Here is a 57,509-nt window from a genome sequence, read left to right on the forward strand (position 1 = left end):
CGCGAACTGCAGACACTCCTCGCGATCTGGACCGGCGCCTGCCCCACCTGTCACCGCGACATCCCAGACCTCACACCGACATGACCAAGCACTACTAGGCGTTCCGCCGCCCGTCCCGGTCCCGTGCGGGCCGCTCAGGGCAGGCCGCGGAAGAAGTCGAGGAGCGCCGCCGTCAGCTCGGCCGGCGCGTCCTCCTGGACCAGATGACCCGCGTGGGCGATCGGCTCCCACCGGGCCCCGGGCACGATGCCCGCGAGCTCGCGCCCCTTGGCCGCGGGAATCCAGGCGTCGTCCTCGCCCCAGCAGACCAGCGTCGGCACCTCGATACCGGCGTACCGGCCCTGCATCTCGTCGGTGTACCGCTGGTCCGCCTGGGCGATCTGCCGGTAGAAGGCCGGCTGCCCCGACTCGCCCAGCCACGGATCCACCAGCCGGTCCAGGACCCCCGGGTGCAGGCCCGGGCCACCGGTGGAACCGACGTACTCGCGCACCAGGGCCCGGTGGAGCGGCGGAGGCAACTGCTCGAAGACCTCGGCATGCTCGCGGACCAGCCGGAAGAACGGCGAGCCCCAGGGCGCCAGCGCGACCGGGTCGACCAGGGCGAGCGCCCGGTACCGGACGCCGTGCAGCAGATGTGCCCGCAGCGCGACGGCACCTCCGAAGTCGTGGGCGGCCACGAGCGGGTTCTCGATGCCCCAGTGCTCCAGCAGCCGGGCGAAGAGCCGGCCCTGCGCGGCCAGCGACACGTCCTGCCCCGGGTACTTCTCCGAGCGTCCGTAACCGGGCATGTCCCAGACGAACACCTGGTGGTCGCGGGCCAGCGAACGGGCCACCGCGCGCCAGACGTACGAGGAGAAGGGCGTGCCGTGCAGCAGGACCAGCGGGCGTCCGCCGGGGGCGCCCAGCCGGTTCCAGCGGACGGTGCCGAGCTCACCGGCGAACGACTCGGGCAGCGGCCATTCGGACATGGTGCGGGTTCCTCTCGATCGGGCCGACCGGTTCGGCGGGCGCGACGGGCGGTTCGACCGGCTCGACGGGCCCGGTCGGGTCGGCCTGCGCCGGTCGGGACGTCACGGCTTGCGGGCGAGGCCGCCGTGTTCGCCGATGGGATCCGGAGCGGGAGCACCGGCCTCCGGACGCCACAGCGGCACCGGCACGACTCCGGGCTCCACCAGCTCCAGGCCGTCGAAGAACGACGTGATCCGGTCGACGGTGCGCAGCACGTACGGCGCGGCACCGCTCTCGTTGTAGGCGTCCTGGGCCCGCTCGAACTCCGGGTCGCTGCCCCGCGAACCGTCGTTGACGGAGAGGTAGCCGCCGGACGGCAGGGCGTCCACCAGGCGGGCGACGACGGCACGCGCCCGGTCGTCGTCGGGGATGTGGCCGAGGATGTTGCTGAGGATCAGGGCGACGGGCCGCTCGAAGTCCAGCGTCTCGGCCGCGGCCGCGAGAACGGCGTCGGGGTCGAGCACGTCGCCGTCGACGTAGGCGGTCGCGCCCTCGGGGGTGGAGTAGAGCAGCGCGCGGGCGTGGGTGAGGACCGTCGGATCGTTGTCGACGTAGACGATGCGGGCCTCGGGGGCGATGCGCTGGGCGACCTCGTGGGTGTTCTCGGCGGTGGGCAGACCGGTCCCGACGTCGAGGAACTGCCGCACGCCCGCCTCCGCGACCAGGTGGGTGACGGTACGGCGCTGGAAGGCGCGGCTGCTGCGGGCGATGGTGACGATACCGGGGAAGACGGCCGTGTACGCGTCGCCCGCCTGTTCGTCGACCGGGTAGTTGTCCTTCCCGCCCAGCCAGTAGTTCCAGATCCGGGCCGAGTGCGGCACGGAGGTGTCTGCCCTGTGCTGTGCGGCCCTGTGCTGTGCGGTGGGGCCGGGTGCCGCCGAGGGGTCGCTCATGGGACGGTCCGTCCTTCAGCCGATGCGTGGGTGCCTGCGCCCAACCTACGCGCCAACGGCCCCCGGCCGCGCCCGGGTTACCGCCGGGCGCCCGTCACCGACATCACCAGTGAGTACAGGGACGTGGTGGCCGTGATGAACAGGCGGTTGTTCCTCGGGCCGCCGAAGGCGATGTTGGAGACGGGCTCGGGCACGCGGAGACGGCCGATGAGGGTGCCGTCGGGGTCGTAGCAGTGGACACCGTCGTGCAGCGCGGCGGCCCACAGCCGGCCGGCGTCGTCGAAGCGGATGTTGTCGAAGTGCACGTCCCCCCGGCCCTCGGCGAAGACCTCCCCGTCGGACAGCGTGCCGTCCTCGCGGACGTCGAAGGCGCGGATGCGGGCGGCCCGGGAGTCGGAGACGAACAGCCGCCGCTCGTCGGGCGTGAGGATCACGCCGTTGGGCCCGTCGAAGCCGTCGGCGGCGAGCCGTACCGCTCCCGACACCGGGTCGATCCGGTACACGTGGCAGGCGCCGATCTCCGACTCCGCGCGATGGCCCTCGTAGTCGCTCAGGATCCCGAAGTCCGGGTCGGAGAACCACACGGTGCCGTCGGAGCGTACGGCGGAGTCGTTCGGGCTGTTGAGCCTCCTGCCCTCGAAGTGCTCGGCGAGGACGGTCACGGTCCCGTCGGGCTCGGTGCGGGTGACGCGCCGGTTGCCCTGCTCGCAGGTGACCAGGCGGCCCTGCCGGTCCAGCGTGTTCCCGTTGCTGTGGCCGGCCGGGGCGCGGAAGACGCCGACCGCGCCGGTGGCCTCGTCCCAGCGCAGGATGCGGTCGTTGGGGATGTCGCTCCAGACCAGCTGACGCCAGGCCGGGAGGTACAGCGGGCCCTCGGCCCAGCGGCAGCCGTCGTACAGCAGCTCCAGCCTGCTGTCGCCGTCCGTGCAGTGTCCGGTGCGGAAGCGGTCGTCCAGGATCTCGTACGGACCTTCGGTGGACATGGTGTCCTCTCGGCGCGGTGACGGGCACTCGCGGTCAGCATGTCATCCGGGTGCCGTCCGGGGACGGACGACGAAGCAGGCCGGGACCCCGGGCCGGGCCGGCTACTGCGCACTGGCGGCCGGGCGCACCACGATCTCGTTGACGTCCACCTCGGGCGGCCGGGAGACGGCGAAGGCGATCGCGTCGGCGATCGCGGACGCCGGTACGGCCACCGAGCGGTAGGCCCTCATGTCCTCGCGGGCCCGCGCGTCGGAGATGGAGTCGGCCAGCTCCGACTCGGTGACACCCGGGGAGACCACACTGACCCGGACGTCCCCGGCCGACTCCTGCCGCAGCCCCTCGGAGAGGGCGCGCACGGCGAACTTGGTCGCGGAGTACACGGCCGAGGTCGGCACCACCTCGTGGGCGCCCACCGAGGCGACGTTCACGACATGTCCGCCGCCCTGCCGCCCCATGACGGGAAGGACGGCCGCGATGCCGTACAGCACCCCGCGAACGTTCACGTCGATCATCCGGTCCCACTCGTCGACCTTCAGCGCGGCGAGCGGCGACAGCGGCATCACGCCGGCGTTGTTGACCATCACGTCCACCCGCCCCCACAGCTCGGCGGCGGCCGTCACGAACGCCCGGACGTCGGCGGCGTCGGTGACGTCGAGGCGCCGGAAGTCCGCGGTGCCGCCCTCGGCGGCGATCCGCCCGGCCAGCTTCTCCAGGCGCTCGGTGCGGCGCGCGCCCAGGAAGACCCGGTGGCCGTCGGCGGCCAGGCGCAGGGCCGTGGCCTCGCCGATCCCGCTGCTCGCCCCGGTGATCAGAACGGTCTTGGAGTGGTGCGTCATGGCGATGTCCTTCCGAAGTCCTGCCGCTGTCTGCGCCACCGAGTCTGTGCGGGTCGGCGCGGACGGACCAGGACGGTCCCCGCCCGGGTGCGGCACACCCAGGCAGCGCCGGGAGCGGCCGCCTAGCCTGTACGGCATGGACGACAACCATCTGGGGGAGTTCCTGCGGGCCCGCCGGGCCGGGCTCGCACCGCGGGACGTGGGCATGGTCAGCCACGGCACCCGCAGGGTCGCCGGGCTGCGCCGCGAGGAGGTGGCCGTCCTCGCCGGAGTCAACGCCGACTACTACACCCGCCTGGAACAGGGGCGCGAACGCAACCCCTCGGCACAGGTGCTCGACGCCCTCGCGCGGGCGCTGCACCTGGACACCGACGCCCGGGTCCACCTGTTCCGGCTGGCCGGCAGCGCACCCGCCGGGGAGACGCCCCACACCGCCGAAGGGGTCGGACCGGCGCTGCGCCAGCTGATGGACGGCTACCCGCACACCCCGGCGTTCGTGCTCAACCGGACCCTGGACATCCTCGCCGCCAACGCCCTGGCCGAGGCCCTCTTCACCCCGTTCGACCCCGCGGACAACCTGGCCCGCATGACCTTCCTCGACCCGGCGGGCCGGCACTTCTACCGCGACTGGGAGCGGGCGGCCCAGGCCACCGTCGCCAACCTGCGCCAGGCAGCCGGCTTCGACCCGGACAGTCCGCGGCTGCGCCGGCTGGTCGCCGCCCTCGGTGACGGCAGCGCCGACTTCACCCGCCTGTGGAACACCCACGCGGTGCGCGGCAAGACCCGGGACGCCAAGAGCCTGGACCACCCGGAGGTCGGTGCGCTCGACCTGACCTACCAGTCCTTCGACGTACGCGACGCACCCGGGCAGCAACTCGTCATCTACCACGCCGAACCGGGCGGGCCCAGCGCCCAGGCCCTCGGCCTGCTCGGCTCCCTGCACGCCACCCGGCGCGGCACCGGCGCGGGGCCGCGCGGTTAGGGGGTGCTTACCGCGCCGCGGGCGGATTCGGTGCGGAGCACCTCGAAGCACTCGTCGAGGAGCTGCCGCAGCCGCGGCCGACGGGCCCCGTCGACCCAGCGCCGGAAGGCGACCTTGAGTACCGCGATCGCCGCCTCGGCGGCCAGCCGTGCGGCCAGTTCGTCCACGCCGCGCTCGCGCAGCGCGTCGGCGAGCGACTCGGAGAGGGACGCGAGCTTGATCAGTTCGCGTTCGCGCAGCTCCGCGTTGGCGTCGATGACGCCCTGGCGTTGCAGGACGAGGTCACCGCGCTCCTCGAAGACGCCCGCCGCGGCGTCGAGCGCGGCGGCCGTCGCCTCCAGTGCCGTCGCCGTCGCGGGCGCCGCCGCAACGGCGTTCACGCAGAGCTCCGCCAGCGTTCCGGTGCCGCCGAAGAGGACCTCCCGCTTGTCGGCGAAGTGCCGGAAGAACGTCCGTTCCGTCAGCCCCGCGCGCGCGGTGATCTCGGCGACCGTGGTCTGCTCGTAGCCGCGCTCCACGTACAGCTCCAGTGCCGCCTGCTCCAGGCGTCCGCGTGCGTTCGGCTCCCATCGACCCATGCCGCGGAGTCTACGCGAGGGCAGTCACTGTCATGTCGGGCGCGGCGCCACGGGGCGCAGCCCGTCGAGGAGGAGGTCGAGAAGGCGTTCGGCCTGTTCGCGCTGTTCGGGGCGGGCCGAGGTGAGGGCGATGCCCGCGAGGGCGGCGAACATGTCCGTGGGCCTGATGTCGGACCGGATCTCGCCGGCGGCCGCGCCGGCGTCCATGAGGGCGGTCAGGGCCGCCTGGATCAGTTCCCGGCTGTCGGCGTACGGGTTGCCGCCCGAGGCGACGACGGCCCGCAGGGCGTCCGCCATGCCGAACTTCGCGGTGGCGTAGTCGACGAAGCGGCGGGTCCACGCGCGCAGCGCCTCGGCCGGCGGCAGCTCCGCCAGCAGCCCGGGCGCAGCGTCGCAGAGCCGGGCCACCTCGTTGCGGTACGCCGCCTCGATCAGGGCCTCCCGGGTGGGGAAGTTCCGGTACAGGGTGCCGCTGCCGACGCCCGCCTCCTTGGCGATGCGTTCGAGATGGGCGTCCAGCCCTTCCTCGCTGAACATCCGCACGGCCGCGGCCAGGATCTTGTCCCGGTTGCGCTGCGCGTCGGCCCGCAGCGGACGTTTCGGGGCGTCGGACATGGCGGCTCTCCTTGTCACCGTCACCGGTTGCTAAGTGGAGGCGTCCCCGCTTAGTCTGACGGAAGTGGCGGCGCCTCCACTTCTACTCTAGGGCACGGCGGAGCCCTGCCCTCCAGCACCATCCGGAAGGACTGCCCAACATGTCGGGAATCGAAGGCAAGGTCGTGGCGATCACGGGCGCCGGCGGCGGCATCGGCGAGGCGAGCGCCCTCCTGCTCGCCGAGCGCGGAGCCAAGGTCGTCCTCGGGGCGCGCCGTGCGGACCGTCTCGAAGACGTGGCCCGGCGCATCGGGGAGAACGGCGGGGAGGCGGCCTGGATCCGCACGGACGTGACCCGCCGCGAGGACCTGGCCGGACTCGTCGGTCTGGCCCGTGAGCGGTTCGGCCGGCTCGACGTCCTCGTCAGCAACGCCGGTGTCGGCCCGATCTCGCCGCTGGACGACCTCCGCGTCGACGACTGGGAGCAGATGATCGACGTCAACCTGAAGGGGGTCCTCTACGGCATCGCCGAGGCCCTGCCCGTCTTCCGGGAACAGGGCTCGGGCCAGTTCGTCAACATCGTGTCCACCGCCGGACTGCGCATCACGCCGCTCATGGCGGTCTACGCCGCGACCAAGAACGCGGTGCGCACCGTCTCGGAGGGCCTTCGGCAGGAGGCCGGTGACAGCCTGCGTGTCACCGTGGTCTCGCCCGGGTTCGTCCACACGGACTTCGCCGACGGCATCCCGGGCCCCGAGGCCAGGGCCCAGACGCTCGGCACCAGGGACCGGATCGCGATCCCGCCGCGGGCGGTGGCCCGCGCGGTCGCCTTCGCGGTGGAGCAGCCCGACGCGGTCGACGTCGGCGACATCGTCGTCCGCCCCACCGCGCAGGACTAGAACCTGCTCCCCGGCTGACGGGCACGAGCCGTGTGAACGGCCGGGCCGCGAAGAGCAGGCAGGCGCTCAGCGCGTGCAGCTGGAACAGCAGGGGCGCGACGGCGATCGCATCCGGACGGGGCGACGCCGAGTCGGGGTGTGGCCCCCGTGCCGGTCGAGCGGCACCGGGAGACCCGCCCCGGCGGTCCCGGCCGATTGGTATCGAGCTCCGGTTCGGCGGTCCCGGTCGGTCGGTTTCGAGCTCCGGCTCGGCGCCCCGGACAGTCCGTTTCAAGCCCCGGATCAGCCGACCGGGCGCGGCAGCCGCTCGGCCCCGTCGCCCAGGGACGCCCGCTCCGCCCCGGTCGGCGCGCGGCGGCCCGTGCCGACCAGGAGGGCGTCCTCGTCGGAGAAGGACCGGGGCAATTCCATCCCGGCGACTCGCTCGAACAGCGCGCGTGCCGCCGCCAGTCCCTCGGCGGGGGGCCGCGCCGCGCCCGGGAGGCGGGCGACCAGATCGAGGTGGTGGAGCGTCCACTCCAGGACGTACGCGCCCAGGTAGTCGCCCGCCGTGAGTACCTGGCCCTGCGTCTCGACCCGGCCCACGGGGTCCGCGAGCGCGGCGGCGCGGCCGGCGGCGGAACCGACGTCGTCGAGGTGGAACTTGAGCAGCGACGGCTGCTCGTAGGCGGCGGCCAGACGGACGGTCAGCGCGTCCAGCGGATCGTCCCCCGTCGGGGGTTCGACGACCCGCCAGTAGGTCACCGCGTCCCGGGTCGGCTCCGCGGCGGCCGGGGTGGCCAGGGTGATCAGCACGTCCTGGGCGTCGACGACCAGGTGGCACACCAGGTCCCGCACGAGCCAGCCGGCGCAGCCGGAGGGCGCTGCGAAGTCCTCGTCACCGAGGCCGGCGACCGCGGCGCGCAACGCCGCCCAGGAAGAGGAGAAGAGATCCACGCCCGCCAGCCAACACCACCGGCCGCCCCGCCGCGACCGAATTCGCGCGGGCCGCGCCGGAACGCCCGCATCCACGGCGGGTCGCCGCCCGCCGCCGCTCAACCGCCCGCGGGTGCGGCCTTCTCGGGCGGGTCGGCCAGCTGCTCGCGCACGTAGTTCCAGACCACCGCGATCAGCGCGGCGAGCGGTACGGCGAGCAGGCTGCCCACGATGCCGGACAGGCTGCCGCCCAGCGTCACCGCGAGCAGGATCACCGCGGCGTGCAGGCCCAGGCCGCGGCTCTGGATGATGGGCTGGAAGACGTTGCCCTCCAGCTGCTGCACCACCACGATGATGGCGAGCACGATCAGCGCGTCCGTCAGGCCGTTGGACACCAGGGCGATGAGCACCGCCACGAAGCCCGCGAACAGGGCGCCCACGATGGGCACGAACGCGGACACGAACGTCAGCACCGCCAGCGGCAGTACGAGCGGCACGCCCAGGATCCACAGCCCGAGTCCGATGAACACGGCGTCGATCAGACCCACGAGGGCCTGCGACCGGACGAAGGCGCCCAGGGTCTCCCAGCCGCGCAGGGCGACGACCGGGACGTCGGTGGCCAGCCGGCCGGGCAGCTGCCGGGTGAGCCACGGCAGGAACCGCGGGCCGTCCTTGAGGAAGAAGAACATCAGGAAGACGCCCAGAACGGCGGTGACCAGCCCGTTGACCACCGAGCCCACCCCCGTCGCCACAGCGGTGGTGATGGTGCCGACACTGTCCTGGACGCGTGCCACCGCCGAGTCGACCGCACCGCTGATCTGGTCGTCGCCGATGTTGAGCGGCGGCCCCGCCGCCCACTCGCGCAGCCGTTGGATGCCCTCCACCACCCCGTGCGTCAGCTCGTCGGTCTCGGAGGACATCGGCACCGCGATCAGTGCCACGATGCCCAGGACGACCAGGAGGAACGCCACCGTCACCACCGCGGCGGCCAGTGCCGGAGGCCACCCGTGCCGGCGCAGGAAGCGGGCCGGGGGCCAGGTCAGCGTGGTCAGGAGCAGGCCGACCACGAGCGGCCACACGACCGGCCACATCTGGCCCAGGACCCAGAGGGTCACCGCGAGCATGACGAGTATCAGCAGCAGCTCGCCCGAGACACGTGCGGCGGCGCGCAGCGCGGTCCGGGTCTTCGCGGCACTCAATCCGGCAGACATGGGGATCACCCTACGGGGACGCCCGTGCGGGCGTTCACCGCGGTGAACGCCCGCACGGGCGTGCCGTCCGGCCGGTGGGCCGGCCCCGGATCAGTCCTCGGGGACCTTGACCCAGTCGAGTGTGCGCTCCACCGCCCTCTTCCAGCCGGCGTACCCCTCGGCGCGCCGGTCCTCGGACCACTGCGGCTCCCAGCGCCTGGACTCCTGCCAGTGCGTGCGCAGTTCGTCGGTGTCCCGCCAGAAGCCCGTGGCCAGGCCCGCCGCGTAGGCCGCGCCGAGCGCGGTGGTCTCCGCGACGACGGGGCGGCTGACCGGGACGCCGAGGATGTCGGCCTGGATCTGCATGCACAGGTCGTTGGCGGTGACCCCGCCGTCGACCTTGAGCACGTCCAGGTGGACCGAGGAGTCCTGCTCCATGGCCTCGACGACGTCGCGGCTCTGGTAGCAGATGGACTCCAGAGTCGCCCGCGCCAGATGCGCGTTGTCGTTGTAGCGGGCGAGGCCGACGATCGCTCCCCGGGCGTCGGAGCGCCAATAGGGGGCGAACAGGCCCGAGAAGGCGGGCACGAAGTACATGCCGCCGTTGTCCTGGACGGTGCGGGCGAGTTCCTCGCTCTCCGCCGCGGTCTTGATGATCTTCATCTGGTCGCGCAGCCACTGCACGGCGGACCCGGTCACCGCGATGGAGCCCTCCAGCGCGTAGACCACCGGGCTGTCCCCGAACTGGTAGGCCACCGTGGTGAGCAGGCCGTGCTCCGAACGGACCAGCTCCGTACCGGTGTTGAGGACCAGGAAGTTGCCGGTGCCATAGGTGTTCTTGGCCTCGCCGGGAGCGAAGCAGACCTGCCCGACGGTGGCCGCGTGCTGGTCGCCGAGGACTCCGCAGATGGGCACGGAGGCACGCAGCGGCCGGGAGGTGCGGGCCGTGCCGTAGGCCTCCCGGTGCGAGGAGGGATTGATGGTGGGCAGCATGGAGCGGGGGATGCCGAAGAAGCCGAGCAGTTCCTCGTCCCAGTCGAGCGTCTCCAGGTTCATCAGCATCGTGCGGCTGGCGTTGGTCACGTCGGTGGCGTGGATGCCCCCGTCGGGTCCGCCGGTCAGGTTCCACAGGATCCACGCGTCCGTGTTGCCGAACAGGGCATGTCCCGCCTGCGCCGCCTCGCGGACGCCGTCGACGTTCTCCAGGATCCACTGGATCTTGCCGGCCGAGAAGTACGTCGCCGGGGGCAGCCCGGCCTTCTGCCGGACGACGTCGCCGCGGCCCGAGCGCTCCAGGGCCGCCGCGATGGCGTCGGTGCGGGTGTCCTGCCACACGATGGCGTTGTAGTAGGGACGGCCGTTGCGCGGGTCCCAGACCACCGTGGTCTCCCGCTGGTTGGTGATGCCGATGGCCTCCAGGTCGCCCCCCGACAGGCCGCTGTGGCGCAGGGCGTTCTGCATCACCGAGTTGGTCCGCTCCCAGATCTCCACCGGGTCGTGCTCGACCCAGCCGGACCGGGGGAGGATCTGCTCGTGCTCCAACTGGTGCTTCGCCACCTCGTTGCCGCCGTGGTCGAAGATCATGAACCGGGTGCTGGTGGTCCCCTGGTCCACCGCGCCGATGAAGTCCGCCATGTCGTCGTGCCGCCTCTCCGGCCGGTGCCGGTCTCCTGGTGGTCAGTCCTCCGGTGCGGGGACGCGCCCCGGCTCCGGCTGTGCGGTCGGCAGGAACCTGCTGATGAGCACCTTGTACAGGCCCGCGCCGAGCAGGCCGCCGATCAGTGGTCCGACGATCGGCACCCAGAAGTAGAAGTTGCCGTACTGGTCCCGCCACGCTCCGCCGTATCCGGTCAGGAAGCTCGCCAGCCGGGGTCCGAAGTCACGGGCCGGGTTGATGGCGTAGCCGGCGTTGGTGCCGAAGGCCATGCCGATGGCGACCACGACCAGGCCGATGACGAAGGGGGCCAGGTTGGCCTTCGGGGGGTCGTTGAGCAGGTCGGTCAGGGCCATGATCAGCAGCAGCAGGATGGCGGTGCCGATGACCTGGTCGCGGAACGCGCCCCATTCGTGGACCGGCAGCGCCGTGTTCCCGTTGGCGGGGAGGGTCGAGAAGACGAACTGCGTCTTGAGGGTGTGGCCGGGGTCGGCCTTCGCCAGCGCCTCGGTGTAGTTCCAGCGCACCAGGAGCGCCGCCACGAAGGCGCCCAGCGTCTGGGCCAGCGTGTAGGGGAGCACCTTGCGCCAGGGGAACCCCTTGAACGCGGCGAGGGCCACGGTCACCGCGGGATTGATGTGGGCGCCGCTCAGCCGCGCCGCGACGTAGACGCCCAGGGTGACACCGAGCCCCCAGGCCCAGGCGATGCTGTCGTGGTCGCCGAGCCCGCCCTGCGGGTCCGTCAGGGCGCCGCCCGCGACGACCTGGGCCACGACGCCGCAACCGAAGAGGATGAGGATCATCGTGCCGGCGAACTCCGCCGACAGTTCACCGATCAGACCGGATCTCTTGAACCGCTCAGCCATGGAAGCTCACCTTCCGCCGGCTCGACCGGCTGTCGACTGCTCGAGCGTTTCCTCGCACAGATTAAGTCGACATCCGGCAATGCGCACATAATGGACATCCGGGGTGGTGCCCGGGGTGAGCGTCCATGACGAGCGGTCACCCGCTCACGGGGCGATCGGCAGCCTCCGCTTGTGCTCGGTCTGCCGGTAGCGGGTGACGATCTTCTCGAAGGCGTCCGCCGGGACCGGCCTGCCCTCCAGGAAGTCGTCGATCCGGTCGTAGCTGACCCCGAGGGCGTCCTCGTCGGCCTTGCCGGGGTCGAGGGTCTCCAGGTCGGCCGTCGGTACCTTGCGCACCAGCTCGGCCGGGACGCCCAGCGCGTCGCCCACGGCGCGCACGCGCCGCTTGGTCAGCCCGGTCAGCGGGACCACGTCGGCGGCGCCGTCGCCGAACTTGGTGAAGAAGCCGGAGACCGCCTCGGCCGCGTGGTCGGTGCCCACGACCAGGCCGTTGTGCGCCCCGGCCACCGCGTACTGCGCGATCATGCGCTGGCGGGCCTTGATGTTGCCGTGTACGAAGTCCTGGTGGTGGGCGTCGCGGAAGGCCACGTCCGCGGCGAGCAGCGCCTGGAGCGCGGCGTCGCTCGCGGGCTTGATGTCCACCGTCAGTACCTCGTCGGCCCGGATGAAGGCGAGCGCGCGCTGGGCGTCGTGCTCGTCGGCCTGCACCCCGTGCGGCAGCCGCATCGCGTAGAAGCGCGCCTCGTGCCCGGCGGCCCGGGCCCGCTCCACGGCGAGCTGGCACAGCCGCCCCGCCGTCGTCGAGTCGACACCGCCGCTGATGCCGAGGACGAGCGAGCGCAGCCCGGTGGAGGTCAGCCGCTCGGCGAGGAAGGCCACCCGGCGCTCGATCTCCTGTTCGGCGTCGAAGGTCTGTGCGACCTCCAGTTCCCGGGCGATCTCCAGTTGCAGGGCGATGGATGCCGGCTCGCTCAATTCCGCTCCTTGTTCGATCAGCAGGGCATGCCTCTCCACCCTACCGACCGGTGGCCGGCGGACCGGGGCGGGCCGGGGCCGCGGCAGGAGGCGCGGGGCGGCCGTCGGGAACCGCCCCGCGCGCTCCCGGGTCAGCTCAGCGGTTCCACCGTGATGTTGCGGAACCTGACCTTGTTCCCGTGGTCCTGCAGCCGGATCGCCCCGGCGGCCGGGGTCTCGGCCCGGCCCGACGCGGTGGGACCGTCGAGGGCGACGTCGTCGTGGACCGTCTTGCCGTTCCACACCACCGTCACCCGCGCGTCGGCGGTCTTGGCCCCGTTCTCGTCGTAGCGGGCGGCACGGAAGACGACGTCGTACGTCTGCCAGGTCTCCGGTGCCGTCGCCGCGTTGGTGTCGGGCGCCTTCTTCAGGTAGATCGCTCCCGCCTCGTTCGTGTCCGGTGTGGTGTCACCGTAGGAGTCGAGGATCTGCAGTTCGTAGCGGTCCTGGAGGTAGATGCCGCTGTTGCCGCGGTCCTGTCCGGTGACGTCGGGCGGCAGCAGGGGCACGCGGAACTCCGCGTGCAGTCTGAAGTCCTGGTAGGCGTCCTTGGTGCGGATGTCCCCGCAGCACACCTCCATCGACTCCTCCTCGGCCAGCGGCCACGCCACCCGCCGCCCGTCCGTGTGCTGCCACTGCTCCTGCGAGGCGGCGGTGCCGTCGAACAGGCCGACCCGGGCGCCCTGCGGGTGCACGGTGACCAGGTCGAGGTTGACGTGGCCGGTGTCCCCGGCGTCGTACCGGTAGGAGATCGTGTGGTGGCCCTTGCCCAGCCGCAGGCGCTCCGTCTTCGTGGACCAGGTGTCCCAGTCCCCGGTCGAGGGAAGCTGCGTTTGGCGCACCTTCTCGCCGTCCGCGTACAGGGACAGCGACTTGGTGCCCTCGAAGGGGTCGGGGCCGTTGGAGTAGCGCAGGCCCACGTCGTAGGTGCCGGACTTCGGGACGTTCACGTCGAAGGTCGCGGCGCCCTTGCCCTCGGTGTCCCAGCGGTCGACGAACCCGCTGCCCGAGTAGCCGGTGTGGTCGGTGTCGATGCCCGCCGTGCCGGTCAGGCGCGCCTCCTCCGCCTCGTACAGGGTGGCGGCGGGCGGCTGCTTGCCGGGCATCTCGTTGAGCGTGTACCAGGCTTCGGTGCTCCACAGCTTCTCCCCGGAGGCCGAGGCGAAGGGCTGCGGGGAGCGCACGTGCACCACGCGGTCCGGCTTGAGGCCGTCGAGCCGCAGCCGGACGGTCCGGCCGTCGTCCGAGAGCGTCGCCGAACGCACGGCCAGTTGCTCCTCGGCGATCTTCGGGCCGCCGTAGTCGGCGGTCGGCGTGTAGTGCCACTGCTCCACCGCGTAGCGGTCGGCTAGCTCCGCCGCCGTCTCCTCGGACAGCGGCTGGGTGTACGTCAGGTCGAAGCCGCCCGGCACGGCGCGCATCGACTGGACGTCGAAGGTGTCGCCGCCGTTCGGCGTCAGCTTCTGCAGGCCGAACTTCAGCTTGCCCTCCTGGCCCCAGTTGCCGTCCGCGCCCAGGCCGCCGGTGTAGATCGCCCCGTCGGGACCGAGCGAGACGCGGTTGACGCCCGCCTCCAGGCCCTGCGTGTAACGGAACACGGCACCCTGGTACTGGCCCTTCACCTTCTCCAGGTAGGCACGCTGCAGGCCGCCGTAGGTGACGTCACCGATCAGCATCTGGCCCGCGAACCTGCCCTCCTTCAGGTACACGGGGGTGGAGGGCGAGTTGCCTATCTCGTTCTGCGGCAGCCACAGCACCGGCTGGGTGACGGGGGAGTCCTCGAAGGGGCCCACGGGCTCGGTGTGGTGGTTGAAGAAGCGGTCCTGCTTGATCTGGACGAGCTTCGAGGAGGGCAGCCAGCCGCCCTGGTTGTCGGTGGCGAACAGCTCGCCGCCCGGCCCCCAGCCGATGCCGTTGGGCGTGCGCAGCCCGCCCGCGATCGGGCTGATCTTCCCGGTCTTCTTGCTGATCCTGTACGTGGTCCCGCGGTCCGGCGCGGGCTGCGGGGTGGTGGTCGCGCCGCCGAGGTCGATGGCGACGGAGAGGTTCACGTAGAAGTAGCCGTCGCGGTAGAGCAGACCGAACGCGAACTCGTGGAAGTTGCCGCCGTACGGCCAGGTGGCGACCGTGCGGTACTCGTCGGTCACCTCGTCGCCGTCGCCGTCGACCAGCCGGGTCAGCTCGTGCTTCTGCGAGACGTAGAGCGAGCCGTCGACGTACTTGATGCCCATGGGCTCGCGCAGCCCGCTCGCCACCTTCTTCACCGTGACCTTGTCGCGGCTGGTGGCGCCGGTGATGTTGCCGAGGAGGTACACCTCACCGGCAACGTTGTCGGTGCCGCCCCAGGTGCTGAGGGCGAGGCGGCCGTCGGGCAGCCAGTCCATGCCGGTGACCTGCGGTTCGAATCCCTCGGGGCGCAGGTCGGTGAGGGTGAGGTCGGGGCGCACGGAGGTGAGCGGCAGGCCGTCGCCGGGGGTGTCGGTGCCGGCCTCGCACTCCTTGCGGCCCGGTGCCGTCACCCGTACGACGCCCGCGTCGGTGCTCAGGGCCTCGGACGGCACGACGCTGAACGCGCTCTCGCCCGGCGGCATCCAGGACAGCTGCAGCTGCTGTTCGCCGCCCCGGTCGAAGTGCTCGATGCGCAGCGGGTGCGCACCGGCGGTGAGTTCGACCGTCCCGTCCTTCGGCTCCGCGCCGTGCAGACCGTCGTGGTCGATCACCGTGTCGCCGTCGAGGGTCAGCCGTGAGCCGTCGTCGCTGACGAGTCGGAGCACGTAGGTGCCGTCGCGGGGCGCGACCAGGTAGCCGGACGCCTCGGACACGAAGTTGTCCGCGATGCCGCCGAAGTCGGCGGTGGCCGACCAGTCGACCGTCGGCATCAGCTTGTCGTGGTTCGGGGTCTGGCCCGGCTTGAGGGTGCACAGCTCGTTCAGCGGTGTCTGGACGTCGAAGACGCGCAGGGTGATCCCTGGCTCCTGCGGCGGGATGTCCGCGGGGGCGGCCGAGGACGAGGGGGCGGCCAGGACACCACCGACCGAGACGGCCGAGGCCATCAGCAGGATGAGGTGTCTTCGGGCGCGCGAGAACAGCCGTGGACGCATTGGTCCTCCAGTGGGGGTGGGGACCGGACCGTGCCGGAAATCGCTCCGGTCTTGAGCGGCAGTACGGTAGTTCCGCCGCCAAGGTAGGAGACTTCCGCTTGGCATGTCCATACTTTGTCATCAGTGTGTTGAAAGTTCTCGGCGTCCGAAGTCCCACGAGACGGAGCGCAGTCGGGCTCAGTCCGCAGCGTCGGACTCGTCCCCGCGGGCCGCCTGCACGCGTCGGCGGCTCCACACCAGCAGGGTGAACAGGACGAGGCCGGAGACGATCAGGCTCGCCCCGGTGGCCCATCCGGAGTACGGCAGCCCGGGCACGATGCCCCACACCACCCCGGCGGCGACGAGGAACACCCCGACCAGTACCGAGCCGGCGATCCGCCAACCGGAGGAGACGCTCTCCTCGGCCGCACGCATCGCGCGGGCACGCACGGGGGCGACGAAGCGGTCCAGCGCCGGAACGGCCCGCGCCAGCAGTACCACCCCCGCGAGCACGAGCAGCAGCCCGGGACCCGGCAGCACCAGCAGGGCGACCCCGACCACCAGGACCAGGGCGCCGAGCACACCCAGGGCGGTGCGCCGCACCGATTCGACACCCCGTGCCATGGCGCCCCACTCTCCTCGCGGTCGGGAGGAACTCCGTTTGCGTCGGCGTGCCCACCTTAGGCAGCAGTCCAGGTGACGGCGATCCAGGTGACGGCGGTTCAGGTCGGAGGCCCCATCGACGTCCGAAGAGATCACTGCTAGACCTGCACCACCACCCGTACCACCCGTACCAGCACCCCCGCACCACCGTCCCGCACCGCCCCCTGCACCACCGCACCGTCCCCGCATCACCGTCAGCACACCCGCACCCGCCCCACCAGGAGGAACATGTGAGAGCCCGTCGTGCGGTCGTCCGGACCGCGTCCGCAGTCGTCGCCGCCCTCGCCCTGACCGCCGGCCTCGCGGGCCCCGCCGTCGCGGCCCCCGGGGCGGCGTCCGGGCCGGCCGCCGCCACGAACGACCCCGTCACGCACGAGGAGAACGACCGCGTCCCCGAGGGCTCGGTCTGGACCCAGCACTACTTCCCGTCGTCCGACCGCTCCGGCACCCGGCTCCACGCCGACGTCCTGCTGCCCGAAGGACTGAAGCGCAAGGAGAAGGTCCCGGTCATCCTGTCGATCGGCCCCTACTTCGCCCACGCGGGCCAGACCGGCCCCGAGGGCTGGACGAGCACCGGGCCCTCCGCCCGCTTCCAGGACTTCATCGAAGGCACCGACCTCTTCGACCAGGGCTACGCCTTCGTCATGGTGGACCTGCGCGGCTTCGGCGGCTCCACCGGCTGCCTCGACTGGGCCGGCCCCGGTGAACAGGCCGACGTGAAGGCGGCGATCGACTGGGCCGCGAAGCAGCCGTGGTCCACCGGGGCCGTGGGCATGTACGGCAAGTCCTACGACGCCGCCACCGGCCTCATCGGCAACAACCTGGACCAGCGGGCCCTCAAGGCCGTCGTGGCCCAGGAACCCGTCTGGGACATGTACCAGTACATCTACTCCAACGGAGTGCCGCGCCCGAACGTGACCGGGACCGCGGACGCGTACAACTCCATCGCCACGATGCCCCCGATGGCGGACGACGACCCCCGCTACCAGGAGGCCGCCCGGTACGAGGAGACCCATCCGGAGTGCCTGACCGAGAACTCGGCCGGCTACCGGATATCCGACCAGCGGGACGAGCACTGGACCTCCCGCGACCTGGCGAGGATGGCCAGGGGCAGCGACACCCCGCTCTTCGTCACGCAGGGCTTCATCGAGAACAACACCAAGCCCGAGGAGATGCAGGAGTACCTGGACAACCACAAGGGGCCCGAGCGCGGCTGGGTCGGCCAGTGGGAGCACGTGCGCGGCGGCGACCGCACCGAGGACGGCCGCCTGGCCATGGGGCGTGCGGGCTGGTACGAGGAGACCCTGTCCTTCTACGACCAGTACCTCAAGGGCGTCGGGCCGACGGTCCGCTACCCGGCGTACGCCGTCGAGGACTCCACCGGTGCCTGGCGCGCCCAGGACACCTGGCCCGTCACGGAGCGGCGGGCGACCCTGCCGCTCGGCGACGGCTCCTACGTCGACGACGGCGGAGCCTCTGCCCGGGCGGCGCTGAGCGAGGCGGGCGACCCGGCGGCGAAGGCCGAGCCGCAGCCGGCCGGCCGGTGGGACATGGAGAACGCCCCGGCGATCGAGCGGCCGGCCCCGGACGGCCTGGCCGCCGAGAACGCGCGGCGCGGGCGCGCCGGTGAGACCGGCTCCAGCTACTTCGTGTGGTCGAAGCCGCTCGAGAAGGCCGTGCGGATCACCGGCACCCCGCAGATCTCCCTGACGGCGCGGGGCGAGGGCAACGTCATGCTCAAGCTGTACGACGTGGCCCCGGACGGCAGCGCCGTCATGTTCGACGAGCAGGTCTCCCTGGTGGACTCCGGCCGGCTGACCGTCGATCTGAAGGCGACCGACTGGACCCTGGCGGCAGGGCACGCGCTGGCCGTCGAGATCGGGTCCATCCAGACCGGCTCGTGGCGCGACACGCCCTCCGGCGAGACCATCGCGGTCGAGGACGCCAGGCTGCGGCTCGCCCTGGACGACCCGGCCGACGACGTGGCCACCCCGGGCGACCGGTCGCCGTACCTGGACACCTACCTCGGCCAGTACACGGTGACCCTGCCGGCCGGCCGGGGCACGTTCACCGTGGTCCCGGGCGGTCGCCACTGACGACCCGGCCGGTTCCGGCCGCCGGGCGCCCGGGCTGCGGTCCCGGACGCCGGCCGGGGCCGGCCGCGGCCGCTACCCCGAGCGGGCCCGGCATGGCAAGCTGTGCTCCTGTTGTCCGAGCCCAGGAGTTGTACGGTCCCAGGAGGTCGTCATGACTGCGGAGTCTTCAGCGCGAGCAGGTTCGGAACCGGCGGAGGACGAGAGCCCCGCCCAGGCCCCCGAGGCGGGCGAGAAGGATCTGAAGGACAAGTTCCGCGAGGCACTGGAACGCAAGCGGGGCAAACACGCGGAGGCGGCGGCGCTCGCCGCGCACTCGGACGTCGCGAAGATCCGCGGCGCCCACGGTCCGGCCGCGAGCCAGCGGTCCTTCCGTCGCAAGAGCGGCTGACACCCGGGCGGTGCCGCCGCGTCCGGCCGGGGACCGTCCCGGCCGGACGCGACGGCCGTCAGGGACGGGCGGTGAGATAGCCGCCCATGGAGGTGAAGTACTCGGTGGCGGGCAGCTCCCGCCCGTCCTGGGTGCGGACCCGGGTGATGGCCAGGCCGTGGTTGCGGCCCGTGCGGGCGTCGGCGCCGGCCACGACGACCACACCGTCGCCCTCGCGATAGAAGATGCGCCCGGGTGTGCCGCCGTACCGGCCCTCGGAGACCGCGGCGGCGAGCACCTCCAGGCGCCTGCCCCGGTGGAAGGTGTAGGCGCTCGGGTAGGGCTCGGACTGGGCGCGGACCAGGCGCTCCAGGTCCTCGGCCGGCCAGCCCCAGTCGATGCGGGTGTCCTCGTCGGACCGCTTGTGGAAGAAACTGGCCTGTGACCGGTCCTGCCGGGTGAACTCGGTCTGCCCAGCCGCGATCAGGCCGAGCGCGCCGACGGTGACCGGGGCGATGAGGTCCACGGTCTTGTGGAAGAGGTCGGTGGCGGTGTCCTCCGGCCCCACCGGCACGGCCTCCTGCCGGACGATGTCTCCGGCGTCGAGTTCGTCGTTCATCATGTGCGCGGTGACGCCGACTTCGGACTCGCCGTTGATCAGCGCCCAGATCAGCGGGGAGAACCCGGCGTACTTCGGCAGCAGCGAGTCGTGGACGTTGAGCGTGCCGCGGCGGGGGAGACCGAAGACGCGCGGCGGGATCCAGGTCCGCCAGTTGTTGGCGACGATGATGTCCGGGTCGGCGTCCTTCAGACGCTCGAACAGCTCGTCGTCGTCCGGGCGGTTGCGGATCAGCACCGGGACGCCGTGCTCCTCGGCGAGGTCGGCGACGGAGTCGCTCCAGATCTTCTCGTACGCGTGCTCGCTCTTGGGGTGTGTCACGACCAGCACCACGTCGTGCTCGGAGTCCAGGAGGGCTTGCAGGGTGCGGTGGCCCCAGGTCTGGTAACCGAACATGACGACCCGCATGGGGTTCCTCCTCGCGGCAGGGCTGAACCGGGCAAGTTAAGCAAGGCTTACCTTAGTCGTCAACATCGTCGTGCAACACCCCAGTTGGCGGAAGTGCGCTCCGACCCGCCCTATCGACAGCTTCACAGCATTAGCTTAGGCTCACCTAAGTTTCCGGCGGGCCGCTCCGTCGGCATGTCCCATTTCGGCAACCCCCACGCCTCCGAGGCGACCGTCCCGCACGATGGGAGTGACATGTCACAGGTTCTTCCTGGTGACGCAACGCTGGTCCACGACGTCATCGGTATCGGCTTCGGCCCGTCCAATGTCGCCATGGCGATCGCGATCCGCGAACACAACGCACAGGCCGGCGGCGAGGAGGCGGTCACCGCCCGTTTCTTCGAGCAGCAGACGCGCTTCGGATGGCACCGGGGCATGCTGATCGACGACGCGACGATGCAGGTGTCCTTCCTCAAGGACCTGGTGACACTGCGCAATCCGGCCAGTGAGTACAGCTTCCTCTGCTATCTGCAGAGCAAGGGACGCCTGGTCGACTTCATCAACCACAAGAACCTCTTCCCGCTGCGGGTGGAGTTCCACGACTACTTCGAGTGGGCCGCGGCCAAGGTCGACGACCAGGTCTCCTACGGTCACGAGGTGGTCGGCGTCGCGCCCGTCGAACGGGACGGAACCGTGGACCATCTCGAAGTGACGGTCCGTTCGGGGCAGGGCCTCGAAGTGCACCGGGCGCGCAACCTCGTGATCGGCACCGGTCTGCGTCCCCTGCTGCCCGAGGGCGTCGAGCGGAGCGCGCACGTCTGGCACAACTCCGAACTGCTCGCCAAGGTCGACGCGTTGGAGGGCACCGCACCCTCCCGGTTCGTCGTCGTCGGCGCCGGTCAGAGCGCCGCCGAGAACGTCGCCTACCTGCACCGCCGCTTCCCGGAGGCGGAGGTCTGCGCGGTCTTCGCCCGCTACGGCTACAGCCCCGCCGACGACAGCGGCTTCGCCAACCGCATCTTCGACCCGGAGGCCGTCGACGACTACTTCGCCGCCCCCGGGGACGTCAAACGCCGGCTGATGGACTACCACGGCAACACCAACTACTCCGTGGTGGACATCGACCTCATCGACGACCTGTACCGGCAGTCGTACCGGGAGAAGGTCCTCGGCACCGAGCGGCTGCGCTTCCTCAACGTCTCCCGGCTCACCGGCGTCGAGGAGGCGCCCGGCGGAGCGCGTGCCGCCGTCACCTCCCTGGTCACCGGCGAGGAGACCCTGCTGGAGGCCGATGTCGTGGTCCTCGCGACCGGCTACGGCCCGGCGGACCCGCTCGGCCTCCTCGGCCGGGTGGCGGACCGCTGCCTGCGCGACGACGAGGGCAGGCTGCGCGTCGAACGGGACTACCGGGTCGCGACCGACCCCGGCCTGCGCTGCGGCATCTACCTCCAGGGCGGCACCGAGCACACGCACGGCATCACGTCGTCGCTGCTGTCCAACACGGCCGTCCGGGTCGGCGAGATTCTGGAGTCGCTGCTCGGCCGGAGCCGCAAGTCCGCCTCGGACGAGGCCCGCACGGTCGCCGACGGGGCCGGTACGAGCGCGCGTTAGGGTACGTCGCCATGGCCACGACTGCGATTGAGCGCCGCCCCGCGCCCGGGGGCACGAGCGAGGCCCGTCGGCGACGGGTCGTGGGACTGGGCGTCCTCGCGGCCCTGCTCGTGGTGGCGGCCGCGGCGTCGCTGGCCGTCGGTGCGCGCGCGCTGAGCCCCGCCGAGGTCTGGCACGGGCTGTTCGCCGAACCCGGGTCCGACGGGCGGCTGACCGAGATCCGGCTCATCGTGCAGACCGTACGCGTGCCCCGCACGGTGCTCGCGGTGGTGGCGGGCATCGCCCTCGGGATCGGCGGGGCGCTCATCCAGGGGTACACGCGCAACCCGATCGCCGACACCGGACTGCTGGGGGTGAACGCCGGGGCGTCGTTCGCCGTGGTCTCGGTCATCGCCCTCTTCGGGTTCACCAGCCCCTTCCAGTACGTGTGGTTCGCGTTCCTGGGCGCGGGGCTCGCCGGCGTCGTCGTCTTCGGGCTCTCCAGCATCGGGCGCGGCGCGGGCAACCCGCTGACGCTCGCGCTGGCCGGACAGGGCATCACCGTGTTCCTCACGGCGATGACCACGGCGGTCTCCCTGACGGACAAGGCGTCGCTGAACGCGCTGCGGTTCTGGAACTCGGGGTCGGTGGCCGGCGCCGGGTTCGACGTGATCGGGCCGGTCGCGGTGTTCATCGGCGCGGGACTGCTGCTGGCCCTGACGACGCTGCCCGCCGTCAACCTCCTCAACCTGGGCGACGACGTCGCGCGCGGGCTCGGGGTGAACATCGCCCGGACCCGGACCGTCGGCGTCGTCGCCATCACGCTGCTGGCGGGCGCGGCGACGGCGGCCTGCGGGCCCGTCGCCTTCCTCGGGCTCATGGTCGCCCACGTCGCGCGGTATCTCACCGGCCCGGACTACCGCTGGCTGGTGCCGTACGCCGGGCTGCTCGGCGCCGTCGTGCTGCTGGTCTGTGACGTGGTGGGGCGCCTGGTGGTGCGGCCGGGGGAGCTGGACGCGGGCGTCGTCGTCTCGCTCGTCGGGGCGCCGTTCTTCGCGGTGCTGGTGTGGCGCGGCAAGTTCAAGAGCGCGTGAACGGGGCGGACGTGGAAGCGGGCGGAGCGGTGACGAGGACGGACGGGGCGGACGTGGGGCCGGGCGGGACGGAGGGAACGGACCCGCAGGCGCCGGGCGGCACGGGCGCCGGAGCGGCGGTGGCGCCGGGCGTGCGGCTGGGCGCCGTGTCGTTCGTGTGGCGGCCCTGGCTCGCGGGCGTCACGCTGCTGCTGGCGGCGGCGACCTTCCTGGTGTTCTGCCTGTCGATCGGCGTCGGGGACTTCCCCATCGCCCTGTCCCGGGTCGTCGCCACCCTCCTCGGCCGGGGCGAACAGGTCGACGAGTTCGTGATCATGGACCTGCGGATGCCCCGTGCCCTGGCCGGAGTCGTCGTCGGCGTGGCGCTCGGCGTGTCCGGCGCCCTCACCCAGTCCCTCGCCCGCAACCCGCTGGCCAGCCCCGACGTCCTCGGCATCACCAGCGGCGCGGGCGCGGTCGCCGTCTTCCTGGTGACCGTGTCGGGCGGCGCCGCCGCGGCGGTCGTCAGCTCCGTAGGGCTGTCGGCGGCGGCCCTCGCGGGCGGCCTCGGCACCGGACTGCTGGTCTACTTCCTGGCGTGGCGCCGGGGCATCGACGGCTTCCGGCTGATCCTGATCGGCATCTCGGTGACCGCCGTGATGCAGGCGATCACGACCTGGCTGCTCGTCACCGCCGACATCAGGGACGTGGCCCGCGCCCAGGCCTGGCTGGTCGGCTCGCTCGACAACCGGTCCTGGGACGAGGTGTGGGTGGCCCTGTGGTGCACGCTCGCCCTCCTGGCCGTCGTGTCCGCGGTCGCCTTCCAGTTCAAGCCGATGCACTTCGGCGACGACGTCGCCGCCGGACTCGGCGTCCGGTACTCGGCGGTGCGCGCGGTGCTGCTGCTCTGCGCCGTGCTGCTGGCGGGCGTCGCCGTGAGCGCGGCCGGCCCGGTGCCGTTCGTCGCGCTGGTGGCCCCGCAGGTGGCGATGCGGCTCGCACGCTTCCCGACGCCGCCGCTCACCGCCTCCGGCCTGGTCGGGGCGCTGCTGCTGACCGGCTCGGACCTCGTCGCGCGCACGGCGCTGCCGATCTCGCTGCCGGTCGGCGTGGTCACCGCCGCGATCGGCGGACCCTTCCTCGTGTATCTGCTGGTACGGGCGAACCGCGGTTAGCTGATACAAAGTAAGGTGAGCCTAGCCTAGGGGGCACTGTGGTCGCTCGGTCCAGTTCGGAGGTCGGAACGCCGGCCGGCGGTGTCCCGCGGCTGGCCGCCCGGGGGGTCACGGTCGGGTACGGCGCGCGGCCCGTCATCGACGGCCTCGACGTGTCGGTACCGCCCGGAGTGATCACCACGATCATCGGCCCCAACGGCTGCGGGAAGTCGACCCTGTTGCGGACGCTGTCGCGGCTGCTGAAGCCGACCGGCGGCACGGTCGTCCTGGACGGCGAGGACATCGGCACGCTCCGCACCCGGGACGTGGCGAAGAAGCTGGGCCTGCTGCCCCAGGCGCCCGTCGCGCCCGACGGACTGACCGTGTCCGACCTGGTCGCCAGGGGCCGCCACCCGCACCAGAGCTGGCTGCGCCAGTGGTCCTCGGACGACGCCGACGTGGTCCGGCGCGCGCTGGCCATGACCGGGGTGGCCGACCTCGCGGACCGCCCGGTCGACTCGCTCTCCGGCGGCCAGCGCCAGCGGGTCTGGATCTCGATGACCCTCGCCCAGGGCACCGACCTGCTGCTGCTCGACGAGCCGACCACCTACCTGGACCTGGCGCACGCCGTCGACGTGCTCGACCTGGTCGACGACCTGCACGAGTCCGGCCGCACGGTCGTCATGGTGCTGCACGACCTCAACCTCGCCACCCGCTACAGCGACCACCTCGTCGTGATGCGGGACGGGGCCGTCCTCGCACAGGGCCACCCGCGGGAGGTGGTGACCGCCGATCTGCTGCACGAGGCCTTCGGGCTGCGGGCCAGGGTGATCGACGACCCGGTGGGGGACCGGCCGCTGATCGTGCCGATCGGGCGGACCCACGTCGAACTCGACCGGGTGAGCCCACAGTTGTCAAAGTGAGGGTAGGCTAACCTCACTCGGGCGCGATAAGGTTTGCTGCCCTCAGAGGGGGCGCAGTGGACGGCGCGACAGCAAGGGAACTCCGGATGCTCCTCAGAACGACGCGTACGACGCCCTGGCGACGACTGGCGGCGGCCCTGTCCGCCGCCGCACTCGGCGTCGGCCTCCTCGCGGGGTGCGGTTCCGACTCGGACGACCCGGCGGACCGGGCCGGCGGCGCGGGCTCCACCGGTGGCGGCGCCTTCCCGGTCACGGTGGAGCACGCCTTCGGGACCACGGAGATCAAGGAAACGCCCAAGCGGGTCGTCTCGGTCGGCTACACCGACGACCAGACCGTCCTGGCCTTCGGCATCAAGCCCGTCGGCATGGTCGACCAGTACCCCAACCCCGCGGGCCACAGCCCCGACATCAACACGCAGTGGCCCTGGGTCAAGGACGAGTGGGGCGACAGCAAGCCCGAGGTCGTCATGGAGAACGGCGACTCCGGACCCAACATCGAGAAGATCGCCGCCCTGCGCCCCGACCTGATCGTCGCGGTCTACTCCGAGATCGACCGGGCGGCCTACGACAAGCTCTCCAGGATCGCGCCGACGGTGGCCCGCACCAAGGCCGAGAAGGAGCCGTTCAGCGCCCCCTGGCAGGACAACGCGCTGCACATCGCCAAGGCGCTCGGCAAGGCCGAGGAGGGCGAGAAGGCGGTGGCCGACATCGAGGGCAAGCTCGCCGCGGCCAAGAAGGCGCACCCCGAGTTCGCCGACCAGACGGCCGTCGCGCTCTCCTGGTACAAGGACTCGGTGGCGCCGTTCACCTCCACCGACGTGCGCGGCCGGCTGCTGACGGGCATCGGCTTCACGTACCAGACCGAGATCGACAAGGTCGCCGGCGGCGACTTCTACACCACGCTCTCCCCCGAACGCGTCGACCTGGTCGACGTCGACCGCATCTTCGTCATCAACGACAAGGCGGACCAGGAGGCGCTGAAGAAGTTCGAGCTCTTCACCAACCTGGACGCCGTCAAGAACGGCAAGGTCTCCTACCTGCTGGACAGCGAGGGCCCGGCCGTCGGTGCGGCCATCTCCCAGGGCACGCTGCTCTCCATGCCGTACGCGATCGACGAACTCGTCAAGTCGGCCGGGCAGGGGTGAGCGTCACCGACACCCCTCCCGCCCCGGCCGTCCTGCGTACGGCGACCGGACGCGAGGCCGCCCGCTGGGTCGCGGCGCACTGCCGCGAGGCACCCTGGCTGACGACGGCCACCGTGCTCACCACGGTGGCCGGAGCGGCCCTCCAGGTGCTGCCGGTACTCCTGCTCGGGCGGGTGGTCGACGCCGTGGCCGGCGGCGAGTCGCAGTCCGTGCTGGTCACGATCGGCGCCCTGATGGTGGCCGCGGCACTGCTCGGCGCCGCGGCCACCGCGGTGTCGACGTACCTCGTCGGACGGCTGGGCGCCGATCTCCTCGCCCGGCTGCGCGAGGGTGCCGTCCGCGCGGTCCTCGGCATGCCCAGCGCCCGCGTCGAACAGGTGGGCCGCGGCGACGTGCTGTCCCGGGTCGGCGACGACGTCGCCGTGCTCTCCAAGGGCATCCGCACGGCCGTCCCCACGGTGTTCTCGGCGGGCGTGCTCGTCGCCATCGCCACGGCCGGCATGTTCGGTCTCGACTGGCGCCTCGGCCTCGCGGGCGCCGGCGCGCTGCCCGCGTACGCGCTGGCCCTGCGCTGGTACCTCCCGCGCTCCGCCCCGCTCTACCAGCGGCAGCGGGTGGCGCAGGCCGACCGGGCGCAGGCCCTGATCAGCGGCCTCAACGGCATCGACACGGTCCGGGCGTACCGGCTGGAGGGCGCCTTCCGCGAGCAGGTCACCCGGGAGTCGTGGCGGGTGCGCCAGCTCGGCGTCGAGGTGTTCCGGTTCTTCGGCCGCTTCGTCGGCAGGGAGAACCGCGCCGAGTTCATCGGGCTCACCCTCATCCTGCTGGTGGGATACGCCCTGCTGGAGGCCGACGCCGCCACACTGGGCGAGGTGTCGGCGGCCCCGCTGCTGTTCCACCGGCTGTTCACTCCGCTGGGCGCCATCATGTTCACCTTCGACGAGGCGCAGAAGTCGGGCGCGAGCCTCACCCGGCTGGTCGGTGTGCTCGGCGAGGACACGCAGGACCGCCTCGTGGGCGACGCGTCCGTTCCGCGGGCCGCGGCCGGCGCGTACCCGGTGACGGTCGAGGGGCTGACGTTCACCTACCCGGGTGCCGAGGAGCCGGTCCTGAGGGACGTCGACCTCACCATTGCGGCGGGCGGTTCGCTGGCCCTGGTCGGCGCCACGGGCGCGGGCAAGACGACGCTGGCCGCGCTGGTCGCCGGTACCGGGAGGCCGCAGTCGGGGTCGGTGCGCGTGGGGGCGACCGACCTGGCCGGGCTGGACGAGGCCGGGGCACGGGGGCTGGTGAGCATCCTGACCCAGGAGGCGCACGTCTTCTCCGGTCCGCTCCGCGACGACCTGCGGCTGGCCGCCCCGGACGCGACCGACGCCGAACTCGCCCACGCGCTGCGCACCGTCGGAGCCGGGGGATGGGCCGACACCCTGCCCGACGGCCTCGACACCCTGGTGGGTGAGGGCGGCGAGCGCCTCGACGCGACCAAGGTCGCCCAGGTCGCCCTCGCCCGGCTGGTGCTGAGCCGGTCGCCGGTGGTGGTGCTCGACGAGTCCACGGCGGAGGCGGGCAGCGAGGGCGCCGCCGAACTGGAGCGGGCGGTACGGGCCGCGTGCGCCGGCCGGACCACGCTGTTCGTGGCGCACCGGCTGACCCAGGCGATGGCGGCGGACCGGATCGCCGTCCTGGACGCCGGACGGGTCGTGGAGGAGGGGACGCACGAGGAGTTGGTGGCTCTGGGCGGCCGGTACGCACGGCTGTGGCGCGCTTGGCGCGAGGGTAGTTAGGCAAGCCTTAGTTAAGTTAGCCTGCCGTCATTCCTTGGAAGGGCGTTGAGTCTTCGATGATGGAACCGACCGCTCGTCTCGTACTGCTTTCTCCCAAGCACCTCACCGACCTGCGCCGGCGGACCGGCGACCACTCCGACACCGCCCTCGCCACGGCGTGCGCCATCGGGCTGTCGTACTGGGCGACGGGACAGAGCCCCGCCGGTCTCGACCTCACCGCGGCCACCCTCTTCGGCGACGTGCTCGGCTGGGCCGACAACGGAGGTGCGGCGCCGGAGGGCTGGGGCGTCGCGGCGGACGGCCGGACCATCACCCTGCCGGAGGGCGTCGTGCCCGACGACGCGCAGCTCGCGCTCGACGACCTGGCCGACTTCCCCGGCCGCCCGCTCGGCACCATCGGCCCCGCCGGCCCGACGGCACGGCTGGAGAACCTGGCCCGGTGGAACGACACCGACGCCGACCGGGAGCGCCCGACCCTGATGGAGATGTTCCTGGAGCAGGCGCGCGCCAGACCGGGGGCCGTGGCCGTCGTCGACGAGCGGCGCACGCTGACGTACCGGGAACTGAGCGACCGTTCCGCCCAGTTGGCCCACCGGCTGCGCGAACGGGGGCTCAGCGACGAGGACGTCGTCGGCATCTCCCTGGAACGCTCCGCCGACATGGTCGTCGGGCTGCTCGGCGTGCTCCGGGCCGGCTGCGCCTTCGTCCCGCTGGACCCGCACTGGCCCGCCGAACGCCGGGCCGTCGTCGCCGCGGACGCCCGAGTCGCCGTGCAGCTCAACGCGTCAGGCGAACCCGCCCCGCACGAACCGGAGGCCGTGCCCGTCGACCTCGCCGACTGGCGGCACGGCGACCGTCCCACCGAGGGGCCCGACCCCACCGTCCGGGGCGACGCCCTGGCCTACGTCATCTTCACCTCCGGCTCCACCGGGCGCCCCAAGGGCGCGATGATCCGGCACGAGGCGATCAGCGAACGCCTGCTGTGGCAGGTCCACGAGATCCTGGACTTCGGCCACGACGACGCCTCGCTGTTCAAGGCGCCGCTCTCCTTCGACATCTCCATCAACGAGATCTTCCTGCCCCTGGTGTGCGGCGCCCGGCTCGTGGTCCTGCGCCCGGGCGGCGAACGCGACCCGCACCACCTGCTGGGCGTCATCGCCGAGCAGCGCGTCACCTTCACCTACCTGGTCTCCTCCATGCTGGACGTCCTCCTGGAGATGGCGGGCGACACCGGGAGGCTGGACAGCCTGCGCCACGTGTGGTGCGGCGGCGAAGTGCTCACCCCGGAGCTGTACGAGCGCTTCCGCACCCAGCTGGACATCCCGCTCTACCACGGCTACGGCCCCGCCGAGACGACCATCGGCGTCTCCCACGTCGTCTACCGGGGCGCGGCGGAACGCCTGTCGACGTCCATCGGCCGGGCCAACCCCAACACCCGGCTGTACGTCCTGGACGACGAGCTGCGCCCGGTCCCGGTCGGCGTCGGCGGCGAACTGTACGCGGGCGGCCTCCTCCTGGGCCGCGGCTACGTGAACGCCCCGGGCCTGACGGCCTCCCGGTTCGTCGCCAACCCCTTCGCCGACGACGGCTCCCGGCTCTACCGGACCGGCGACCTCGCCCGCTTCGCCCCGGACGGCTCCCTCGACTTCCTCGGCCGGGCCGACAACCAGATCAAGATCCGCGGCATGCGGCTGGAGATCGAGGACGTCGAGGCCGGCCTCGCCGAGCACCCCGGCGTCCGCCACACCTGCGTCGTCCCGAAGAAGAACACCGCGGGCGGCACCTACCTGGTGGGATACGTGATCCCCGCCGCCGGGCACGGGAGTCTGCGGGCCGACGAGGTCAAGGCCTGGGCGGCCGGGCACATGGTGGAGTACATGGTGCCCACCCATGTCGTGGTGATGGACGCCTTCCCGCTCACCGCCAACGGCAAGCTCGACCGGCAGGCGCTGCCCGAGCCCACCGTCGCCGCCTCCGCGGCCCGCCCGCCCGGCACCGAGAACGAACGCGCCGTCTGCACGGCGGTCGCGGCCGTCCTGCAACTGGACGAGGTCGGCACCGACCAGGACTTCTTCCGGCTCGGTGGGGACAGCATCCTCGCCATCTCCCTGCTGAGCGCCCTGCGCGACGCCGGCCTCTACGTCACGGCACGGCAGATCTTCACCCACAGCACCGTGGGAGCGCTGGCGGCGGTGGCGAGCCGCGAGGACACCGCGGCCGTCGACCACCGCGACACCCCGACCGGCACCGTCGTCGGGCCGCCCGTCGTGCAGTGGCTCGGCGAGACGACAGGCGCCATCGACGGCTTCGTGCAGTCGGTCGTGCTCAACACCCCGGCCGCCCTGACCGCCGACGCCCTCGACGAGATCCTCACCGCCCTCGTCCGCCGCCACCCCATGCTGCGCGCCCGGCTGGTGCGCGGCGACCGGTGGGGCTTCGACATCCCCGACGAGGTCCCGGCCGGCGCGCTCTGGCAGGAGAGCGACCGGCCGCTGGACTCCTGCACGGCCCTCGCCACCGAGGCGCTGGACCCGGCGGGCGGCGCGATGCTGCGCGCCGTCTGGCGCCGCTCCGCACGGCAACTGGTCCTGGTCGCCCACCACGTGGTGATCGACGGGGTGTCCTGGCGGGTGCTGATGGAGGACCTGGCCACGGCGTGGCGGCAGTACGCCTCGGGAGCACCGGTCGAACTGCCCGTGGTGGGCACGTCGTTCCGCCGCTGGACCGGGCTCCTGGAGCGGGCCGCCTCCGACGCGGACGGTCAGTACTTCCGTCGTCCGCTGCCCGCGGCCGACGAGCCCGTGGGCCGACGCGCGCTCACCGAGGACGACACCGTCGCGCGCGAGCGGATCCGCACGGTCGAGACCGGGGCCGAGACCACGGCCGCGCTCCTCGGCACGGTCCCCGCCGCGTTCCACGCGGGGGCGGGCGACGTACTCGTGACCGCCCTGGCCGTCGCCCTCGCCCGCCGGCGCCGCGACCTCGGCCAGGACCAGACCTTCGCCCACCTCGAACTGGAGGGCCACGGCCGCGAGGCCGCGTTCGTGGCCCCGTCCGCCGGATTCGAACCGGAACTCTCCCGGACCGTGGGCTGGTTCACCACCCTCTTCCCGGTGGTCGTGGACCCCGGCACGGCCCCCGACCTCACCGCGCCCGCGTACCTCGCCACCGCCCTCAAGGCGGTCAAGGAGGACCTGTCCCAAGTACCGGACAACGGCATCTCCTACGGCGCCCTGCGCTACCTGAACCGGGTCGCGTTCGACGCGCCGGCCCCCCAGGTGCTCTTCAACTACCTCGGCCGCTTCGACGCGGGAGCACCGGGGGACTGGCAACTGGCCGGGAGCACGGGACAACTGGGTGAGAAGCGCGACCCGGCCATGCGCCTGCCCAGAGCACTGGAGTTCAACGCCGTCGCGGAACCCGGCCCCGACGGCGAGTACCGGCTGCTCACCACCGTCTCCTGGCCCGAGGGCCTGTTCACCGACCAGGACATCGACGCGCTCGCCGGACACTTCCAGGACGCCCTGACCGGACTGGCCGCGCTCGAACGGGGCGGCCACTCGCCCGCCGACTTCCGCCCACTGCGGCTCACCCAGGCCGACGTCGACGACCTGGACGGCCCGGCCCTGCGCGACATCCTCCCGCTGACCCCGCTGCAGGAGGGCCTGTACTTCCACTCGGTCTACGACGACGAGGCCGCCGGCAGCTACGTCGAGCAGCAACTGCTCACCCTGGACGGCGACGTGGACGCCGACCGGCTCGCCACCGCCGCCACCCGCCTGCTCACGCTCCACCCCGGCCTGGCCGCCCGCTTCACGGCCCTCGCCGACGGCCGGGTGGTCTCCGTGCTGGAGAGCGGTCACCACGCGCCCTTCACCACGCTGGACCGCCCCGGCATCACCGACGAGGAGATCCGCGACCTGGCCGAGCGGGACCGCCGGGCCGGCTTCGACCTCGCCACCGGACCGCTGATGCGCTACACGCTGATCCGGGCGGGAGCGGGCCGGCACGTACTGGTGCAGACCGTGCACCACATCGTCGCCGACGGCTGGTCGGTGCCGCCGATGCTGCGCACCCTGCTGGCCGAGTACCACCGGCCGGGGAGCGCCCACCCGCTCGGCGGGTTCCCCGAACACGTACGCCGGCTCGCCGCTCTCGACGACCGGGAGAGCGACCGGATCTGGAGCGAGCAGCTCGCCGGGCTGGCAGGCCCCTCGCTGATCGCCGAGGGCCACACCCCCTCCGACCGGTTCGCGGACACCGCCACCACGGCCGGCATCGACGTCGACGCGGCCGCCCGCGCGGCCGGAGTACCGCTGAGCGTGGCCGTGCACAGCGCCTGGGCACTGACCCTGGGCGGCATCCTGCACAGCGAGGACGTCGTCTTCGGGTCCACGGTCTCCGGCCGCGACGCGGACGTCCCCGGCATCGAGAACATGGTCGGCCTGCTCATCAACACCGTCCCGGTGCGGGCCCGCTGGAGGGCGGACACGACCGCCGCCGAACTGCTCGCCCAGGTGCGCGCACACCAGAGCGCGGTACTGCCCCACCAGCACGTCTCCCTGGCGAGGACCGCCCGGCACACCGGTACCGGACCCCTCTTCGACACCCTGGTGGTGTTCGACGTGGCCACCGACGTCGGCGCACTGCGGGAACCCGGCGACACCCTGGTCGTCACCGACATCGTCAACGAGGGCGCCCCGCACTACCCGCTGACGCTGGTGGTCGAGCGCACCCCCGACGGCACCCCGCGCTTCAACGCCGTCCACGACGCCGCGCTGCTGCGCGAGTCACAGGTCCAGGACATCCTGCACACCTTCACCCGCACCCTCGCCACCCTGCTCACCAGCCCGGACACCCCGGTCGCCGCCCCCGCCCCGCACACCGCCCGGCGCGCGCCGGCCGTCGCTCCGGCGACCCTGGGCGACCTCCTCGACGCCGCCGCCCGCCGCAACCCGGCCGCCACCGCCGTCACCCAGTGCTCCCTGGACGGCGCCACCCGCTCCCTGACCTACGGCGAACTGACCGAGGCGAAGGACGGTCTCGTCGCCGTCCTGCGCGCGGCCGGCGCCGGGCCCGGCCGGCTCGTCGCCGTCGCCGTCCCCCCGTCCGTCGAACAGGTCGTCGCCCTGACCGCCGTGACCGGCGCGGGCGGGGCGTACGTACCCCTCGACGCCGCCCACCCGGACGAGCGGCTGGAGTACATCCTGGCCGACGCCGCCCCGCAGGTGGTCCTCGTGGACCGGGAGCAGCGCGAACGCTTCACGCGGCTGCTGGAGCGGGCGGGCGTACCGGCCCGCGTGCTGGTGCAGGGCGACGAGCCGGCGCCGGCCGACGACGGGCCGGCGTCCCCCGCGGGTTGGCACGACCCGGCGTATGTGATCTACACGTCCGGGTCCACGGGCCGCCCCAAGGGCGTCGTGGTCCCGCACTCCAGTGTGGTCACCCTGCTCGCCCACACGCAGGCGGACATGGGGTTCGGGCCCGGCGACGTGTGGGTCCAGTTCCACTCCTTCTCCTTCGACTTCGCGGTCTGGGAGCTGTGGGGCGCACTGGCCCACGGCGGCGAGCTGCTGGTGCCGGAGTACGCGCTGACCCGCTCGCCGGTCGACTTCCACCGGCTGGTCCGCGAGCACCGGGTGACCGTCCTCAACCAGACGCCCTCGGCCTTCCACCGCTTCATCGAGGCGGACCGGCACGCCGGTGAGCCGCTGCCCGCCCTGCGCCGGATCGTCTTCGGCGGCGAGGCGCTCGACCTCGGACGGTTGCGCGACTGGGTCGAACGGCACGGCACCGCCACGCCCGAACTGGTCAACATGTACGGCATCACCGAGACCACCGTCCACGTCACGCACCGGGTGCTCACCGACGCGGACTTCGGCCCCGGCGACGCCCCCAGCCCGATCGGCACGCCCCTCCCCGGCCTGGTCGTCCACCTGCTCGACGACCGGCTCAGGCCGGTGCCGCCGGGCCGGGTGGGCGCCGTCTACGTCGCCGGCGACCAGGTGTCGCTGGGCTACCTGGGGCGGCCGGGACTCACCGCGGGCCGGTTCGTGGCCGACCCGTTCACGGGTGACGGCTCGCGGATGTACCACACGGGCGACCTCGCCCGCCGCACCCTCGACGGAGAACTGCACTTCGCCGGACGCGCCGACGACCAGGTGCAGTTGAAGGGCTTCCGCGTCGAACCGGGCGAGGTGGAGGCCGCCCTCCGGGACCTCGACGGGGTGAGCGACGCGGCCGTCACCGTCGCGGACGGCGGCGACCACCTGGTGGCGCACGTCGTGGGCCGGGTGCCCGGCGACCTCACCGCCCTCCTGGCGGCACGGCTGCCCGCCCACATGGTCCCGGGCCGGGTCCTGTCCGTGGACGCCCTCCCGCTGACGGTCAACGGAAAACTCGACCGCAAGGCCCTCGCCGAGCACGCCGCGAACGCCCCGCTGCCCGCCGGGGCCCTCCACCGGACGGGTTCCGGCAGCGCCGCCGCCGACGCACCGGCGGTGCTGGACACGGTGGTCCGCGTCTTCGCCGAGACGCTGCCCGGCTCCACGCCGGACGCCGACACCGACTTCTTCGCCGCCGGGGGCGACAGCATCGTCGCCATCACCCTCATCAACCGCGCCCGTGCGGCCGGCCTGTCGGTCACGCCCCGGGACGTCTTCCTGCTGAAGACACCGCGCGCGCTCGCCGAACACCTCACCGCGAGCACACCACCGCCTGCGACCCCCGAGCCCGTCCGCCGCGAGGACGGCCCGCTGCCGCCCACCCCGATCATGCTGCGCCAGCGCGAGCTGGGCGGCTCGCTCGCCCGGTTCGCCCAGGCCAGGACGCTTCTGGCGCCCGAGGGCACCGCGTTCGCCGACGTGGAGCGCGCCGCGCGCGCCGTGGTGGCCGCACACCCGGCGCTCCGGCTGCGCCTGCGCGTCGACCACGGCGTCTGGTCCCTGCGCACGGAGGCCGACCGCGAGGTCACGGTCGTCCGGGCCGACGGCACCGACACGACGGCCGCCGCCGACGAGGCCGCTTCACGCCTCGACCCGGAGTGCGGGGACGTGGCCGCGTTCTCCTGGCTGGCGGCCAACCGCACCCTGGTCGTCACCGTGCACCACCTCGCCGTCGACGCCGTGTCCTGGCTGATCCTCCTTGACGACCTGGCCGGAGCACTGCGCGGGACGCCCGTGCCGGCGCCGACCACCTCCTACGCCGAGTACGCCGAAGCACTGACGCACCGGGCGGCCCACGCGGCCCCCGGCCTCGGCCACTGGACCACCACCCTCGAGGCCCCCACGCCGCTGCCCCCGCCCGAAGCGCTGCGCGAGACCACGGCCGTCCTCGCGCCCGGCATCAGCGACCGCCTGACCCGAACCGCGCCCACCGCGCTCGGCCTCGGCCTCACCGAGCTGCTGTGCGGCGCGCTGCGCACCGCGCTGACCCGCATCCAGCCCTCGCCCACCGACCTCGCCGTCGACCTGGAGCGGCACGGCCGGGTCCCGGCCCTCGAACACCACGACTACACCCGCACCGTCGGCTGGTTCACCGCCGTCGCGCCCGTCCGCCTGACACCGCACACCGACCCAGTCGCCGCCGCCCGCGAGGTCACCGAACGCCGCCCCGACGAGCGGGAGCACGTCGCCTACGGACTGCTCCGGTACCTCAACGCGCAGACCGCCCCGCTGCTCACCGCCCGCCCGCAGGTGCTGTTCAACTACCTCGGCCGGGGCGCCGAGTCCGAGGCCCCGCGCCTGGCGGGCGGTGACCGGGGCAGCCCGTACGCCGTCGAGGTGAACGCCTGGACCGACGCGGCCACAGGCAGCCTGCACGCCGTCTTCACCCTCGCCGAGGGCATCCCCGACACCCTCACCGCACACTGGCTGGCGGCCCTGGAGCAGCTCGCGGACAGCGCCGCCACGGCCGAGCGCACGGCACCGGTCACCCCCCTCCAGCGGGGCCTGTACTTCCAGTCCCAGCTGACCGGCCCGACCGGACACTACGTCGCCCAGAGCTGGTTCACCCTCGAACGGCGCCTGGACACCGACGCGCTGGCCGACGCCATGGCCCACGTGATCGCCCGGCACCCGGTCGCGGGCGCCGGCTTCACCACGGACGACGACGGCAACCCGGTCCAGGTCCTCGGCGCGGGCCGGCGGGTCCCGGTCCGCACCGTCGAGGCGGCCACGGACGCGGAGGCCGAGGCCCTGCGTCGCGCGGACCGCGACACCGGCTTCGACCCCGCCGAACCGCCGCTCGTCCGGCTCACCGTGGTGCGGCTGCCCGGGGACCGCGACGGCCTGCTGCTCAGCTACCACCTGCTGCTGTGGGACGGCTGGTCGCGCGAGACCGTGCTGCGGGACCTGTTCGACGCCTACGAGGACATCCTCGCGGGCACCCCCCTCGACACCGCCCCCGCCACACCCCGCTTCGAGGACCACGCCCGGGCACTCGCCGCCAGGGACCCGGCTCCCGCCGAACGCTTCTGGTCCGAGCACCTCGCCCCGCTGCCCGGCCCGACCCTGCTGGCCGGACCTGCGCCGTCCCTCTCCGACGACCTGCCGCACGCGCTGGTCCACACCCTCACCGCCGCGGAGTCGGAGCGGCTGAGGGAGACGGCCAGGACCCACGGGGTCACGCTGAACTCGGTGCTGACCGGCGCGTTCGGCCTCCTCCTCGGCGCCCACACCGGACGAGCCGACGCCGTGTTCGGCGTGACCGTCTCCGGACGCGAGGGCGAGGGCGCGTCCGGCGTCGTGGGCGTCCTGCTCAACACCGTGCCCATGTGGACGCGGGCCCGGCCGCACGACACCGTCCGCGCCTACCTCACCGCCGTACAGGCGGCCCGGGTCGCGGCCATGGAGCACGAGCACCTCGGGCTCGGCGAGATCCAGCGGGCCGCCGGACACGACACGCTGTTCGACAACCTCTTCGTGCTGCAGAACTTCCTGGACCTGGACGCCTTCGCCGAGATGAACGCCCGGCACGGCATCACCTCGGTGCGGGCGGACGACTCCACCCACTACCCGTTCACCTGGGTCGTCACCCCCGGCGACCGGCTCACCGTCAAGCTGGAGCACCGCGACCACGACGCCGGCCGCGCCCGGCGCCTCCTCGACGACTACCTGCGCGTCCTGGCCGACCTGGCCGCCTCCGACGGACCGCTCGGCGCCCTGCCGGGCCCGGCGCCCGCCCCCGCGCCCGGCGCCCGCACCGACATCGGCACGGACACGGTCGTCGACCGCTTCGACCGGGTGGCCGACCGCGACCCGCGGCGCGTGGCCCTCGTCGCCCACGGCTCGACCCTGACCTTCGCCCAACTCCGCGACCGCAGCCGCGCGGTGGCGGGCGTACTGGTCCGGCGCGGCATCGGCCCGGAGACCACGGTGGGCATCGCCGTGCCGCGCTCCCTCGACTCCGTCGTGGCCCTGTTCGCCGTACTGCGCACCGGTGCCGCCTACGTGCCCCTGGAGCTGGACCACCCCGACGAGCGCATCGCCGCGATCGTGGCGGACGCCCGTCCGGACGTCACCCTCACCGTCGGCACGGTCGCGCCCCGGCTCACCGGCGACCTGATCGAACTGGACCGACCGCTGCCGGAGGCCGAGCCGTACGTGACGTTCGCCCCGGACGACCCGCACCGGCTGCGGCACCCCGCGTACATCATCCACACCTCCGGATCGACCGGGAAGCCCAAGGGCGTGGTGACCGAGTACGCGGGCCTCACCAACATGCTGGTCAACCACCGGCGCCGGATCTTCGAACCGGTCCTCGCCGAGCACGGCCACCGCACCTTCCGGATCGCCCACACCGTGTCCTTCGCCTTCGACATGTCGTGGGAGGAGCTGCTGTGGCTCGCCGACGGCCACGAGGTGCACGTCTGCGACGAGGAACTGCGCCGCGACGCACCCCGGTTGGTGGAGTACTGCGCCGAGCACGCCGTCGACGTCGTCAACGTGACGCCCACCTACGCCCAGCAACTGGTGGCCGAGGGCCTGCTCGACGACCCGGCGCGCCGGCCCGCCCTGGTCCTCCTCGGCGGAGAGGCCGTCACCCCGGCGCTGTGGCGGCGGCTCGCCGAGACCGAGGGGACCGTCGGCTACAACCTGTACGGGCCGACCGAGTACACCATCAACACCCTCGGCGTCGGCACCTTCGAGTGCCCGGACCCGGTGGTGGGCGTCGCCATCGACAACACGGACGTCCACGTCCTCGACCCCTGGCTGCGGCCGCTGCCCGACGGCGTCCCCGGCGAGCTGTACGTCTCCGGCATCGGCATCGCACGCGGCTACCTCGGGCAGACCGCGCAGACCGCGCACCGCTTCGTCGCCTGCCCCTTCGGCGCCCCCGGCGAGCGGATGTACCGCACCGGCGACCTGGTGACCCGCCGCCCCGACGGCAACCTCACCTACCTGGGCCGCACCGACCAGCAGGTCAAGATCCGGGGGCACCGGGTCGAACTCGGCGAGGTGGAGGCCGTGTTCACCGCGCACCCGGCGGTGCGGTTCGCCGCCGCCGTCGCCCAGCCCGACCCGCAGGTCGACGGGGCCCACCGGCTGGCCGCCTACCTGGTGCTGGACGGCGCCGACCTCGCGACGGTCGCCGCCGAAGCGGGCGCCGGGCTGCCGGACTTCCTGCGCCCGACGCACTACGCCCAGGTGGACGGCATCCCGCTGACCGTGAACGGGAAGGCCGACACCAGGGCCCTGCCGGAGGCGAAGCCGCTGGGCGCCCTGACCACGGCGGGGGAGCGCCCTCCCGCGACGGAGACCGAGACGACGGTGTGCGAGTTCTTCGCCGAGGCACTGGACCTGGACGACGACGAGGTGAGCGCGGTGAGCGACTTCGTGTCCCTCGGCGGGCACTCCATGCTGGCGGTACGGCTGACCGGGCTGCTCCGCCGGGAGTACGGTCCAGTGATCACGATCCGCGACCTGTTCACCCTGCGCACCCCGGAAGCGATTGCCCGCCACCTCGATGACCACTGACTCGACGACCACCGACTCCGAGACCACCGACCCGACGACCACCGACCCCACGACCCCGGACCCGGCGACGGCTCCCGCGACGGCCGCCGACTCGACGTCCCCTGCCGGCAAGCGGCGCACCCGGGACGGATCCGGCATCCTCCGCACCGCTCTGCGGCGCAACGTCGGCGCGATGGCCTGGGGCACCCTGCTCATGGGCCTCTACCAGGCCGGCGAGACCGCCTTCCCCATCGCGCTCGGCCTGATCGTCGAGCACACGATGCGGGAGCGGAGCCCCGTCTCGCTGGGTGTCTCGATCGGCGCGCTGGCCGTGATCATCACGACCGTGTCGCTGTCGTGGCGGTTCGGGATGCGCATCCTGCAGAAGGCCAACACGACGGAGGCGCACCGCTGGAGGGTGCGGGTCGCGGCCTGCGGCCTCCAGCCGGTGGCCCGCGACGTCGACCTGAAGTCCGGCGAGGTGCTGACCATCGCCACCGAGGACGCCGACCAGACCGCCGACATCATCGAGGTGGTGCCGCTGCTCATCAGCTCGCTGGTCGCCGTGCTGATCGCGGCGATCGCGCTCGGCCTCGCCGACCTGCGGCTCGGGGCGCTGGTCATCGCGGGGACCGTCGCGATCCTGTCGATCCTCAGCGTGATGTCCCGGCGGATCGGCTCCAGCACCCGCGAGCAGCAGGCGCGGGTGGCCCGCGCGGGCGCGAAGGTCGCCGACCTGATCATCGGGCTGCGCCCGCTGCACGGCTTCGGCGGCAACCACGCGGCGTTCCGGTCCTACCGGAGGGTCAGCGCCGAGGCGCGGCAGCAGTCGGTCACCGTCGCCCGGGTGGGCGGTGTGTACGCGGGCGTCGCGCTGGTCCTCAACGCGGTCCTCGCCGCCGCCGTGACGCTGACGGCCGGCTGGCTGGCGTTCGAGGGGCGGATCAACATCGGCGAACTCGTGATGGCCGTGGGGCTCGCGCAGTTCATCATGGAGCCGCTGAAACTCTTCTCGGAGATGCCGAAGTACGTGATGATCGCGCGGGCCTCGGCCGAGCGGATGGCTCTGGTGCTGACGGCGCCGCCGGTGACGACACCGGGCACGGACCGGCCCGCCGCGGGCACCGGCCTGGAGGTCGACGGCGTCCGGCACGGTGCCCTGCGCGGGGTGCGGTTCCGGGTGGCCGCCGGCGAGTTCGTGGCCGTCGCCGCCTACCAGCCGCGCGCGGCGGCCGACCTCGCCGCCGTCCTGGCACTGCACGTGCCGCCGGACGCCTACGAGGGCTCGGTGCGGCTCGGCGGCCGGGACCTCGCGGACCTGCCGGTCGAGGCGGTCCGGGAGCACCTGCTGGTCAACCCGTACGACGGCGAGATCTTCGCGGGCACCCTGCGCTCGAACATCGACCCGTCCGGCACCTGCGCCACCGTCCCGGAGGCCGTCGAGGCGTCGATGCTCACCGACGTCGTCGCGCTGCACCGGGAGGGGCTGGACTACGCCGTCCGCGACCGGGGCGCGAACCTCTCCGGGGGGCAGCGCCAACGGCTCTCCCTGGCCCGCGCCCTGGCCGCCGACACCGACGTCCTGGTGCTGCGCGACCCGACCACGGCCGTCGACGCGGTCACCGAACAACTCGTCGCGCGCAACGTGGCCGAGCTGCGCCGGGGGCGCACCACCCTGGTGATCACCAGCAGCCCCGCGCTCCTTGACGCCGCCGACCGGGTCCTCGTCCTGGACGACGGCGTGGTCACGGCCGAGGACACCCACCGCAACCTCCTGGCCCACGACGACGACTACCGGCTCGCGGTGACCAGATGAACAGGTGACCAAGTGACCGGTGACCTCGGGCGCCCGTCGCGCGTTGCACCCGTGCCGGATGTTTGCCGTCGCGCCGACGGGAAAGGGGCTCTGTGATCACCGGTGCAGACAATCCGGTGCGAAGCGTGTAGAAGCCGGATCAGCAAGGAGGTTTCGATGTCCTCGAAGCGACGTCGCAAGAAGAAGGCCCGCCGCAAGAACGGTGCCAACCACGGCAGCCGTCCCCAGAGCTGAGGACGTCTCCTGCACGTCGGGCGGGCGGCAGTGGCCGCCCGCCCGACGTGTTTCTCCGGGCCACGTCTCTGCGCGCCCGGATCACCGGGCCAGCGCCCATGCGACGTCCCGGAGCAGTGCGTGCCGCCAGCCCGCCCGGTCGTGGTCCGACGCCGACCGGGAGACCCGCACCGTCGCGCCGGCCTCCGCGGTGAGCGACTCCACCAGGCCGCAGTGCGGCAGCATCCGCGTCTCGTGCTCGCCCACGTCGAAGGCGACCCGCAGGCCCGAGAGATCGGGCCGCCCGCGCAGACGCTCCGCGAGAACGCCGCCGACCGGGCCGCCCAGCGGATCCGCCGACTCCGCCGCCCCGGGCGTCCACCACGCCGACGGCGACTGGCAGGCCACGCGCGACACCAGCCCGGGGAATTCGAGGGCGGCGTACAGGGCGCTCAGCCCGCCGAGGCTCTGCCCCGCGACCACCAGCCGGTCCGGGTCCGCGCGGACACCGCTCCCGGCGACGAGGGGCAGCAGTTCGTCCCGGACCGCCTCCCACAGCGCCGGCCGGCATCCGAACTCGGCCGCGCGGTCCTTGGCCGGGAGGAAGACGAGCGTGACCGGCGGCATGTCACCGTCCGCGACGGCCGAGTCGAACGCGGTCACCGCCGGGTGGAGATACAGCCAGTCGTCCCCGTCCAGGAGCAGCACCACGGGCCCACCCCCACCCGCCTCGTGGACGCGCACGGTACGGCGCCCGCCGAGCCGTTCGCTCGCCCAGCGCAGCCGGGTGCGGGGCAGCGGCAGCACGTCGTCCGGGCCGACCGGGGGCCAGTGCGGCTGGGGCGGCGCGTCCGGGGTCGCGGCGACGGACCGGTCGCCGCCCGCGCCCGCCGGGTTGCACGGATCGGCGTACGCCTCGTCGCCCACGAGGAACTGGTACGTCACCCGCAGCCGTGCCGGCATGCGCACCTCGGCGTACCAGCAGTCCGTCCCGCCCCACCTGCGCAGGGGTACCGGCGCCGACCAGCTCTCGAAGCCGACGCTCGCCGCCTCGGAGCCGCGGCGCAGGAACAGGGTCGTCCAGCCGTCGCCGTCCGGCACCGACACGGGCGTGCGCGCCGCGGCCCAGAAGGCGTCGGTGCCGGGCTCTTCCGGCAGTCCGAACGCGGCGAAGGCCGCTTCCCCCGTCAACTCCATCGGCGTCTCCTTGTCGAGCGGAACACCCGAAGGCTAAGCTCAGCGATTATTAGGCGAGCCTAACCTAATGCCCATGGGAGGCGCCGGGTATGAGCACCAACCCCTTCGACGACGCCGAGGGCCGCTTCCTGGTCCTCGTGAACCACGAGGGCCAGCACTCGCTCTGGCCGTCCTTCGCCGAGGTCCCCGGGGGCTGGACCGTCGCCTTCGAGGAGAACACCCGGGACGCCTGCCTCGCGTACGTCGAGGCCAACTGGAGGGACCTGCGCCCGCGTTCCCTCGCCGAGTCCGCGGACGCCTGACCCCCGGCCACCGGCACGCGGGGGACCCGCGTCCGCGATCCCGCGGGGTCCGGGAGGAATTCGCTCGCGGCCCCGTGCGGGGGTCGCTAGCCTCCGGTGGGGCGTCGGTGAGGCGACGCGCGTGCGGAGGGAGCGGGGGATGGCGGACCAAGGCGTGCGAACCGACCGGCTGGGCCTGTTGCTCGAACAGTTCGACCAGGCCAGGGAGATGGCGCAGGTCCGGCTGACCGGGCTCGGCGACGAGGAGTACCTCTGGGAGCCGGTGGCCGACTGCTGGTCGCTGCGGCGGAGGGGGGAGGCCGTGACGCCCCGGGCCTACGGGCCGGGCGAGTGGGTGCTCGACAAGGGCGCCCCGGACATCCCTTCGAGCGAGTACGCCGAGGTCGCCCGGCAGGCCGCTGGAGGCATGCCGGTCTCCAGGATCGCCGAAGACTGGAGCGTGAGCGTCGAGCGGGTCGGGGAGGTACTGGCCTTCACCGGGACGCCCGAGCCTGACAGGACTCCGGTCACGACCATCGCCTGGCGGCTGGCGCACCTGCACTCCTGCTTCGCGGGCCAGTGGGAGTGGACCTTCGGGGAGCGCCGCCGGGACCCGAGGCTGCTGGTGGACTTCACGCCCCGGGCCGGCCTGGCGCTGGAGGCGTTCTGGGCGACGATCGGCCGATGGCGCGAGGACGTCGCGTCCGTCACCGACGAGCAGCTCGACACGGTCGGCCTCTCGCAGTACCCGTACGGCTCCGACCCCGACGACCCGTTCATCGCCGTCGTGGCGGGTTCGGGTCTCGAGTTCATCCACCACATGGCCGAGATCGCGCTGCTCCGCGACCTGTGGCGGGCCCGCTTCCCGGGCCGCGGGTGAGGCGACGCGCCGCTGTTCAGTCCGCCTCCGTCTCCTCGTCCGTGTCGAACCGGGCCAGCCGTGCCGTCACGTCGTCGGCCAGCCGGGTGAGGAGGCGGGCGAGGTCGTCGCGGTCCTGCCGGGGCCAGTCGGCGAGCGCCTCGGCGAACCAGCCCAGCAGTGAGGTGACATAGCGGTTGGCGGCCTCCGTGCCCGACCCGGTCGGTTCGATGAGGCTCGCGCGACGGTCGTGGGGGTCGGCGACCCGGCGTACGAGACCGCGCTTCTCCAGGGTCTGCACCTGGCGGGTGACGTGCGGCCCCACGACCTGCATCCGGTCGGCGATCTCGCCGATCCGCAGCGCCCTGTCCGCCGTGCGCAGGGACAGCAGTACCCCCATGGCGGGCCGGTCCAGGGCGAGTCCGGCCGCGTCGGCGGCGCGTTCGGTGAGCCTGCCCTTGGTGATGGCGGCGCTCAGCTGAGTGATGCGGGGCAGCACGGCGAGCAGGTCGGCGTGCGGATTCTCCGGTGCCGGCGGTCCGGCGGGGTCGGGGGTCATGACATCTCCATTTGCATACCTGAGTTAGGTATCTATATCGTGGGGGACGGCCGGGTGCCTGCAAGGGTGCCGTATGGCCCCTGTAAAGATACCTAAGGTACGTATCTGTATTGCCTCTCCGATGCGTGCCTGCCTCGCGCCGGGACACGTCGTCCCGGCGGAAAGGTGGCAAGTCATGAACCGCACCTCCCGTCCCACTCGCCGCGTGCTGATCTCCGGAGCCAGTATCGCGGGCCCCGCGCTCGCGTACTGGCTCGACCGGTACGGCTTCGAGGTGACCGTCGTCGAGAAGGCGTCCGCCGTACGTGGTGGCGGGTACGCCATCGACATACGCGGAACGGCCCGCGAGGCCGTGGACCGCATGGGCCTGCTGCCGGTTCTGCGCAAGGCGCACGTGAACAGCCAGCGGATCACCTTCCTGGACGCGGCGGGGGACACCGTCGGTGCCCTGCAGCCCGAGCAGGTGACCGGGGGAGAGGCGGGTCTCGACCTCGAGGTGCGCCGAGGCGACCTGGCCGACGCGCTCCACACCCCGCTCCGCGACCGGGTCGAGTTCCTCTTCGAGGACTCGATCGCGACGCTGGACGACAACGGCGACGCCGTGCACGTCGTCCTCGACAGCGGCGTCCGCCGCACCTTCGACCTCGTCGTCGGCGCGGACGGGCTGCACTCGAACACGCGCCGGCTGGTCCTCGGCCCGGAAGAGCCGTTCCACCACTACCTCGGCCACGTCTTCGCGGGCTTCACCCTGCCCAACGAGTTCGGTCTCGCCCACGAGGCCGTCATCTGGAACGAGCCGGGCCGCGGCGCGACCCTCTACGCCCACGAGCCGTCCGACCGGGTGCACGGCTTCCTCACCTTCACCCGCGAGACTCCGCCGATCGAGGCGTTCCGCGACCCCCGGGCCCAGCGCGACCTGGTGGCGGCACGTTTCCCCGAACGGGTCTGGCACCTGCCGCGGCTGGTGGAGGGCATGAGCCGGGCCGACGACCTGTTCTTCGACGTCGTGAGCCAGATCCACCTGCGGACCTGGTCGCACGGGCGGGTGGTGCTGGCCGGCGACGCCGCGCACGCCACCTCCTTCCTCTCCGGGCAGGGTTCGAGCGTCGCGCTCGTCGGCGCCTACGTGCTGGCCGGGGAACTGGCCACGCACGCGGACCACGCCGAGGCCTTCGCGGCGTACGAGCGGCGGATGCGGCCCTTCGCCGAGCGCAACCAGGCACTCGCCACCAGCGGCGGCACGGTGGTCACGCCGACGACGCGTGAGCAGCTGGAGGCCCGCAACGCCATGCTGCGCGACCCCGCCGCCATGGCGCGCGTGATGGCGACGCAGGGCGCCGAGGAGGGCCGGGCCGCCCACTCCTCCCTGGCCCTGCCCGACTATCCGCAGGCCGGCTGAGGCGGAGCGGACCGGCCGCCCGCAGCCGTGGGGGAGAGGATGCGGTCCTACGACCGCCAGCCGTGCAGGAGCAGGTCGAAGGCCGCCTCCACGGCCGCGTGCGGATCGGACCGGCCCGTGGTCAGCGCCGGGACCTCCAGGGTGAACCGCGCCAGCGCCGCGCAGGCCGGGTCGTCCGCCGGGCGGCCGAGCTCCGCCGCGATCGCCGCGCTCAGGGTGGCGGCGTGCCGCATCCACATGCGCTCCCCGTACTCCCGCAGCGCCGGTGTGCCGTTGACCAGTGCCGTGAACCGGTCCCGCCGCGGGTCCGTGGCGATCGGCACCCAGGACCTCAGCGCGTGCTCCCGGAGGGCCTCGACGACTCCGAGGCCCTCCGGCCGCTCGCGGACGGCGGCGGTCAGCGCTCGGTCGACGTCCTCCTCCCGGTCGAAGACGAGCGACTCCTTGCCCGGGAAGTGCGCGAAGAGGGTCGTCGTCGAGACGTCGGCCCGCTCGGCGACGTCACGGACGCTCACCCGGTCGAAGCCCTGCTCCAGGAAGAGCTCCAGGGCCGCGTCGGCGATGGCCTGCCGGGTCGCCGCCTTCTTGCGCTCACGGCGGCCGGGGATCGGTGTGTCGGGCATGGCAGCACTGTAATGCATCACTGGAACGACAAAGAAACTTGACTGGTTGCAGTTTCGTACTCGTTTCTGGTTTGGTGGACTCCGGGGACGCCGCCCGCATCGGACGGCGCGGAGCCGGCCGCCGGTACGCCGTGGCCCGGACCGTCGCGCCCCGTCCACGAAAGGAACCCACCGTGAACTCCCCGACGCCCGCGAACGCGCGGATCAGCATCATCGGAGCCGGCCCCGGCGGCCTGACCTGCGCACGCGTCCTGCGGCAGCACGGCATCGCCGCGACGGTGTACGACCGCGAACCGGACGCGGCCTCCCGCGACCAGGGCGGCTCGCTCGACCTGCACGAGGAGGACGGCCAACTCGCCCTGCGGGAAGCGGGACTGCTGGCGGAGTTCTTCGCGCTCGCCCGGACCGAGAGCCAGGAGGAGCGACGCATCGATCCCGCGGGCCGCCTCCTCGGGCACCGGCTGCCGGACGAGGGCGAGACGGCGCGTCCGGAGATCGACCGCGGGCAGCTCCGCGACGTGCTGCTGCGCTCGCTGGACGAGGGAGCGGTCCGGTGGGGACGCACCCTCGCCTCGGTCGGCGGACCCGCCGAAGGGCCGCGGACCCTGACCTTCACCGACGGGAGCACCGTCGAGACCGACCTCGTGATCGGGGCGGACGGCGCCTTCTCCCGGGTCCGCGCCGCCGTGTCGGCCGCCGTGCCGCGCTACACCGGGGTCGGGTTCCTGGAGGCGTGGTTCGACGACATGGAGGTGGCCCATCCGGAACTCTCCGCGCTGGTCGGCAAGGGCAGCGCGCACGTGTCCGACGGCGAGCGCGGCCTCTTCGCGCAGCGCGGCAGCGGCGGCCACCTGCGTGTCTACCTGATGCGCCGGGTCCCCGCGGACTGGCTCGCGGAAGGCGGGCTGCGTCCGGACGACACCGACCGCATCCGGGCGCGGCTCCTCGGCGAGTACGCCGGCTGGGCGCCGGAGCTGCTCAGGATGATCACCGACAACGACGGCCCGTACGTGGACCGTCCGCTCTTCGCCCTGCCGGTGCCGCACACCTGGCCGCACGCGCCGGGCCTGACGCTGCTGGGCGACGCGGCCCACCTCATGCCGCCGCTCGGTGCCGGGGTCAACCTCGCCATGCTGGACGCCGCCGAACTCGCGCTCGCCCTCGCCGGCTCGGCCACCGTGGAGGACGCCGTGCGCGGCTACGAGGAGGTCATGCTGCCGCGCTCGGCCGAGATCGCCGGGATGCTCGACGGCGGTGCCGGATTCCTGCTGGAGGTGCCGGACGCCGACGAACTCGCCCGGTACGGCCGGTCCGACGCCGGTCTCACGGTCTGAGGGCCCGGCCGTGCGCATCCGCCGCCGAGGCCCGACGGGGCGCCGCGGGGAGGGCGGGCACCCGCCGGGTCGCGCGGCAGGGCCCGCGCCGGTCGCGACGCGGGCCGAGCAGGTGGTTCGGGCGGCGCGGACGCTGCCGAGGGGCGCGGGCAGTGAGCTGCGCAGGCCCCTCGTCAGTGTCCGGCCGGCCCCCTAGCAGCTGAGGTTGTCGCCGGGCTCCACGCCGAGGACCTGGGTGAACTGCTGGTAGCTGTTGATCCGGCTCTGGACCTGCTCGGGGTTGCCTCCGTCGCACTCCAGGCTGCCGTTGATGGCGCGGATGGTCTCGCCGAAGCCGGCGCCGTTGACGATGGCGTCGTGCGGGGTCATCGTGCCGGGGCCGCTCTGCGTGTTCCAGTACCACAGGCCCGTCTTCCACGCGACGGCCGCGTCGTTCTGCACCAGGTCGGGGTTGTTGAGCAGATCGATGCCGAGGGCGTCCCCGGCGGCCTTGTAGTTGAAGTTCCAGCTCAGCTGGACCGGCCCGCGTCCGTAGTACTTGTCGGTGCCCGCCGGGCAGCCGTAGGACTGGCTGTCGTCGCAGTAGTGCGGGTAGTTGGCCTCGTTCTGCTCGACGACGTACTGCAGCCCGCCGGTCTCGTGGCTGACGTTGGCCAGGAAGGCGGCGGCCTCCTGCTTCTTCACCGTGTCGCTGCCGGTGTTGGTGAACCCCGGGTAGGCACTGAGGGCGTCGGTGAGGCCGCTGTAGGTGTAGAAGGAGTTCCGGTTCGGGAACATCTGGTTGAACTGCGCCTCGCTGACCACGAACTCGGCCGCGGCGGAGTGGGTGTCGGCCTTCTGGGCGACGGCCTGCGGGGCCAGCGTCATGGCGCCCAGGGCGACGGCCGCGCCGGTGGCGGCCAGCAGTGCGACTTTGCGGTGCTGCACGGTATCGACTCCTGCTCGGTGTGGGGGGTGGCGCGTGTGGGGGCATGGAGCGGGTGCGGCAGCGGGAGCGACCGCCGGTCACAGGGAGAGGGCGGTCGCTCCGCGCTGCACGGGCCGCTGTGTCAGCCGCCGACGTTGACGTCGATGCAGGCGTAGAACGCGTTGTCCGTGTCGGCGACGTTCCACACGGCGAGGACCTTCTGCTGGCCGGTGAGCCCGCCGAAGTCGACCTCGTGGTTGACCACGGCGTCCGGCTTGGCGCCGCCGTCGTCGAACACGGCGATCTGCTGACCGCCGGCGTAGTACTCCCAGGTGGTGGTCGCGTGCTGGGCGGTGAGCTTCCACGAGAAGGTCGTGGTCTTGGACACCGGGGTGACCTTCCACCCCTTGCTGTCGTCGTCCAGCTCCGAGAAGCGGCTGTTGCCGCCGCTGCAACTGGTCAGGCCCTTGGAACCCTCGACACTCTGCGGCTCGTACGTGATGTCGCCGCACGACACCGTGCCCTCGGCGCACTGCGCCTGGCGGCTGGGCGGGTCGGAGATGTAGCCGTGGGCGCTCGCCGAGGAGGCGGGGAGGCTGACGGCGATGACGGGGGCGACGGCCGCGCCGATCAGGGCGGCGGTCCTGCGACGTGCGTTCATGCGGAACTCCTTCACATCAGGCCGTTCCAGGGCACGCGCGGTCGGATGTGGGGGTGACCGCGCACGCCGCGTACGGCCTCTCGTGGGTGGGGCCAGGAGGCGCGAAGGTGACGCGCACTCACCGCCCGCGAACCGGAGGGTGCCCCCGACCAGGGGACAACTCCTCATCCGGAGCGGCGAGTTCTGTTGGACTAGACCATACAAGCGGTCGACGTGACCGTGTCAAGAGTGTGTACGGGAGCCAGGAGGCGGCGGCGCCCGCCGGCGCGACCGCTCGGTGACACCGCGCCACCCGGCCCGCCGGCGGGCTCCGTTCACTCCTTGGACTCGAGCCGCCCCACGGCGTGCGGGTCGCCGTCGAGCTCCTCGCGCACCGCCGTCCAGCCGGCACTCCCGAGGCCGAGGGCGTGCCGGAGGTAGGCCGTGGTGACCCGCTGGACCAGGGCGACGTGGGCGGGGTTCTCGTCGGTGGTCTCGGCGGCGTCGTAGCCGGAGACGCCGCCGAGGAAGTGCTGCGCCCCGAACACGGTGAGCAGGCTCTTCGCGCCGGGGCTCAGGACGTACGGGTCGGCCGTCCAGTCGGCGCCCCGGACGGTCAGCGGGAGCTCGTCCCGGTCGCCCGCCACCACCAGGGCCGGGGCGGACATGCCGGAGAAGTCCGGGCCGCGCAGCCACGGGAGGTTCTCCGCGGCGAAGGGCGTGAGGTCGTCGCCGCCGTTGCCGGCCGTGGCGAGCAGTACGCCCGCGCGGACCCGGGGATCGGACAGGTCCTCCGCCTCCCCGGTCTCCGGGTCCGCGACGCGCAGGCCCAGCAGGATGCCCGCCGTCTGCCCGCCGAAGGAGTGTCCGGCCGCGGCGATCCGGCCGCTGTCCACCCGGCCCGCAAGGCCGGGGACGGCCGCCACCAGTGTGTCCAGGTCGTCGAGCACGCGCTTCAGGTCGGCGACACGGTACCGCCACAGCCGCGGCCTGCGGGGGTCGTCCGCGGGCAGGGCCACGGTCCTGGAGTCCAGATGGGTCGGCTGGACCACGACGAAGCCGTGGGCGGCCCAGTGGTCGGCCAGCGGCGCGTAGCCGTCGAGCGACGAGCCGAAACCGTGCGCGAGGAGGACGACGGGCAGGTCCTCTCCCGTCGCCGGCGCGGACACGCGGACGCGGAGGTCCGCGCCGCGTTCGGGAGCGGGCAGTACTACGGGCTTGACCGAGACGACCGGTGCGATGCCGAAGGCGCCGGTCGTCGGCGTGTCTGGGGTGGTCATGGAGGTGCGCTTCTCTCTGCTCACGAAATCACTGCGACGGGGTGAGGGCCCTCGCGGGTTACGCTAAAACCTGACGTCGACGTGAGAGGCAAGTCGAAAGGAGCCGGCGGATGCGCATCGGCGAGCTCGCCGCCAGGACGGGCGTCAGCGTCCGGGCGCTGCGCTACTACGAGGAACAGGGCCTGCTCGACGCGGAGCGCAGCACCGGCGGTCAGCGGCACTATCCCGAGAACGCGGTGGACCGCGTCCGCCTGATCCAGCAGCTGTACGCCGCCGGGCTGGCCAGCCGGGCGATCGTCGAACTGCTGCACTGCGTCGTCGACGGCAACGCCACACCGGAACTGCTGGCCAGGCTGGCCTCGGAGCGGGACCGCATCGACGGCCGCATCGCCGAACTGACCGGCGCCCGGGACCGCCTCGACTCCGTCGTCACCGGCGCCGCCGCGAACCTGCGCACGGGACGGCCGTGCCCCGCGAGGGCCGGGGCGGGGACGACCGGGGCCGGCGCCCGCCGCCGGGAGACAGGGCCGACCGGGTAGAGAGTTCCCCGCCCCGTGGCGCACGCCCTCCGCACGCCGCTCCCGCTGCTAGTTTCGCCAGCCGTCGGAGGAATACGGACGCCCCGCACACCGGGGCGGGCGACACAGGGAGCGGTGCGTGACGGCTGCGGGCGAGGACTCGGCGGAAGCGGGGACAGGGGCGGCGGCGCCGCTCGGGCGGAGGGCGTTCATGGCGTCGGCCGCCGTCGCGACGGTCACCGGCCCGCTGTCCGCCGGCGCGGCGCGGGCGGCCGGGCCGCCCGCGGGCGGCGCGCACCTCCCCTCCGGCCTCCGGTCCGTGGCGGGGCTGCTCCGGGTCCCCGAGGCCGGCCGCGGGGCCGACTGGCTCAAGGAGGCCCTCCAGGTCGCCGTGGCCCTGGAACTCGCCACCATCCCGCCGTACCTGTGCGGCTGGTGGTCCGTCGGGGACCGCGCGAGCCAGGTCGCGCGGCTGATCCGGCGCATCATCGGCGACGAGATGTACCACATGGGTGTGGTCTGCAACCTGCTGGTCGCCGTGGGCGGACGGCCGCGGATCAGCGACGCGGCCCTCGCCTACCCGGGCCCGCTGCCCGGCGGGGTGCGGGACGGTGTGAACGTGTACCTCTCCGGTCTCACCAGGCCGTTCGTGCACGACGTGATGATGGCGATCGAGGCACCCGAGGAGCCGCTCGCCCGCGGCCCGCGGACCTCGCCCAGCATCGGCCGCTTCTACGACGAGGTGCTGGGCGCCTTCCGGGCCCTGGCGCCGGAGCTGTCGGCGCGGGGCCAGCTGTCCGAGCACATCGGCTCCGACGTCCTCGAACCCGTGACCGACCTCGACGGTGTCGAGCGCTCGATCGAAAGCGTCAAGGAGCAGGGGGAGGGCACCACCAGCTCCCCCGAGGACGCGTTCGGCGACGACCACCCGGCCCACTACTACGCGTTCGGCGAGATCTACCACGGACGGCAGCTGCGCAGGACGGACGACGGCTGGCAGTTCACCGGCGCCCCCGTGCCGTTCCCCGACGCACGGCCCATGGCCCGCGTACCGGAGGGCGGCTGGCCCGCCCCGGCCGCCGGGGTCCAGGATCTCCTCGACCAGTTCGACACGGCGTACGCGAAGGTACTGAGCACCCTTGAGGCGGCGTGGGCGGACGGCGACGCGCGTACGCTGCGCTCGGCCGTGCGCACCATGGGCGGGCTGGAGAGCCCCGCGCTGAAGCTGATGGAGACGGAGATCCCGGGCGCGCCGGGCACCTACGGCCCCCAGTTCCGCCCGCCCGGCGGCGGGCGCTGAAGCCGCGCCGCGCTCGCCCGGCCCGTCAGTGTCCAGCGAGCGTGCCGCCCAGCCGTTCGCGCATGCGGCTGCTGGGCTCGTTGAGGCCGACGATCTCGACCTCCTTGCCGCGCCGGGCGTACTTGGTCTCGACGGCGTCCAGCGCGGCGACGGACGAGGCGTCCCAGACGTGGGTCGCGGACAGGTCGATGACGACCCTGTCGGGATCGCCCGCGTAGTCGAACCGGGTGACCAGGTCGTTGCTGGAGGCGAAGAAGAGTTCGCCGGTGACGGAGTACACGACCTGGCCGCCGTCGGGGTCGGTGACCGACGTGACGTCGGCCAGCCGGGCCACGCGCCGGGCGAAGATCACCATCGCGGTGACCGAACCGACCACCACGCCGACGGCGAGGTTGTCCGTGGCGACCACGACGGCGACGGTGACGGCCATGACCCCGATCTCGCCCGCGGGCATCCGCCGCAGGGTCTTGGGGGCGACGGAGTGCCAGTCGAACGTCGTGAACGACACCATCACCATCACGGCGACCAGGGCCGCCATCGGGATGTCGGACACGACCGGGCCGAAGACGACGCACAGCACCATCAGGAACGAACCCGCGAGGAACGTGGACAGGCGGGTGCGCGCCCCGGACACCTTCACGTTGATCATCGTCTGGCCGATCATGGCGCAGCCGCCCATGCCGCCGAAGAATCCGGTGACGATGTTGGCGATGCCCTGGCCGATCGACTCCCGGGTCTTGTCGGAACGGGTGTCCGTGATGTCGTCCACCAGCTTCGCCGTCATCAGCGACTCCATGAGTCCGACCAGGGCCATGGCGAGCGCGTAAGGCGCGACGGTCGTCAGCGTGTCGAGGGTGAACGGCACGTCGGGCAGGCCCGGCACCGGCAGCGCGTGGGGCAGCTCGCCCTTGTCGCCGACGGTGGGCACCGCGATGCCGGCCGCGACGGTGACGACGGTCAGGACGACGATCGAGACGAGCGGGGCCGGCACCACCCGGGTGACCCTGGGGAAGAGCACCATCAGCACGAGCCCGGCCGCGACCAGCGGGTAGACGGGCCAGGGCACGTCGGTGAGCTCGGGGACCTGGGCCATGAAGATGAGGACGGCCAGCGCGTTGACGAAGCCGACCATCACCGAGCGCGGCACGAACCGCATCAGCCGGGCCACGCCGAGCGCGCCGAGGACCACCTGGAAGACACCGGCGAGGATGACCGCCGCGACGAGGTACCCGAGCCCGTGCTCCCGGTTCAAGGGGGCGATCACCAGGGCGACGGCGCCGGTCGCGGCGGAGATCATGGCCCGCCGGCCGCCGACGACCGAGATGGTGACGGCCATGGTGAACGCCGCGAACAGGCCGATCTCCGGGTCGACCCCGGCGATGATCGAGAAGGAGATCGCCTCGGGCACCAGGGCGAGGGCGACGACCAGTCCGGCGAGGACCTCGGTCCGCCACACCTTCGGGTCGGAGATCCAGTCCGGCTTGAGGGCGCGCAGGCGTGCGGAGGGTGAGAACACGGGAGCAGACAAGAGGGCGGTACCTGTCCTGATCGGGCACGCCCGGCGGCGCGAACGTGCGGGAGAACGGCGAGCGCCGGTCCGTCGCGGGGCCGCTCGGCGGCGGGAACGGAACCGGGAGGAGGCGGCCCTCCGACGGGAACGGGGGTCGCGCTCAGCGGCAGGAGGTCACGGCGGGCAGGCGGCGGCGCGGAACGTCGTGGACATGCGCTCGCTCTCTCCTGCGGGGCTCGGCCTGCGCCGGGGACGCCCGGCGCCCGCAAACTCTACCCTTCGCCCGCGCCCGGCGGCCTACTGGCCGTTCATGATCTGGATCAGGTTGCCCACGGTGTCGTCCAGCACGGCCACGGTCACCGCTCCCATCTCCACCGGCTCCTGGGTGAAGCGCACCCCGAGTCCGCGCAGGCGGTCGTACTCGGCGCGGACGTCGGCCACGGCGAAGGAGGCGGCCGGGATGCCGTCCTTGACCAGCGCCGAGCGGTACGGCCCCACGGCGGGGTGCCCGGAGGGTTCGAGCAGCAGCTCCGGGCCCTCGGGCGCGTCCGGCGAGACCACGGTCAGCCACCGGTCCGCACCTCCCACCGGGACGTCGTGCTTCTTCACGAAGCCCAGGACATCGGTGTAGAAGCGCAGGGCCTGCTCCTGGTCGTCGACGAAGACGCTGGTGAGGTGGATCTTCATGGGGTCTGCTCCGGTGCGTCGGGTCCGAGCCGTCGGGTGAGGTGCTCAGGTGACAGGCAAGCACACACCCGTCCCTCAGGCACTCGGGTGCCCCGCATCGGTCCACAGGCCGGCGAGCGCCGACGTGGTGAGCACGTCGGCGGGGTGTCCCCGCCCCGCCAGCGCTCCCTCGCGCAGGAGGAGGCAGGCGTCCGCCGAGCGCGCGGCCCGCAGGTCGTGCGTGGCCTGGACGATCGTGACGCCGTCGGCCACCAGGTCCGTCAGGAGGGCGGTGATGCGTTCGCCGGCCTCCAGGTCGAGTCCCGTGGTCGGCTCGTCGAGGAGCAGCAGGTCGGACTGCTGGGCGAGGCCCTGGGCGATGAGGGTGCGCTGCCGCTGCCCGCCCGACAACTCACCGAGCTGGCGCGGGGCGAGGTCGCCGATGTGCAGCCGGTCCAGCGCCGAGTCCACGACCAGCCGGTCCCGGCGGGTCAGCCGGCGCCACAGACCGCCCGCGCCCCAGCGGCCCATCTCCACGGTCTGCCGGACGGTCAGCGGCAGGGCGTCTCCGACGGCCCCGCGCTGCGGCACGAAGGCCGGCCGCGTGCCGTCCCGGCTCAGCTCTCCCGATGTCGGGCGGATCACACCGGCCAGCACGCCGAGCAGTGTCGACTTGCCGCTGCCGTTCGGACCGACGAGCGCGGTGGTGGCCAACGCCGGTATCTCGGCCGTGAGTCGGTGAAGCACCTGACGCCCCGGGTAGCCCGCGCAGAGTTCCGAGAAACGGACGCGCGCCGGCGCCCCGGGCAGGTCGGAGGGCGGGGGAGTGGATTGGATGAACATGATTTTCATTGTAGTGTCCTGGCATGGATTGGTTGACGGCCCCCTTCGAAGTGACGTTCGTGCAACGGGCCCTGTGGGGCGGCGTCCTGGTGTCCGCGATCTGCGCGCTGGCCGGCACCTGGGTCGTCCTCAGGGGCATGGCCTTCCTCGGCGACGCCATGTCCCACGGACTGCTGCCGGGGGTCGCGGTGGCCGCGCTGCTCGGCGGCAACCTCCTGGTGGGAGCCGTGGCGAGCGCGGCCGTGATGGCAGCAGGCGTCACCGCGCTCGGCCGCACGCCGAGGCTCTCCCAGGACACCGGCATCGGCCTGCTCTTCGTCGGCATGCTCTCGCTCGGCGTGATCATCGTGTCGCGTTCGCAGTCCTTCGCGGTGGACCTGACCGGGTTCCTCTTCGGTGACGTGCTCGCCGTCCGCGAGCAGGACCTGTACCTGCTCGGCGGGGCCCTTCTCGTGGCGCTGCTCGTCGCCGTACTCGGCCACCGCGCCTTCCTCGCCCTCGCGTTCGACCCGCGCAAGGCCCACACCCTGGGCCTGCGGCCGAAGCTCGCGCACGCGGTGCTCCTCGTCCTGCTGGGCCTCGCGATCGTCGCCTCGTTCCACATCGTGGGCACGCTGCTCGTTCTCGGCCTGCTCATCGCCCCGCCGGCCGCCGCGCTGCCCTGGGCCCGCAGCGTCCGGGGCGTCATGGTGCTCGCCGCGCTCCTCGGCGTCACCGCCACGTTCGCCGGGCTGCTCCTGTCCTGGCATCTGAGCACCGCCGCCGGGGCCACCGTCTCGGCCGTCGCGGTGGCCCTGTTCTTCCTCTCCCACAGCGCGTCCGCACTCCGGCACCGCCGCACGCGCCGGCCCGCCCCCGTTCTCGCCCCCGCAGCCGACTGAAGAAAGCCCGAGACGATGCCTCACACCGTCCGAAGCCGCACAACCCCCCGAGTCCTGACCGCACTTGCCCTCACCGCCCTGCTCGCCACGGGCTGCGCGGACGGTGCGGACGGCGACGGGGCCCGTTCGGCCGCGACACCGTCCGCCACCCCCCACGGATACGTCGAAGGAGCCAAGGAAGCGGCCGAGCAGCAGTCCCGGCTCCTGCTGGGCGACCCCTCGAACGGCGCGAGCCGGGTGCTCGACCTCGTCAGCGGCGAGGTGAGCGAGACGGCGAAGACACCGGGCGCGTCCCGGCTGGGCACCGACGGCCGCTTCGGCTTCTTCCACACCGACGGCGGCACCCATGTGCTCGACAGCGGCGCCTGGATGGTCGACCACGGCGACCACGTGCACTACTACCGGGCGGCGATACGCGACGTCGGCGACCTGCCCTCCGGCGGGGCCGCCGAGATCCGCAGCGACGCCACCGTGACCGCGGTGACCGACCGGAACGGGCGCACCGGGCTCTACGACCGCACCCGGCTGGAGAAGGGGAAGGTCGAGCAGGTCCGCGCGCTGCCCGGAAAGCACACCGGGGCCGTGGTGCCCCACGAGGAGCACCTGATCGCGCTCACCGGCGACCAGGACCGGGCGAAGGTCACGGTGTACGACCGTCGGGGCAAGGCCGTCGCGTCGCCGGACGCCGAGTGCGAGCGGCCGCGGGGCGACGCCGTCACCCGGCGCGGCGTCGTCCTCGGCTGCGCCGACGGCGCCCTGCTCGTGGACGGCGACCACGGGAGGTTCACGGCCGAGCGGATCCCGTACGGCGAGGACGTGCCCGAGCCCGAGCAGGCCCCCGCCTTCCGCCACCGGGCCGGCAGCGACACGCTGACCGCACCGGCCGGCGACCGCGCCGTATGGGTGCTGGACGTGGGCGAACGGAGCTGGACCCGGGTCGGCACCGGTCCCGTCCTGGCCGCCAACACCGCGGGGGAGGGCTCCCCGCTGCTCGTCCTGGAGACCGACGGAGCACTGCACGGCTACGACGTCGCCACCGGCGAACAGATCTCCCGGACCAAGCCCCTGCTCACCGGCGCCGACCGCACCGCGTCCGAGGACGCGACCGGACCGGCCATCGAGGTCGACCGCAGCCGCGCCTACGTCAACGACCCCGCCGGCAAGCGCGTGTACGAGATCTACTACAACGACAGCCTGCGCGTCGCCCGCACCTTCGACCTGGACATCGAGCCGGGCCTCATGGCGGAGACCGGCCGATGAGGGGCACGGAGCGCACCCGCATACGCGTGGCACGGCTGCGCCGCCTGGTGATGGGGCTGCTCGCCCTGGTCGTGGCCGCCACCGCCACGGCGTGCGCGCGTACGGAGGAACAGCCCCGCATCGTGGTGACCACCAACATCCTGGGCGACATCACCCGCCAGGTCGTCGGCGACCAGGCCGAGGTCACCGTCCTGATGAAGCCGAACGCCGACCCGCACTCCTTCGGCCTTTCGGCGGTCCAGGCCGCCGAGTTGGAGCGCGCGGACCTCGTGGTCTACAACGGGCTCGGCCTGGAGGAGAACGTACTGCGGCACGTGGACGCCGCCCGCGAGGCCGGGGTCGCCACCTTCGAGGCCGGCGCGGCGGTCGACCCGCTCACCTTCCGCACCGGCGAGGACGGCGGGCCCAAGGAGGAGTCGGGACAGCCCGACCCGCACTTCTGGACCGACCCCGACCGGGTGCGCAAGGCCGCCGGCCTCATCGCCGACCGGGTGGGCGAACACGTCGAGGGCGTGGACGACCAGGCGATACGCGCCAACGCCGGCCGCTACGACAAGCAACTCGCCGACCTCACCGCCTTCATGGAGAAGTCCTTCGACGGCATCCCCGAGGACCGGCGCAACCTGGTCACCAACCACCACGTCTTCGGCTACCTCGCCGACCGGTTCGGCTTCCGCGTCGTCGGCGCCGTGATCCCCAGCGGCACGACGCTCGCCTCACCCAGCTCCTCCGACCTGCGCTCGCTCACCCGGGCCATGGAACAGGCCGGGGTGCGCACCGTGTTCGCCGACTCCTCGCAGCCGGGACGCCTCGCCGAAGTCCTGCGCACCGAACTCGGCGGCGAGGCGCGGGTCGTCGAGCTGTACTCCGAGTCGCTCACCGCCGAGAACGAGGGCGCCGCCACCTACCTGCAGATGATGCGCGCCAACACCACCGCCATGACCGACGGACTGGCCGTCGGCAGCCCGGAAGGAACACAGTGAACAGGTCCATGCGCAACAGAGCCCTCACGGGGACGGCACTCGCCCTCGCGGTGTCCACGGTCCTCACCGCGTGCGGAGGCGGCGACTCCTCCTCCGACGCCAAGTCCCAGGACACCGCCAGCGCCACACCCGCGGCGGCGGTCAAGGACCCCCTGGTCGTCACGTTCGACGGCGGCCTCCACATCCTCGAC

Annotated in this window: 46 protein-coding genes and 1 pseudogene (1 of these 47 running past the window's edge); 23 read left to right on the plus strand and 24 right to left on the minus strand. The window is 72.9% G+C overall.

Annotation, left to right across the window (positions count from 1 at the left end; translation table 11 throughout):
- Positions 1-134: 134 nt before the first annotated feature.
- The 4 genes from IG94_RS0107805 to IG94_RS0107820 form a co-directional block, all read right to left on the minus strand.
- Positions 135-968 carry an alpha/beta fold hydrolase gene (locus IG94_RS0107805; RefSeq protein WP_031032872.1) on the minus strand — a complete coding sequence of 278 codons (834 nt, stop codon included), beginning with the start codon at positions 966-968 and terminating at the stop codon, positions 135-137.
- A 102-nt stretch (positions 969-1,070) separates the two neighbouring features.
- Positions 1,071-1,901: an SAM-dependent methyltransferase gene (locus IG94_RS0107810; RefSeq protein WP_031032875.1), complete on the minus strand. Its 831-nt coding sequence runs from the start codon at positions 1,899-1,901 to the stop codon at positions 1,071-1,073.
- Between the two features lie 77 nt (positions 1,902-1,978).
- Entirely contained in the window at positions 1,979-2,884 is a 906-nt protein-coding gene (locus IG94_RS0107815) for an SMP-30/gluconolactonase/LRE family protein (protein WP_031032877.1), read from the minus strand.
- A gap of 102 nt (positions 2,885-2,986) precedes the next feature.
- Positions 2,987-3,721, minus strand: coding sequence for an SDR family oxidoreductase (locus IG94_RS0107820; RefSeq protein WP_031032878.1), 735 nt, complete (start codon positions 3,719-3,721; stop codon positions 2,987-2,989).
- Between the two features lie 136 nt (positions 3,722-3,857).
- On the opposite strand from IG94_RS0107820, the gene IG94_RS0107825 reads away from it, so the two are divergent.
- The gene (locus IG94_RS0107825; RefSeq protein WP_031032880.1) at positions 3,858-4,703 is read left to right on the plus strand and encodes a helix-turn-helix domain-containing protein; all 846 of its coding nucleotides are present in this window, start codon (positions 3,858-3,860) and stop codon (positions 4,701-4,703) included.
- On the opposite strand, the gene IG94_RS0107830 is transcribed toward IG94_RS0107825, so the two are convergent.
- Together IG94_RS0107830 and IG94_RS0107835 are read right to left on the minus strand one after the other, a co-directional pair.
- Positions 4,700-5,281 carry a TetR/AcrR family transcriptional regulator gene (locus tag IG94_RS0107830; RefSeq protein ID WP_031032882.1) on the minus strand — a complete coding sequence of 194 codons (582 nt, stop codon included), beginning with the start codon at positions 5,279-5,281 and terminating at the stop codon, positions 4,700-4,702. The genes IG94_RS0107825 and IG94_RS0107830 overlap by 4 nt on opposite strands.
- Positions 5,282-5,311: 30 nt before the next feature.
- The gene (locus tag IG94_RS0107835; protein ID WP_031032883.1) at positions 5,312-5,896 is read right to left on the minus strand and encodes a TetR/AcrR family transcriptional regulator; all 585 of its coding nucleotides are present in this window, start codon (positions 5,894-5,896) and stop codon (positions 5,312-5,314) included.
- A 140-nt stretch (positions 5,897-6,036) separates the two neighbouring features.
- On the opposite strand from IG94_RS0107835, the gene IG94_RS0107840 reads away from it, so the two are divergent.
- Complete coding sequence (locus IG94_RS0107840; protein WP_031032886.1) at positions 6,037-6,774, plus strand: SDR family oxidoreductase; 738 nt, start codon at positions 6,037-6,039, stop codon at positions 6,772-6,774.
- Positions 6,775-6,802: 28 nt separating this feature from the next.
- Here IG94_RS0107840 and IG94_RS44305 read toward each other — a convergent pair.
- The 8 genes and pseudogenes from IG94_RS44305 to IG94_RS0107875 all read right to left on the minus strand — a co-directional run.
- A pseudogene (locus tag IG94_RS44305) lies at positions 6,803-7,048 on the minus strand (hypothetical protein); the annotation flags it as partial.
- Positions 7,049-7,056: 8 nt separating this feature from the next.
- Entirely contained in the window at positions 7,057-7,710 is a 654-nt protein-coding gene (locus tag IG94_RS0107845) for a maleylpyruvate isomerase N-terminal domain-containing protein (RefSeq protein ID WP_031032887.1), read from the minus strand.
- Between the two features lie 98 nt (positions 7,711-7,808).
- A complete protein-coding gene (locus IG94_RS0107850) occupies positions 7,809-8,900 on the minus strand; it encodes an AI-2E family transporter (protein WP_031032889.1) in 1,092 nt (363 codons plus the stop codon).
- A gap of 90 nt (positions 8,901-8,990) precedes the next feature.
- The gene (glpK, locus tag IG94_RS0107855) at positions 8,991-10,514 is read right to left on the minus strand and encodes a glycerol kinase GlpK (RefSeq protein ID WP_031032890.1); all 1,524 of its coding nucleotides are present in this window, start codon (positions 10,512-10,514) and stop codon (positions 8,991-8,993) included.
- A gap of 42 nt (positions 10,515-10,556) precedes the next feature.
- Entirely contained in the window at positions 10,557-11,399 is an 843-nt protein-coding gene (locus IG94_RS0107860; protein ID WP_031032892.1) for an MIP/aquaporin family protein, read from the minus strand.
- Positions 11,400-11,543: 144 nt separating this feature from the next.
- On the minus strand, positions 11,544-12,374 hold the full coding sequence (gene nadE / locus IG94_RS0107865) for an ammonia-dependent NAD(+) synthetase (protein ID WP_031032897.1): 831 nt from the start codon (positions 12,372-12,374) through the stop codon (positions 11,544-11,546).
- A 131-nt stretch (positions 12,375-12,505) separates the two neighbouring features.
- Positions 12,506-15,514: a 3-keto-alpha-glucoside-1,2-lyase-like domain-containing protein gene (locus IG94_RS0107870; RefSeq protein ID WP_031032898.1), complete on the minus strand. Its 3,009-nt coding sequence runs from the start codon at positions 15,512-15,514 to the stop codon at positions 12,506-12,508.
- A gap of 177 nt (positions 15,515-15,691) precedes the next feature.
- Positions 15,692-16,117 carry a PGPGW domain-containing protein gene (locus tag IG94_RS0107875; protein WP_031032900.1) on the minus strand — a complete coding sequence of 142 codons (426 nt, stop codon included), beginning with the start codon at positions 16,115-16,117 and terminating at the stop codon, positions 15,692-15,694.
- A 269-nt stretch (positions 16,118-16,386) separates the two neighbouring features.
- On the opposite strand from IG94_RS0107875, the gene IG94_RS0107880 reads away from it, so the two are divergent.
- Complete coding sequence (locus IG94_RS0107880; RefSeq protein WP_031032901.1) at positions 16,387-18,252, plus strand: CocE/NonD family hydrolase; 1,866 nt, start codon at positions 16,387-16,389, stop codon at positions 18,250-18,252.
- 151 nt (positions 18,253-18,403) lie between these two features.
- Positions 18,404-18,640, plus strand: a complete 237-nt coding sequence (locus tag IG94_RS0107885) for a DUF5302 domain-containing protein (protein WP_031032902.1) — start codon at positions 18,404-18,406, stop codon at positions 18,638-18,640.
- Between the two features lie 58 nt (positions 18,641-18,698).
- Here IG94_RS0107885 and IG94_RS0107890 read toward each other — a convergent pair whose 3' ends face one another.
- A complete protein-coding gene (locus IG94_RS0107890) occupies positions 18,699-19,646 on the minus strand; it encodes a methionyl-tRNA formyltransferase (RefSeq protein ID WP_031032903.1) in 948 nt (315 codons plus the stop codon).
- Between the two features lie 234 nt (positions 19,647-19,880).
- On the opposite strand from IG94_RS0107890, the gene IG94_RS0107895 reads away from it, so the two are divergent.
- The 9 genes from IG94_RS0107895 to IG94_RS44310 all read left to right on the plus strand — a co-directional run bounded on the left by IG94_RS0107895 (position 19,881) and on the right by IG94_RS44310 (position 40,299).
- Positions 19,881-21,236, plus strand: a complete 1,356-nt coding sequence (locus IG94_RS0107895) for a lysine N(6)-hydroxylase/L-ornithine N(5)-oxygenase family protein (RefSeq protein ID WP_031032906.1) — start codon at positions 19,881-19,883, stop codon at positions 21,234-21,236.
- 11 nt (positions 21,237-21,247) lie between these two features.
- Positions 21,248-22,309, plus strand: coding sequence for a FecCD family ABC transporter permease (locus tag IG94_RS0107900; protein ID WP_031032911.1), 1,062 nt, complete (start codon positions 21,248-21,250; stop codon positions 22,307-22,309).
- A gap of 119 nt (positions 22,310-22,428) precedes the next feature.
- Positions 22,429-23,463: a FecCD family ABC transporter permease gene (locus IG94_RS0107905; RefSeq protein WP_070389999.1), complete on the plus strand. Its 1,035-nt coding sequence runs from the start codon at positions 22,429-22,431 to the stop codon at positions 23,461-23,463.
- 38 nt (positions 23,464-23,501) lie between these two features.
- A complete protein-coding gene (locus IG94_RS0107910; RefSeq protein ID WP_031032918.1) occupies positions 23,502-24,365 on the plus strand; it encodes an ABC transporter ATP-binding protein in 864 nt (287 codons plus the stop codon).
- A gap of 86 nt (positions 24,366-24,451) precedes the next feature.
- Positions 24,452-25,510, plus strand: a complete 1,059-nt coding sequence (locus IG94_RS0107915) for an iron-siderophore ABC transporter substrate-binding protein (RefSeq protein ID WP_031032923.1) — start codon at positions 24,452-24,454, stop codon at positions 25,508-25,510.
- Complete coding sequence (locus tag IG94_RS0107920; RefSeq protein ID WP_031032924.1) at positions 25,507-27,294, plus strand: ABC transporter ATP-binding protein; 1,788 nt, start codon at positions 25,507-25,509, stop codon at positions 27,292-27,294. Before IG94_RS0107915 ends, IG94_RS0107920 begins: the two co-directional genes overlap by 4 nt.
- A gap of 56 nt (positions 27,295-27,350) precedes the next feature.
- Complete coding sequence (locus IG94_RS0107925; protein ID WP_031032926.1) at positions 27,351-38,270, plus strand: non-ribosomal peptide synthetase; 10,920 nt, start codon at positions 27,351-27,353, stop codon at positions 38,268-38,270.
- Positions 38,271-38,442: 172 nt separating this feature from the next.
- The gene (locus IG94_RS0107930; protein WP_031032927.1) at positions 38,443-40,065 is read left to right on the plus strand and encodes an ABC transporter ATP-binding protein; all 1,623 of its coding nucleotides are present in this window, start codon (positions 38,443-38,445) and stop codon (positions 40,063-40,065) included.
- Positions 40,066-40,221: 156 nt separating this feature from the next.
- On the plus strand, positions 40,222-40,299 hold the full coding sequence (locus IG94_RS44310; RefSeq protein ID WP_370443954.1) for a 50S ribosomal protein bL37: 78 nt from the start codon (positions 40,222-40,224) through the stop codon (positions 40,297-40,299).
- A gap of 81 nt (positions 40,300-40,380) precedes the next feature.
- Here IG94_RS44310 and IG94_RS0107935 read toward each other — a convergent pair whose 3' ends face one another.
- The gene (locus tag IG94_RS0107935; RefSeq protein WP_031032928.1) at positions 40,381-41,475 is read right to left on the minus strand and encodes an alpha/beta hydrolase-fold protein; all 1,095 of its coding nucleotides are present in this window, start codon (positions 41,473-41,475) and stop codon (positions 40,381-40,383) included.
- Between the two features lie 89 nt (positions 41,476-41,564).
- Here IG94_RS0107935 and IG94_RS0107940 point away from each other — a divergent pair, with 89 nt between their 5' ends.
- Positions 41,565-41,777, plus strand: coding sequence for an MbtH family protein (locus IG94_RS0107940; protein WP_031032929.1), 213 nt, complete (start codon positions 41,565-41,567; stop codon positions 41,775-41,777).
- Positions 41,778-41,916: 139 nt separating this feature from the next.
- A complete protein-coding gene (locus tag IG94_RS0107945; RefSeq protein WP_031032930.1) occupies positions 41,917-42,636 on the plus strand; it encodes a DinB family protein in 720 nt (239 codons plus the stop codon).
- 16 nt (positions 42,637-42,652) lie between these two features.
- Here IG94_RS0107945 and IG94_RS0107950 read toward each other — a convergent pair whose 3' ends face one another.
- Positions 42,653-43,174: a MarR family winged helix-turn-helix transcriptional regulator gene (locus tag IG94_RS0107950; RefSeq protein ID WP_031032931.1), complete on the minus strand. Its 522-nt coding sequence runs from the start codon at positions 43,172-43,174 to the stop codon at positions 42,653-42,655.
- 175 nt (positions 43,175-43,349) lie between these two features.
- Here IG94_RS0107950 and IG94_RS0107955 point away from each other — a divergent pair, with 175 nt between their 5' ends.
- Positions 43,350-44,573, plus strand: a complete 1,224-nt coding sequence (locus tag IG94_RS0107955; RefSeq protein ID WP_031032933.1) for an FAD-dependent monooxygenase — start codon at positions 43,350-43,352, stop codon at positions 44,571-44,573.
- Between the two features lie 47 nt (positions 44,574-44,620).
- Here the strand turns inward: IG94_RS0107955 and IG94_RS0107960 are convergent, their stop codons facing one another.
- The gene (locus tag IG94_RS0107960; RefSeq protein WP_031032936.1) at positions 44,621-45,196 is read right to left on the minus strand and encodes a TetR/AcrR family transcriptional regulator; all 576 of its coding nucleotides are present in this window, start codon (positions 45,194-45,196) and stop codon (positions 44,621-44,623) included.
- 173 nt (positions 45,197-45,369) lie between these two features.
- On the opposite strand from IG94_RS0107960, the gene IG94_RS0107965 reads away from it, so the two are divergent.
- Positions 45,370-46,530 (plus strand): FAD-dependent oxidoreductase, encoded by a 1,161-nt coding sequence (locus tag IG94_RS0107965; protein ID WP_031032938.1) that lies wholly within the window; start codon positions 45,370-45,372, stop codon positions 46,528-46,530.
- A 192-nt stretch (positions 46,531-46,722) separates the two neighbouring features.
- Here IG94_RS0107965 and IG94_RS0107970 read toward each other — a convergent pair whose 3' ends face one another.
- The 3 genes from IG94_RS0107970 to IG94_RS0107980 all read right to left on the minus strand — a co-directional run bounded on the left by IG94_RS0107970 (position 46,723) and on the right by IG94_RS0107980 (position 49,357).
- The gene (locus tag IG94_RS0107970; protein WP_263436064.1) at positions 46,723-47,397 is read right to left on the minus strand and encodes a chitinase; all 675 of its coding nucleotides are present in this window, start codon (positions 47,395-47,397) and stop codon (positions 46,723-46,725) included.
- Positions 47,398-47,579: 182 nt separating this feature from the next.
- The gene (locus IG94_RS0107975; RefSeq protein WP_031032942.1) at positions 47,580-48,098 is read right to left on the minus strand and encodes a lytic polysaccharide monooxygenase auxiliary activity family 9 protein; all 519 of its coding nucleotides are present in this window, start codon (positions 48,096-48,098) and stop codon (positions 47,580-47,582) included.
- 314 nt (positions 48,099-48,412) lie between these two features.
- Positions 48,413-49,357: an alpha/beta hydrolase family protein gene (locus tag IG94_RS0107980; RefSeq protein WP_031032943.1), complete on the minus strand. Its 945-nt coding sequence runs from the start codon at positions 49,355-49,357 to the stop codon at positions 48,413-48,415.
- A 110-nt stretch (positions 49,358-49,467) separates the two neighbouring features.
- Here IG94_RS0107980 and IG94_RS0107985 point away from each other — a divergent pair, with 110 nt between their 5' ends.
- Together IG94_RS0107985 and IG94_RS0107990 are read left to right on the plus strand one after the other, a co-directional pair.
- Positions 49,468-49,896: a MerR family transcriptional regulator gene (locus tag IG94_RS0107985; RefSeq protein WP_078892215.1), complete on the plus strand. Its 429-nt coding sequence runs from the start codon at positions 49,468-49,470 to the stop codon at positions 49,894-49,896.
- 118 nt (positions 49,897-50,014) lie between these two features.
- Positions 50,015-51,175, plus strand: coding sequence for a ferritin-like domain-containing protein (locus tag IG94_RS0107990; protein WP_031032946.1), 1,161 nt, complete (start codon positions 50,015-50,017; stop codon positions 51,173-51,175).
- 25 nt (positions 51,176-51,200) lie between these two features.
- Here the strand turns inward: IG94_RS0107990 and IG94_RS0107995 are convergent, their stop codons facing one another.
- The 3 genes from IG94_RS0107995 to aztA form a co-directional block, all read right to left on the minus strand.
- Entirely contained in the window at positions 51,201-52,691 is a 1,491-nt protein-coding gene (locus tag IG94_RS0107995; RefSeq protein ID WP_372457234.1) for a SulP family inorganic anion transporter, read from the minus strand.
- A gap of 291 nt (positions 52,692-52,982) precedes the next feature.
- Entirely contained in the window at positions 52,983-53,372 is a 390-nt protein-coding gene (locus IG94_RS0108000) for a VOC family protein (RefSeq protein ID WP_031032949.1), read from the minus strand.
- Between the two features lie 75 nt (positions 53,373-53,447).
- Positions 53,448-54,203 (minus strand): zinc ABC transporter ATP-binding protein AztA, encoded by a 756-nt coding sequence (aztA, locus tag IG94_RS0108005; RefSeq protein WP_031032950.1) that lies wholly within the window; start codon positions 54,201-54,203, stop codon positions 53,448-53,450.
- Between the two features lie 14 nt (positions 54,204-54,217).
- Here aztA and aztB point away from each other — a divergent pair, with 14 nt between their 5' ends.
- The 4 genes in view from aztB to aztD are tightly spaced (at most 15 nt apart) and all read left to right on the plus strand, a layout consistent with a single transcriptional unit that may run on beyond the window.
- The gene (gene aztB / locus IG94_RS0108010) at positions 54,218-55,075 is read left to right on the plus strand and encodes a zinc ABC transporter permease AztB (protein WP_031032952.1); all 858 of its coding nucleotides are present in this window, start codon (positions 54,218-54,220) and stop codon (positions 55,073-55,075) included.
- Between the two features lie 15 nt (positions 55,076-55,090).
- Positions 55,091-56,335 carry a hypothetical protein gene (locus tag IG94_RS0108015; RefSeq protein ID WP_031032955.1) on the plus strand — a complete coding sequence of 415 codons (1,245 nt, stop codon included), beginning with the start codon at positions 55,091-55,093 and terminating at the stop codon, positions 56,333-56,335.
- A complete protein-coding gene (gene aztC / locus IG94_RS0108020; RefSeq protein ID WP_031032956.1) occupies positions 56,332-57,318 on the plus strand; it encodes a zinc ABC transporter substrate-binding protein AztC in 987 nt (328 codons plus the stop codon). The genes IG94_RS0108015 and aztC overlap by 4 nt, the downstream gene beginning before the upstream one ends.
- On the plus strand, positions 57,315-57,509 hold the start of the coding sequence (gene aztD, locus IG94_RS0108025; protein ID WP_031032958.1) for a zinc metallochaperone AztD. 1,005 nt of this gene lie beyond the right edge of the window; the window shows 195 of its 1,200 coding nt (coding positions 1-195); the start codon lies at positions 57,315-57,317; its stop codon lies off the right edge, out of view. Before aztC ends, aztD begins: the two co-directional genes overlap by 4 nt.

Source organism: Streptomyces olivaceus (genome assembly GCF_000721235.1).
Taxonomy (GTDB): Bacteria; Actinomycetota; Actinomycetes; order Streptomycetales; family Streptomycetaceae; genus Streptomyces; species Streptomyces olivaceus.

Bases quoted from the DNA above. Each gene is read 5' to 3' on its own strand.
- IG94_RS0107850 (WP_031032889.1), bottom strand. From the start codon at position 8,900: ATGTCTGCCGGATTGAGTGCCGCGAAGACCCGGACCGCGCTGCGCGCC.
- IG94_RS0107940 (WP_031032929.1), top strand. From the start codon at position 41,565: ATGAGCACCAACCCCTTCGACGACGCCGAGGGCCGCTTCCTGGTCCTC.
- IG94_RS0107960 (WP_031032936.1), bottom strand. From the start codon at position 45,196: ATGCCCGACACACCGATCCCCGGCCGCCGTGAGCGCAAGAAGGCGGCG.
- IG94_RS0107810 (WP_031032875.1), bottom strand. From the start codon at position 1,901: ATGAGCGACCCCTCGGCGGCACCCGGCCCCACCGCACAGCACAGGGCC.
- IG94_RS0107820 (WP_031032878.1), bottom strand. From the start codon at position 3,721: ATGACGCACCACTCCAAGACCGTTCTGATCACCGGGGCGAGCAGCGGG.
- IG94_RS0107955 (WP_031032933.1), top strand. From the start codon at position 43,350: ATGAACCGCACCTCCCGTCCCACTCGCCGCGTGCTGATCTCCGGAGCC.
- IG94_RS44310 (WP_370443954.1), top strand. From the start codon at position 40,222: ATGTCCTCGAAGCGACGTCGCAAGAAGAAGGCCCGCCGCAAGAACGGT.
- IG94_RS0107830 (WP_031032882.1), bottom strand. From the start codon at position 5,281: ATGGGTCGATGGGAGCCGAACGCACGCGGACGCCTGGAGCAGGCGGCA.
- IG94_RS0108015 (WP_031032955.1), top strand. From the start codon at position 55,091: ATGCCTCACACCGTCCGAAGCCGCACAACCCCCCGAGTCCTGACCGCA.
- IG94_RS0107885 (WP_031032902.1), top strand. From the start codon at position 18,404: ATGACTGCGGAGTCTTCAGCGCGAGCAGGTTCGGAACCGGCGGAGGAC.
- IG94_RS0107895 (WP_031032906.1), top strand. From the start codon at position 19,881: ATGTCACAGGTTCTTCCTGGTGACGCAACGCTGGTCCACGACGTCATC.
- IG94_RS0108000 (WP_031032949.1), bottom strand. From the start codon at position 53,372: ATGAAGATCCACCTCACCAGCGTCTTCGTCGACGACCAGGAGCAGGCC.
- IG94_RS0107950 (WP_031032931.1), bottom strand. From the start codon at position 43,174: ATGACCCCCGACCCCGCCGGACCGCCGGCACCGGAGAATCCGCACGCC.
- IG94_RS0107875 (WP_031032900.1), bottom strand. From the start codon at position 16,117: ATGGCACGGGGTGTCGAATCGGTGCGGCGCACCGCCCTGGGTGTGCTC.
- IG94_RS0107900 (WP_031032911.1), top strand. From the start codon at position 21,248: ATGGCCACGACTGCGATTGAGCGCCGCCCCGCGCCCGGGGGCACGAGC.
- glpK (WP_031032890.1), bottom strand. From the start codon at position 10,514: ATGGCGGACTTCATCGGCGCGGTGGACCAGGGGACCACCAGCACCCGG.
- IG94_RS0107970 (WP_263436064.1), bottom strand. From the start codon at position 47,397: ATGACGCTGGCCCCGCAGGCCGTCGCCCAGAAGGCCGACACCCACTCC.
- IG94_RS0107860 (WP_031032892.1), bottom strand. From the start codon at position 11,399: ATGGCTGAGCGGTTCAAGAGATCCGGTCTGATCGGTGAACTGTCGGCG.
- IG94_RS0107930 (WP_031032927.1), top strand. From the start codon at position 38,443: ATGGCCTGGGGCACCCTGCTCATGGGCCTCTACCAGGCCGGCGAGACC.
- IG94_RS0107935 (WP_031032928.1), bottom strand. From the start codon at position 41,475: ATGGAGTTGACGGGGGAAGCGGCCTTCGCCGCGTTCGGACTGCCGGAA.
- IG94_RS0107805 (WP_031032872.1), bottom strand. From the start codon at position 968: ATGTCCGAATGGCCGCTGCCCGAGTCGTTCGCCGGTGAGCTCGGCACC.
- IG94_RS0107815 (WP_031032877.1), bottom strand. From the start codon at position 2,884: ATGTCCACCGAAGGTCCGTACGAGATCCTGGACGACCGCTTCCGCACC.
- aztA (WP_031032950.1), bottom strand. From the start codon at position 54,203: ATGAAAATCATGTTCATCCAATCCACTCCCCCGCCCTCCGACCTGCCC.
- IG94_RS0107890 (WP_031032903.1), bottom strand. From the start codon at position 19,646: ATGCGGGTCGTCATGTTCGGTTACCAGACCTGGGGCCACCGCACCCTG.
- IG94_RS0107915 (WP_031032923.1), top strand. From the start codon at position 24,452: ATGCTCCTCAGAACGACGCGTACGACGCCCTGGCGACGACTGGCGGCG.
- IG94_RS0107945 (WP_031032930.1), top strand. From the start codon at position 41,917: ATGGCGGACCAAGGCGTGCGAACCGACCGGCTGGGCCTGTTGCTCGAA.
- IG94_RS0107835 (WP_031032883.1), bottom strand. From the start codon at position 5,896: ATGTCCGACGCCCCGAAACGTCCGCTGCGGGCCGACGCGCAGCGCAAC.
- IG94_RS0107925 (WP_031032926.1), top strand. From the start codon at position 27,351: ATGATGGAACCGACCGCTCGTCTCGTACTGCTTTCTCCCAAGCACCTC.
- aztC (WP_031032956.1), top strand. From the start codon at position 56,332: ATGAGGGGCACGGAGCGCACCCGCATACGCGTGGCACGGCTGCGCCGC.
- IG94_RS0107825 (WP_031032880.1), top strand. From the start codon at position 3,858: ATGGACGACAACCATCTGGGGGAGTTCCTGCGGGCCCGCCGGGCCGGG.
- aztB (WP_031032952.1), top strand. From the start codon at position 54,218: ATGGATTGGTTGACGGCCCCCTTCGAAGTGACGTTCGTGCAACGGGCC.
- IG94_RS0107975 (WP_031032942.1), bottom strand. From the start codon at position 48,098: ATGAACGCACGTCGCAGGACCGCCGCCCTGATCGGCGCGGCCGTCGCC.
- IG94_RS0107985 (WP_078892215.1), top strand. From the start codon at position 49,468: ATGCGCATCGGCGAGCTCGCCGCCAGGACGGGCGTCAGCGTCCGGGCG.
- IG94_RS0107840 (WP_031032886.1), top strand. From the start codon at position 6,037: ATGTCGGGAATCGAAGGCAAGGTCGTGGCGATCACGGGCGCCGGCGGC.
- IG94_RS0107980 (WP_031032943.1), bottom strand. From the start codon at position 49,357: ATGACCACCCCAGACACGCCGACGACCGGCGCCTTCGGCATCGCACCG.
- IG94_RS0107870 (WP_031032898.1), bottom strand. From the start codon at position 15,514: ATGCGTCCACGGCTGTTCTCGCGCGCCCGAAGACACCTCATCCTGCTG.